This is a genomic window from Bacteroidia bacterium, from assembly GCA_020852255.1.
GTDB lineage: Bacteria > Bacteroidota > Bacteroidia > JADZBD01 > JADZBD01 > JADZBD01.
This window is the reverse complement of record JADZBD010000018.1, coordinates 1-57,671: the sequence shown is the minus strand read 5'-3', so window position 1 is coordinate 57,671 and position 57,671 is coordinate 1. Positions and strand designations below refer to the sequence as shown.

General features: G+C 45.4%; 58 protein-coding genes and 1 other RNA gene (1 of these 59 running past the window's edge). 17 read left to right on the top strand and 42 right to left on the bottom strand.

Annotated features, from left to right (window positions below; all coding sequences use genetic code 11):
• Together asnB and IT233_10440 are read right to left on the bottom strand one after the other, a co-directional pair.
• On the bottom strand, positions 1-357 hold the 5' end (the start) of the coding sequence (asnB, locus tag IT233_10445; protein MCC7303051.1) for an asparagine synthase (glutamine-hydrolyzing). Its footprint begins 1,539 nt before the window's first position; the window shows 357 of its 1,896 coding nt (coding positions 1-357); it begins with the start codon at positions 355-357; its stop codon lies beyond the left edge, outside the window.
• An 11-nt stretch (positions 358-368) separates the two neighbouring features.
• Entirely contained in the window at positions 369-1,421 is a 1,053-nt protein-coding gene (locus IT233_10440) for a glycosyltransferase family 4 protein (protein ID MCC7303050.1), read from the bottom strand.
• 69 nt (positions 1,422-1,490) lie between these two features.
• Here IT233_10440 and IT233_10435 point away from each other — a divergent pair, with 69 nt between their 5' ends.
• From IT233_10435 to IT233_10425, 3 genes are read left to right on the top strand one after another with little or no spacing between them, the layout of a single operon-like run.
• A complete protein-coding gene (locus tag IT233_10435; GenBank protein ID MCC7303049.1) occupies positions 1,491-2,420 on the top strand; it encodes a hypothetical protein in 930 nt (309 codons plus the stop codon).
• Positions 2,420-3,307 carry a polysaccharide deacetylase family protein gene (locus tag IT233_10430; GenBank protein ID MCC7303048.1) on the top strand — a complete coding sequence of 296 codons (888 nt, stop codon included), beginning with the start codon at positions 2,420-2,422 and terminating at the stop codon, positions 3,305-3,307. Before IT233_10435 ends, IT233_10430 begins: the two co-directional genes overlap by 1 nt.
• Positions 3,291-3,998, top strand: coding sequence for a hypothetical protein (locus IT233_10425; GenBank protein ID MCC7303047.1), 708 nt, complete (start codon positions 3,291-3,293; stop codon positions 3,996-3,998). The genes IT233_10430 and IT233_10425 overlap by 17 nt, the downstream gene beginning before the upstream one ends.
• Here IT233_10425 and IT233_10420 read toward each other — a convergent pair.
• Positions 3,984-5,321: an O-antigen ligase family protein gene (locus IT233_10420; protein ID MCC7303046.1), complete on the bottom strand. Its 1,338-nt coding sequence runs from the start codon at positions 5,319-5,321 to the stop codon at positions 3,984-3,986. The two genes, IT233_10425 and IT233_10420, sit on opposite strands and share 15 nt — an antisense overlap.
• The gene (locus tag IT233_10415) at positions 5,321-6,451 is read right to left on the bottom strand and encodes an acyltransferase (GenBank protein ID MCC7303045.1); all 1,131 of its coding nucleotides are present in this window, start codon (positions 6,449-6,451) and stop codon (positions 5,321-5,323) included. Before IT233_10415 ends, IT233_10420 begins: the two co-directional genes overlap by 1 nt.
• 62 nt (positions 6,452-6,513) lie before the next feature.
• Between IT233_10415 and IT233_10410 the strand changes: the two genes are divergently transcribed.
• Positions 6,514-7,449, top strand: a complete 936-nt coding sequence (locus IT233_10410) for an SDR family NAD(P)-dependent oxidoreductase (GenBank protein ID MCC7303044.1) — start codon at positions 6,514-6,516, stop codon at positions 7,447-7,449.
• On the opposite strand, the gene IT233_10405 is transcribed toward IT233_10410, so the two are convergent.
• The 32 genes from IT233_10405 to IT233_10250 form a co-directional block, all read right to left on the bottom strand.
• Positions 7,427-8,596 carry a glycosyltransferase family 4 protein gene (locus tag IT233_10405; protein MCC7303043.1) on the bottom strand — a complete coding sequence of 390 codons (1,170 nt, stop codon included), beginning with the start codon at positions 8,594-8,596 and terminating at the stop codon, positions 7,427-7,429. The genes IT233_10410 and IT233_10405 overlap by 23 nt on opposite strands.
• The gene (locus IT233_10400; GenBank protein MCC7303042.1) at positions 8,577-9,710 is read right to left on the bottom strand and encodes a hypothetical protein; all 1,134 of its coding nucleotides are present in this window, start codon (positions 9,708-9,710) and stop codon (positions 8,577-8,579) included. The genes IT233_10405 and IT233_10400 overlap by 20 nt, the downstream gene beginning before the upstream one ends.
• Positions 9,707-10,810, bottom strand: coding sequence for a UDP-N-acetylglucosamine 2-epimerase (non-hydrolyzing) (wecB, locus tag IT233_10395; protein MCC7303041.1), 1,104 nt, complete (start codon positions 10,808-10,810; stop codon positions 9,707-9,709). Before wecB ends, IT233_10400 begins: the two co-directional genes overlap by 4 nt.
• On the bottom strand, positions 10,803-11,930 hold the full coding sequence (locus IT233_10390; protein MCC7303040.1) for a glycosyltransferase: 1,128 nt from the start codon (positions 11,928-11,930) through the stop codon (positions 10,803-10,805). The genes wecB and IT233_10390 overlap by 8 nt, the downstream gene beginning before the upstream one ends.
• Positions 11,927-12,820, bottom strand: a complete 894-nt coding sequence (locus IT233_10385) for an alpha-1,2-fucosyltransferase (GenBank protein ID MCC7303039.1) — start codon at positions 12,818-12,820, stop codon at positions 11,927-11,929. The genes IT233_10390 and IT233_10385 overlap by 4 nt, the downstream gene beginning before the upstream one ends.
• 2 nt (positions 12,821-12,822) lie before the next feature.
• Positions 12,823-13,554, bottom strand: a complete 732-nt coding sequence (locus tag IT233_10380; protein ID MCC7303038.1) for a methyltransferase domain-containing protein — start codon at positions 13,552-13,554, stop codon at positions 12,823-12,825.
• A gap of 11 nt (positions 13,555-13,565) precedes the next feature.
• Positions 13,566-14,399, bottom strand: a complete 834-nt coding sequence (locus IT233_10375) for a glycosyltransferase (GenBank protein MCC7303037.1) — start codon at positions 14,397-14,399, stop codon at positions 13,566-13,568.
• The gene (locus IT233_10370) at positions 14,399-15,367 is read right to left on the bottom strand and encodes a glycosyltransferase (protein MCC7303036.1); all 969 of its coding nucleotides are present in this window, start codon (positions 15,365-15,367) and stop codon (positions 14,399-14,401) included. Before IT233_10370 ends, IT233_10375 begins: the two co-directional genes overlap by 1 nt.
• Positions 15,364-16,038 carry a class I SAM-dependent methyltransferase gene (locus tag IT233_10365; protein ID MCC7303035.1) on the bottom strand — a complete coding sequence of 225 codons (675 nt, stop codon included), beginning with the start codon at positions 16,036-16,038 and terminating at the stop codon, positions 15,364-15,366. Before IT233_10365 ends, IT233_10370 begins: the two co-directional genes overlap by 4 nt.
• 86 nt (positions 16,039-16,124) lie before the next feature.
• Positions 16,125-17,294: a glycosyltransferase gene (locus IT233_10360; GenBank protein ID MCC7303034.1), complete on the bottom strand. Its 1,170-nt coding sequence runs from the start codon at positions 17,292-17,294 to the stop codon at positions 16,125-16,127.
• Positions 17,273-18,163 (bottom strand): NAD-dependent epimerase/dehydratase family protein, encoded by an 891-nt coding sequence (locus IT233_10355; GenBank protein MCC7303033.1) that lies wholly within the window; start codon positions 18,161-18,163, stop codon positions 17,273-17,275. The genes IT233_10360 and IT233_10355 overlap by 22 nt, the downstream gene beginning before the upstream one ends.
• Positions 18,160-18,993 carry a class I SAM-dependent methyltransferase gene (locus IT233_10350; GenBank protein MCC7303032.1) on the bottom strand — a complete coding sequence of 278 codons (834 nt, stop codon included), beginning with the start codon at positions 18,991-18,993 and terminating at the stop codon, positions 18,160-18,162. The genes IT233_10355 and IT233_10350 overlap by 4 nt, the downstream gene beginning before the upstream one ends.
• 41 nt (positions 18,994-19,034) lie before the next feature.
• Positions 19,035-19,736 (bottom strand): class I SAM-dependent methyltransferase, encoded by a 702-nt coding sequence (locus tag IT233_10345; protein MCC7303031.1) that lies wholly within the window; start codon positions 19,734-19,736, stop codon positions 19,035-19,037.
• 5 nt (positions 19,737-19,741) lie between these two features.
• Positions 19,742-20,668 carry a glycosyltransferase gene (locus IT233_10340; protein MCC7303030.1) on the bottom strand — a complete coding sequence of 309 codons (927 nt, stop codon included), beginning with the start codon at positions 20,666-20,668 and terminating at the stop codon, positions 19,742-19,744.
• An 8-nt stretch (positions 20,669-20,676) separates the two neighbouring features.
• Entirely contained in the window at positions 20,677-21,570 is an 894-nt protein-coding gene (locus IT233_10335) for a hypothetical protein (protein MCC7303029.1), read from the bottom strand.
• 236 nt (positions 21,571-21,806) lie between these two features.
• On the bottom strand, positions 21,807-22,547 hold the full coding sequence (locus IT233_10330; GenBank protein MCC7303028.1) for an antibiotic acetyltransferase: 741 nt from the start codon (positions 22,545-22,547) through the stop codon (positions 21,807-21,809).
• Positions 22,548-22,636: 89 nt separating this feature from the next.
• Positions 22,637-23,464 carry a hypothetical protein gene (locus IT233_10325; protein ID MCC7303027.1) on the bottom strand — a complete coding sequence of 276 codons (828 nt, stop codon included), beginning with the start codon at positions 23,462-23,464 and terminating at the stop codon, positions 22,637-22,639.
• Positions 23,465-23,487: 23 nt separating this feature from the next.
• Positions 23,488-24,114, bottom strand: a complete 627-nt coding sequence (locus tag IT233_10320; protein ID MCC7303026.1) for a PIG-L family deacetylase — start codon at positions 24,112-24,114, stop codon at positions 23,488-23,490.
• Between the two features lie 9 nt (positions 24,115-24,123).
• Positions 24,124-25,035 carry a class I SAM-dependent methyltransferase gene (locus tag IT233_10315; protein MCC7303025.1) on the bottom strand — a complete coding sequence of 304 codons (912 nt, stop codon included), beginning with the start codon at positions 25,033-25,035 and terminating at the stop codon, positions 24,124-24,126.
• The gene (locus tag IT233_10310; protein ID MCC7303024.1) at positions 25,032-25,721 is read right to left on the bottom strand and encodes a WbqC family protein; all 690 of its coding nucleotides are present in this window, start codon (positions 25,719-25,721) and stop codon (positions 25,032-25,034) included. The genes IT233_10315 and IT233_10310 overlap by 4 nt, the downstream gene beginning before the upstream one ends.
• Positions 25,718-26,494, bottom strand: a complete 777-nt coding sequence (locus IT233_10305; protein MCC7303023.1) for a hypothetical protein — start codon at positions 26,492-26,494, stop codon at positions 25,718-25,720. Before IT233_10305 ends, IT233_10310 begins: the two co-directional genes overlap by 4 nt.
• A gap of 146 nt (positions 26,495-26,640) precedes the next feature.
• On the bottom strand, positions 26,641-27,324 hold the full coding sequence (locus IT233_10300) for an acylneuraminate cytidylyltransferase (GenBank protein ID MCC7303022.1): 684 nt from the start codon (positions 27,322-27,324) through the stop codon (positions 26,641-26,643).
• Entirely contained in the window at positions 27,314-28,336 is a 1,023-nt protein-coding gene (locus IT233_10295) for an N-acetylneuraminate synthase family protein (protein MCC7303021.1), read from the bottom strand. The genes IT233_10300 and IT233_10295 overlap by 11 nt, the downstream gene beginning before the upstream one ends.
• Before the next feature lies 1 nt (position 28,337).
• Complete coding sequence (locus IT233_10290; protein ID MCC7303020.1) at positions 28,338-29,420, bottom strand: SPASM domain-containing protein; 1,083 nt, start codon at positions 29,418-29,420, stop codon at positions 28,338-28,340.
• A complete protein-coding gene (locus IT233_10285; GenBank protein ID MCC7303019.1) occupies positions 29,420-30,067 on the bottom strand; it encodes a methionyl-tRNA formyltransferase in 648 nt (215 codons plus the stop codon). Before IT233_10285 ends, IT233_10290 begins: the two co-directional genes overlap by 1 nt.
• A 5-nt stretch (positions 30,068-30,072) precedes the next feature.
• Entirely contained in the window at positions 30,073-30,789 is a 717-nt protein-coding gene (locus IT233_10280) for a nucleotidyltransferase family protein (GenBank protein ID MCC7303018.1), read from the bottom strand.
• Positions 30,782-31,759, bottom strand: a complete 978-nt coding sequence (locus IT233_10275) for an SDR family NAD(P)-dependent oxidoreductase (GenBank protein ID MCC7303017.1) — start codon at positions 31,757-31,759, stop codon at positions 30,782-30,784. Before IT233_10275 ends, IT233_10280 begins: the two co-directional genes overlap by 8 nt.
• The gene (locus tag IT233_10270; GenBank protein MCC7303016.1) at positions 31,756-33,033 is read right to left on the bottom strand and encodes an ABC transporter ATP-binding protein; all 1,278 of its coding nucleotides are present in this window, start codon (positions 33,031-33,033) and stop codon (positions 31,756-31,758) included. The genes IT233_10275 and IT233_10270 overlap by 4 nt, the downstream gene beginning before the upstream one ends.
• Complete coding sequence (locus IT233_10265) at positions 33,030-33,878, bottom strand: ABC transporter permease (protein MCC7303015.1); 849 nt, start codon at positions 33,876-33,878, stop codon at positions 33,030-33,032. Before IT233_10265 ends, IT233_10270 begins: the two co-directional genes overlap by 4 nt.
• Positions 33,878-34,375: a UpxY family transcription antiterminator gene (locus IT233_10260; protein MCC7303014.1), complete on the bottom strand. Its 498-nt coding sequence runs from the start codon at positions 34,373-34,375 to the stop codon at positions 33,878-33,880. Before IT233_10260 ends, IT233_10265 begins: the two co-directional genes overlap by 1 nt.
• 89 nt (positions 34,376-34,464) lie before the next feature.
• Complete coding sequence (locus IT233_10255; GenBank protein MCC7303013.1) at positions 34,465-34,995, bottom strand: ArsR family transcriptional regulator; 531 nt, start codon at positions 34,993-34,995, stop codon at positions 34,465-34,467.
• A 97-nt stretch (positions 34,996-35,092) separates the two neighbouring features.
• Positions 35,093-37,468, bottom strand: coding sequence for a polysaccharide biosynthesis tyrosine autokinase (locus tag IT233_10250; protein ID MCC7303012.1), 2,376 nt, complete (start codon positions 37,466-37,468; stop codon positions 35,093-35,095).
• Positions 37,469-37,681: 213 nt separating this feature from the next.
• Here IT233_10250 and IT233_10245 point away from each other — a divergent pair, with 213 nt between their 5' ends.
• The 6 genes from IT233_10245 (at position 37,682) to uvrA (ending at position 46,241) form a co-directional block, all read left to right on the top strand.
• Positions 37,682-40,780, top strand: coding sequence for a T9SS type A sorting domain-containing protein (locus tag IT233_10245; protein MCC7303011.1), 3,099 nt, complete (start codon positions 37,682-37,684; stop codon positions 40,778-40,780).
• Positions 40,781-40,797: 17 nt separating this feature from the next.
• Positions 40,798-41,031, top strand: a complete 234-nt coding sequence (locus tag IT233_10240; GenBank protein ID MCC7303010.1) for a hypothetical protein — start codon at positions 40,798-40,800, stop codon at positions 41,029-41,031.
• A 23-nt stretch (positions 41,032-41,054) separates the two neighbouring features.
• Entirely contained in the window at positions 41,055-41,603 is a 549-nt protein-coding gene (locus tag IT233_10235) for an archaeosortase/exosortase family protein (protein ID MCC7303009.1), read from the top strand.
• Complete coding sequence (locus tag IT233_10230) at positions 41,584-42,057, top strand: hypothetical protein (GenBank protein ID MCC7303008.1); 474 nt, start codon at positions 41,584-41,586, stop codon at positions 42,055-42,057. The genes IT233_10235 and IT233_10230 overlap by 20 nt, the downstream gene beginning before the upstream one ends.
• A gap of 66 nt (positions 42,058-42,123) precedes the next feature.
• Complete coding sequence (locus IT233_10225; protein MCC7303007.1) at positions 42,124-43,398, top strand: serine hydroxymethyltransferase; 1,275 nt, start codon at positions 42,124-42,126, stop codon at positions 43,396-43,398.
• Positions 43,398-46,241 (top strand): excinuclease ABC subunit UvrA, encoded by a 2,844-nt coding sequence (gene uvrA / locus IT233_10220; protein MCC7303006.1) that lies wholly within the window; start codon positions 43,398-43,400, stop codon positions 46,239-46,241. The genes IT233_10225 and uvrA overlap by 1 nt, the downstream gene beginning before the upstream one ends.
• On the opposite strand, the gene IT233_10215 is transcribed toward uvrA, so the two are convergent.
• From IT233_10215 to IT233_10195, 5 genes are all read right to left on the bottom strand, one after another.
• Entirely contained in the window at positions 46,242-46,988 is a 747-nt protein-coding gene (locus IT233_10215) for a hypothetical protein (GenBank protein ID MCC7303005.1), read from the bottom strand. It lies immediately after the preceding gene.
• Positions 46,989-46,996: 8 nt separating this feature from the next.
• Positions 46,997-47,995, bottom strand: coding sequence for a biotin synthase BioB (gene bioB / locus IT233_10210; GenBank protein MCC7303004.1), 999 nt, complete (start codon positions 47,993-47,995; stop codon positions 46,997-46,999).
• A gap of 73 nt (positions 47,996-48,068) precedes the next feature.
• Positions 48,069-49,190, bottom strand: coding sequence for a glycosyltransferase (locus IT233_10205; GenBank protein MCC7303003.1), 1,122 nt, complete (start codon positions 49,188-49,190; stop codon positions 48,069-48,071).
• Positions 49,191-49,196: 6 nt separating this feature from the next.
• Entirely contained in the window at positions 49,197-50,144 is a 948-nt protein-coding gene (locus IT233_10200) for a glycosyltransferase family 2 protein (protein MCC7303002.1), read from the bottom strand.
• A complete protein-coding gene (locus IT233_10195) occupies positions 50,141-50,692 on the bottom strand; it encodes a DUF4199 domain-containing protein (protein MCC7303001.1) in 552 nt (183 codons plus the stop codon). Before IT233_10195 ends, IT233_10200 begins: the two co-directional genes overlap by 4 nt.
• 58 nt (positions 50,693-50,750) lie before the next feature.
• Here IT233_10195 and ffs point away from each other — a divergent pair.
• The 3 genes from ffs (at position 50,751) to IT233_10180 (ending at position 52,196) form a co-directional block, all read left to right on the top strand.
• An RNA gene (gene ffs, locus IT233_10190) (signal recognition particle sRNA small type) lies at positions 50,751-50,850 on the top strand.
• A gap of 66 nt (positions 50,851-50,916) precedes the next feature.
• Positions 50,917-51,264 (top strand): translation initiation factor, encoded by a 348-nt coding sequence (locus IT233_10185; GenBank protein MCC7303000.1) that lies wholly within the window; start codon positions 50,917-50,919, stop codon positions 51,262-51,264.
• Positions 51,261-52,196 (top strand): class I SAM-dependent methyltransferase, encoded by a 936-nt coding sequence (locus tag IT233_10180; GenBank protein MCC7302999.1) that lies wholly within the window; start codon positions 51,261-51,263, stop codon positions 52,194-52,196. Before IT233_10185 ends, IT233_10180 begins: the two co-directional genes overlap by 4 nt.
• Here IT233_10180 and IT233_10175 read toward each other — a convergent pair.
• Positions 52,183-52,923 (bottom strand): glycosyltransferase family 2 protein, encoded by a 741-nt coding sequence (locus IT233_10175; GenBank protein ID MCC7302998.1) that lies wholly within the window; start codon positions 52,921-52,923, stop codon positions 52,183-52,185. The genes IT233_10180 and IT233_10175 overlap by 14 nt on opposite strands.
• 90 nt (positions 52,924-53,013) lie before the next feature.
• Here IT233_10175 and IT233_10170 point away from each other — a divergent pair, with 90 nt between their 5' ends.
• From IT233_10170 to ribB, 4 genes are all read left to right on the top strand, one after another.
• Entirely contained in the window at positions 53,014-54,471 is a 1,458-nt protein-coding gene (locus IT233_10170) for an LptF/LptG family permease (GenBank protein MCC7302997.1), read from the top strand.
• Positions 54,468-55,673, top strand: coding sequence for a glycosyltransferase (locus IT233_10165; protein ID MCC7302996.1), 1,206 nt, complete (start codon positions 54,468-54,470; stop codon positions 55,671-55,673). Before IT233_10170 ends, IT233_10165 begins: the two co-directional genes overlap by 4 nt.
• A complete protein-coding gene (locus IT233_10160) occupies positions 55,670-56,845 on the top strand; it encodes a glycosyltransferase (GenBank protein ID MCC7302995.1) in 1,176 nt (391 codons plus the stop codon). Before IT233_10165 ends, IT233_10160 begins: the two co-directional genes overlap by 4 nt.
• A 27-nt stretch (positions 56,846-56,872) precedes the next feature.
• The coding region (ribB, locus tag IT233_10155; protein MCC7302994.1) for a 3,4-dihydroxy-2-butanone-4-phosphate synthase at positions 56,873-57,671 on the top strand (799 nt) is incomplete at its 3' end.

Below are 57,671 nucleotides of genomic sequence, written 5' to 3'. Positions count from 1 at the left end.
TTTATACGCAGCAAGGATCACCTCTGTATCGGTTTCTGTTGTGAATCCGTAGGGTTGGACGGATGATCCCAGCATTGCCCTGGAGAGATCCAGGCGGAGATCACAAAAATTATAGATCTCGCCGTTATAGACGATAACAAAACGGTCATCAGACGACGTCATGGGCTGGTGACCAGCTGCAGTAAGATCAATGATGGAAAGACGTCGGTGTCCAAGAAAAACATGCTGCACTTTCCCCCCGGAGAATATGCCAGTATCATCTGGTCCGCGGTGGGCAATGGCGTCGTTCATCCGCTGAACGGCTGCTAATCCGACCGGCCCGGGCTGTGAACTGAGAATAATATTTATGCCACACATTGCGGGCTTGTTTAAAAATGCTTTTCAGAAAAGGAGCATAGAGTATCTCCCCACTTTGCAGGTGAAATGCGCCGGGACAGCACCATGCTGTGATCCGACATAGCTCTCCATTCCTTTTCACTTTGATTCATAAAATGCTTAAGTGCGTTTTTTAAAGACTCCCGGGAAGAGGCCTCAAACAAAAAACCATTCTTCCCGTTTTCCAGAAAGACCTCCGCTGCTCCTACTGAAGAGGATAGCAGCAGTGGATACCCCGCCGCCGCAAATTCATGTACCACTACTCCCCAGGGCTCAAACGTACTTGGTAAAACAAAAACCGATGTGTCTTTCAGAACAAAAAGCATATCCTCCGGTTGGACAAAACCAAGATGACGGATGCCATCTTCCTGCCGCGACTTAATATCTCCTTTGCCCAGGCAGTACAATTCCCAGTCACTTCCTGTTTCACTTTTCGCTTCTGTGAAAGCGTCCCAAAGCATTTCAACATTTTTAACATTAGTATATCTGCCAGAAAAAACAAAACGACGTGGGCGGTTCCTGCTTTTTTCCGGCTGAAGTTCTTCATACCATTTTTCGTACCTATGGGTGTCGGCACAATACGCACCGGTATAAATTTCCGCATCCCTGAATCCGAGTTGCCTGGCAAATATAACCTGCCTGTTTCCCGGAACCCATGCGCAGGTAAATGACTGCCGTACAAATGCACCCGCAAACAGCGAAAGAAGTCTCTGCTTCATTGAGCCGGTCCATGGATTATCAAAACCGAGCACCACCGGAATGGTATGCTTATATAGTGAACAGATGCGGCGGTATTCTTTTCTTCTCCAGCCACCGCAAAGAATAACATCTGGCCTGAAAGTGGCCACACATTTTTGCAAAGACTCCACATTCATGTTATCCCTGTAAAGAATCTCCACACCTTCCATTTCCGGAAAATCGAAAGGTGCCACCGGATTGGGTGAGGAAGCAATAATCAGAATCTGTGTACCCTTTCTGGAGGTCAGTTCCCGAATGCAGGCCAGAAAATAACCTGCCAGTTCTTCATAAAGTACCAAAAGCTTCATCGATTTCTTATCTTTGTAAAGGTAGCAATTCTACGTATGTCCTTAGATATCAAGCTTTACGAAACTTGGATGGCCGATCAGGTCTCCGGTCTTTTTGCAAAGGAATACGGGGTAGATCCAGTGTTACTCGCATCCCAAATGGACACATTTTACAATCACCCTTACCAGAAGGAAGAATGCATACGCATCGTTGCTATGGATGGTAATACAGTGGCAGGATTTCAGTCCTTTTTCTATTGGCCTTACAGGTGGAAAAACACGCTGTTTCGGTCCTTTCAGTCAGGCAATTCTCTCGTAAATCCAAACTACAGAGGAAGGGGAGTTTTTGCGTCTCTCCTCCAGTTTATGAACCTGGAATTACAAAAGCATAAAAAAATAGATTTCCTAACCGGATTTCCAATAGATGTCAGCAAAAATAGTTTACTCCGAAATGGCTGGACAAATGTTGTTAACCTCACATGGTACGTAAAACCCATTAATTACCTCTCAGTTTTACGAACGTTCAATCCCACCTGCCTAAGCGAATCTTTCCCTGAGCTAACATCTTCTTTTCCATTCGATCCCGATTTGATCAGCCTATCCGAAGATACCGGATTTCGAAAATGGAGAGCCGCTGCCCGGTCTGGGATCAAGGTTCAGTTTTTTGAATATTCGGAAGGAGACATGAAAATGACTTGCGCTCTTAAGCCCGAAAAAAGGGGGAAATTCTTCAAGCACTTGATAATTGGCGACATTAGAACGAACTGCAGCAATGCAGAGTTTATATCGAATGGATTAAAGTTATTAGAAAGCAGAGTTACCCGGATCAGGAGCATTAACTTTTTGTCTATTGCAATTAACCCATTGGAGAACAGCTGCATCAGGAAGGCTCTGCAACAGCGCAACTTTATGCCACTTAACAAGCGAATATATTTTATGGTTAAGAATTTTCTTCCCGATAGTTCTATAGTGGAAGCCCCTAACTGGCGCTTATTCCGCAGCGATATAGATACGTGGTAATGACATACATCGTAAAAAGTCATCCGTTGAAGGAGCGCCTAAAAACGGCGCTGGGTCAAATGGAATTCCGCTTCCGGGGTTTATCCTATCCTTCCTCTGAGATTGTGGTGGTGAATTATCACGGAACGCAGCGAAAACATATACAGGGATTCCGGGAGCAGCTTTCTTTGTATAAGGATCATTTTCACCTGATTTCTCCCAAAGAATTCGAGGCGGCATATTCGAATAAGGAGAAAGCAGACCATCCCTCCCTGCTACTCACCTTTGATGATGGTTTAAAAAACAACCTGCATGCTGCAGAGGCGCTTAACACCTTAGGGTTGAAGGCCTGGTTTTTCGTGCTTCCAGCATTCATTGACACCCCCCCGCCGGGTCAAAAACTATACTTCCAAAAGCATATTCGCCCGCTGATAGATCCGGAGTTAGATTCAGAAGCGGAAGATCATGAGGCCATGAATTGGAATGATCTGAACCAACTTGTTGCGGACGGACATTCAGTTGGATCTCACAGCTATACCCACAATCTCCTGGCAAATCATCCTGATTTAGCTGAACGGATAAAAGAAATTGCGGAAAGCAGGTCGCTGATTGCAGAGCGGCTGGCCATTTCTGCTGATCAGGTAAAGGCTTTCTGTTGTCCGAATAATACGGCATACAGCACGGGCGTTCCGGAGATGCAACTGATCCGGAAACATTACTCCTATTTTTTCGGAAGCTATCCGGGATCCAATATCAACCGGGAGTCGTACCATATCAGACGATCCAATGTAGAGTGCTACTGGACTGCGGGGCAAGTTTACTGGGCACTGAACAGGATGAACCGGCTGAAGTGGCGTAAAGAGTCTCGTAATTTTGACAGGCTAATGAATAATGTGGGATCGGATTAGGCAATACCGGGCGAGGTGGTTTATCCTCATTCTCATCTCCCTTGCCGGGGGATTTTTCATCTACAAAGCATGGATACGCCCTTATGCGATCTTTAAAAAAAACTCAGAATCCGTTGAGTGGAAATTTAAGGCAAATCATTTTAACAAACTCAAACACCACGGAAAACATGTGTTTTTCGGTAACAGCCTGACCGCGGGTCTCGGGGCGTATCTTTCCGGGAATGCTTCCGTCTCTGTGTGCGGTATCAATGGTGATTTTACAGGAAGTCTTCTCCGCCGGATGGATACCATCCTGAACCAGCAACCGGGGAGTATCTATATTGAGATCGGGATCAATGATATTCTGGCCGGGCTCAGTGAAAAGAAAATCCTCCGGAATTACCGTAATATCATAAAGAAAGCTCTTCGCTACCTTCCACCGGAGCATATCATTCTTCAAAGCATTCTTCCCGTCTCGTTCAAGGAAGGATGGATGAGCGACCCGGATGAGGCCAACCGCATCATTTGCTCAGTAAACGAAGGGATACGGACTCTATGCGGGGAATATAAAGTGATATTTATTGACCTGCACCGCATATTCAAGAGGGACGGAAGGCTGGCGGAAGAACTGACAAGTGACGGGGTACATCTTACAGATAAGGGGTATCTCCTATGGCTACAGCAATTAACAAGCTTTTTACCCGCCCGCTAAACCGGCGGATGGCTGCTGCTTATGCTTCTCCGCTTTTTCCGCCATATACGACGTATAGTCCAGGTAATTATAATAATAGAGCCAAACAAAAAAAGGAAAACCGTTGAGGAAATAATGACCTTGCCGGAGAAGGTTTAGTGCAATCATAATAAAGATCCCATTTGAGATTATCCAGAACCTGGGGGGGAAATCGGGGTCTTCTTCATGCCGTTTGACATAGCATTTGAAAAAAAGTACCAGAAAGAGAATAGTCCCGAATAATCCTGTTTCTGAGATAAGCCGGAGCAGCATGGAGTTGGCGTCCTGGCTGTTGAGGTCGAAACCCCAGGTCTTAATTCCTTTTGTAATGCTGTACTGTTCAAATGCCACCTGGTGGGAACCAAGTCCTGTCCCGAACAAAAAATTTGACTTGAAATTTTCCAGTGCTACATGATAATTATTGTATAAGATAACCGATGATCCGTGCGTTTCTCCGACTTTAAATTGACCGGTTCGAAAAATTTCTACGGTACTGTCGTAGCGTTGACGGAATTCTTCTACATTGTTATACATAAAGGAGAAGCTGATCATTAGCACGGGCACAAAGAGAAGGATATACCGGACCAGTCCGAAGTTAACAAGCAGTAATATACCTGCAATTAAAAATGCGGCAAACGCAAGTCCGGAAAAAGAAAGAGTAAAAACGACTATTACCAGTGCGCTCTGCCATCTATTCAGGTAAAGCTGCTGCTTTCGGAAAAGGTTATACATCGCAACGAACATAGCAGGAGAAAGTGTACAGGCAAGATAAGTCGGTTCAGGGAATAGCGCGTTAATCCGTATACCGAAATTACCCCCACCGATAAATCCTCCCTTATTCAAGATCCATGATAAATCGTATCCATACCTGAATCCCACGAGAAAGGAAAAAAACTGAAACAATCCGATTAAAGAGAGAATCACACACCCTTTTAAATACCACCGGTACAACTCTTCCACTTTAAACTCAAAAACTTTCATAATATAATAGAAGAAAAGATAGGACATAAAGACTCCCAGAAATATTTTTACAAAATTCCCAATCGTGTTATTTCCAAGGATAATATTCAACACGCCGGCAAAGAGCAAAATGCCAAACACCTGGATGATCACAGGTGGCAGCCCGAAACGGAACAGCCAAAGCAGGAGTAGTAAAGCGATGCCCGGATAGCTCAGGTACACCTCTGCGGGCTCCTTTATAAAAACATAGGAATTGACAAAAATGGCAAGAAAAACCACGAGCAGAACCCAGCGGCTTTGCCTGGTCCGGAAGAGAGGATCTTCTATGGTCAGATTTTTGAACATTACACTTTGCTGTAGCGGGCTTTCATGCGTATAAATCTCTTCTCAAAATACTCATAGGATATCCAGGAAATAGCAGTAGAGGTCATGAAGGCGACCGGCACTACTGCTGCATCGGTCCACCAATTATTCTCCCGGTAGCTCCATGCGAATAATTTAACAACCAGAAAGAGAACCATTAGATGATACATGTAAAAACCATAAGATATTTTACCCAGACGGTCTAAATAACGGTTGTTCAGTTTTAAAAACGATCCTTGATTTTTAGCTACATTCAGTATAACAATAATGAAGCAAAAGGAAAGTGGAAGGTGAACTACATCCTGCAGAAAATGATAAGGAAAAAGCAACCAGGAAAGTAATGGGATCAATACCAGGGAAACCGCCAGTATTATGGGATGAAAAATGATTGATAAAACGCATTTTGTTTCCCTGAACACAATCCAGGCTCCAAGTCCACCCACCATCATACATTCAAATTTACTCATTGCCAGATATCTTCTAAGCACGCCCCACCATTGAGCAGGCTCATCGGGTGTAAGAATCCAGATTGTTCCTTTGATCAAAAGGTAGCATCCGAGCAGGCCAAAAATAAGTCCTCCGGTATTTCGGATATATTTCATCAAGACAGGCCATAACAGATAGAATTGCTCCTCCACGCCGATAGACCAGGCCTGACCAATATGCGGCACAGGAGGAGCTATGGCAAAGGCAAGGTTAGGGAAAACGATCAGGTAAAGGATCAGATCGAGATAGAAATTTTCTCTGAAGCCGTGCGGGTAGAGTTCAAAGAAGTCAATGGACGGTAAAAGAAAAAAGCCGAGTATGAGGATCAGATAATACAATGGCCAGATTCTCAATATCCTTCGCATATAAAAGGCTCTAATTGCTACTGTTCCACTTTTTTTCTTTTCCTGAAGCAAGAGCCAGGTGATCAGAAAGCCACTCAGCACAAAAAAGAAATAAACGCCAATCCCGCCGAAATTAAACCGCTCAAACATGTCATATCTGTTCTTCAGCCCCAGGTGATATTTAATCAGCTCCAGGTGTCCGATAAAAACAGAAAAGGCGGCAAAAAAGCGCAGGGCATTCAGCCCGGGCATTTCTTTTCCTTCACGGGTTGCTTCATTCATGGTAACAGGCCGGGGAAATCATTACCTTTGTCTTTCTATTTCAAAGATACCTTAAATCCAATATGTCTAAGAAACGCGTTCTGATTACCGGAGGCGCCGGTTTTATCGGCTCTCACCTGGCGGCACGTCTGGTAAAGGAGGGAAAAGAAGTGGTGGTGCTGGACAACCTTCTTCGGGGCAACAAGATACCTGCAGGGGTTCAGAAAAAGCTTAAATTTATTAAGGGTGATGTCCGTAGAAAGCAGGATGTCCGACTGGCTGCCAAGGGATGCGATCTGATCTATCATTTTGCAGCCGTGCTGGGCGTAGACGTTGTGGCAGATAATCCTGTTGAAACCATGGAGACTGAAATTGTAGGTCTCAGAAATATTACGGATTACTGCATCGCCAACGGAACCAAGAAACTGATCTACTCTTCCACGTCGGGTGTTTACGGCCATTCGGCAATTGAAAAGTCCTTTACCGAAACCATTTCCCTTGATCCGCGCACCTCGTATGCTATTGCCAAAAGATACAATGAGATTTATTTAAAGGCGCTGTATGAGGAGAAGGGGCTTGAAAGTGTTTCGTTACGATTCTTTAATGTGTATGGGCCCGGACAAGATACGCGCATGGTTGTTCCCCGTTTCATGGAACAGGCGCTGAAGGGAGAGCCTCTCTCCGTTTATGGGAACGGAAAACAAACCAGGGACTTCACTTATATTGACGACACTGTTACCGCATGCATCAAAGTTGCAGGAAAATTAAAGGGATGCGAGGTACTCAATGTCTCAAATGAGGAGGAGATCTCCATCCGGGAGCTTGCCCATGCCGTTTTGAAAATCACCGGTTCAACTTCCGGCATTTCATTTATTAAGGCCCCTTCAAAACGCTACGATTATGAAGTGGGGCGAAGGGTAGGAAATTCTGAGAAACTTTACAAAAACATACGCTTCAAGCCCGACACCAGCCTGGAAGACGGCCTCCGCCGCATGCTTAAGGCCGAATATGGCCGCTGATCCATGCAGAAATTTCCTTATCAAGGACATTCCAATTAAATTTTTCCCGGCACTTCTCTACTGAACTTCTCTTCATGGCTGTCAGCTCTGCTTCACTCATCCCAATCATTCTCTTAATGCCCTCCGCAATTTCTTCCCGATGCGGACGATCCAGCAAGACACCGTTTTGGGCATCAACCATTACGGGAACAGCTCCTACTTCCGTAGCAAGGATCGCCAGTCCTGCACTCATTCCTTCCAGTATTGAATTTGGCATACCTTCCGAATAACTAGGACATACGAGTACGTCTGCCGACATTAATAGGGTTTGAATTCGCTGAAAGTCTGTCAATTCTCCGTGATATGTTACGGCATCTGAAGCAACTTTATGGTTGTCGGGCACGGGGCCAATAAAATGAAAGTGAAACTTTTGTCCCTGCTTCAGCAATAACCTGATTGCATCAGAAAGTTCCTGAATTCCTTTCCTGCGCTCCCACCTTCCCAGGAACACAAAGGTTCTTGGACCATCGGCGACTCCCGGTTCCGAAGTTCGTATATTCCTTTCCTCCACACCCGCCGGAAGTTCCACGATTCGCTCGCTATTAACCCCGATTTCCATAATTATAGATGTAATTTTTCCTCCGTAGGAAAAAACGTAATCTGCTTTTTGTAAATTATATCGGACCGGTCCCCGCAGCATCCACTGTTCTATTGCCTGCTTCAAAGAAATCTTCCTCTGAAACATTTCCATTCCATGAAAATTCACCGCAACGGGCGGCAATGCCATCTTGTTCTTTTTAGTCAGAAAAGCCCACGACGTAAATCCTTTTGCAATGATCATGTTTACCGGTTTCCGGGACTGAAAGACTGATAAAATATTTGCCGAAAAATGAAACGATCTTCTCAGATAATGCCCTGGTATGAATTCCGGCTCAGGAAATTGTACCAGAATCAGATTCACGCGCCGGCGCATCTCCGTGTCCAGTCCGGGAATTTCGGAGCCGGCATGCAAATTGCGACCAGCCGGGTGATAAAGATCCACCTCCCACCCAGCCCGTAAAATACTTTTGAGTAACAAATAGGAATGCCTCTGCATCCCACCTACTACCCAAGGAGTTATACCGTCCGTAAGCAGCGCAATTTTACCCTTATAGTTCTCCCACTGCATTGAGAAGTTTGCGATAAGCTTGTTGAATGCGCTCTGACTTCTTTGAAAAAAGTTCCAACGCCGTGTTTTTCAACTCCTCCCTTCTTGCCTCGCTTGCGCGGAATAAATTAGCCGGCAAATCACCGGTAGTATATCCCGTGTTTCTCCGCTTAGTCAGTACAGAATAATCTCCTACCCCATCCGAAATAATCACTTGCAAGCCCGCATACAAATATTCCGCATATTTTGTTGGCGCAGAAACCTTATTAGTAACGGAAGGTTCCCGAACAAGTAATCCATAATCACAGGCAGTCAGGATCGGTATAACCTCTGCCGGCAACACGTGTTTTCGCACTACTCTTTCCATTAATACTGGATTTAAAACCGGGCCCGTGGCATGATCCGGAAGCAGTAGTAACAGTTTATAATCCGGATTGCCGGGAAAGTGCTTGTTGATAAGATTTCCCAATAAGTAAAACGACTGCCAGTCGGCTGAGCCGCCAGAAAAAACAAAAACCACATCCTGCGCCGAAAATCCCAGCGATTCGCGAATCTTCTGGCGATGACCCGAAGAAAAATCGGGGGTTGCTGCCGCTGAATTCAAGGTAGTAGGAATAACGGCATGCGTCTCTCCTGCATAGCCAAACTCAGATCTCCAGTAAGAAACCAATTCATCGGACACGGCACACCGGTAATCGGACTGCAATACACATGTCTTCTCTGCGTTCCTCATTCTCCTGAACGCCGAAGGATCCATGTATTCCCGGAATTCTTCCGCTACAGCTCCGCGACCATCATATATGACCTTTCTGACTTTTCCACTCTGTTTTAGTTTTAACGCAATCTTGCAGGCAAACACCCCTCTTGCCCATACGTTTTCTGCTTGCTCAGGCAACACTCTTCTCAGGATCATGGAATTAAGATTATTCAGCCGGAGTGGGAAAACTGAGCGAAGAGCAATACTGTCCGGAGAGGAAATTCTAAGCTTACCGGACTGCTCTGAATAAGCAGAAGCCGGAAACATGGAAATAAGACGAATGCTGACACCATGATTCTCTTTCAGATACCGGCAAACGTCGATTACCTGACTCTCGAATATTCCGTTAACCGGGTCATTGCAGGTAAAAAATATCATTTGATGTTACTGATGATTTTCATGATCCGGTCGGTAGCCAGGCCATCCCACAGAGGTGGGGTTTTGCCCTTTTTATACGTACCGGAAAGAATTTGCTCCGTGAGCATCGTTACTTTAGTTACATCAAAAGGAACCAATGTATTTGTGCCAAAATCTACTGTAACCGGTCGCTCAGTATTCGGTCTTAGTGTAAGGCAAGGTATCCCGAGAAAGGTAGATTCCTCCTGAATTCCACCACTATCCGTAACCACGAAGCGGGCGCTCTTAGTTAGTTTTTGAAATGCAAAATAATCGAGTGGATCTGTCAGGATCAGATTGTGCAATCCGTAAAATTTCTTTGACAATCCGAAATCTTCAAGCTTCTTTCTCGTACGCGGGTGAATCGGGAAGACCACCGGATTCTTCCGTGTCAGCGTCGCAATCAAATCAAAAAGCTTCTCCAGTCCTGTACTACTATCTACCGTGGCGGGCCTGTGCATGGTCATTAATGCGAATTTCCCGGAAGTAAGGTTCAATTCCTCAAGAACAGGAGAGGCATTAATCTGTGGGGTAAATTTCACCAGGGTATCGATCATGGTATTGCCAACAAAATGGATTTTCTCCTCTTGTACACCTTCCCGCACAAGATGATCCGCGCCACTTTGTTCCGTAACAAAATACAGATCACACACCACATCGGTAAGTACCCGGTTAAATTCCTCCGGCATAGTCCGGTCAAAACTCCGGAGACCACTTTCCACGTGACCACACATAATACCCATCTTATTAGCTGTTAGTGCTGCAGCAAATGTTGAATTTACATCGCCTACCACGAGCATCAAATCAGGTCGTAGCTCCGTGCATAACTTTTCTATCCCTATCATAATGCCTGCCATTTGCGAGACGGGAGTACCTGCACCTACGTTTAAAAAATGATCAGGAACCAGCTTAAATTGCCTGAAAAATACATCCGCCATCTTTTCGTCGTAATGCTGTCCGGTATGAATGATTTTTACACACATTCCGGGAAATGATTCTGCCACTTCCTTAAAACGCGTTACTTTGATAAAGTTAGGCCGTGTTCCAACGACAATAAATACAGTTTTTGTGTAATTACTCATTATCTAATATTTGTGAATAATACTCTCTTACGTTGCGATTATGGATAGTGCGATCAAAATGATTCAAAATTTTATTTCTGTTTTTCTCCCTACACCTCAATTCCCCGATTTTCTTCATAGCTTCAGAAAGACCTGTGATATTTCTTTCTTCTACCAAAATCCCATTTACGCCATTTTCAACCAATTCCGGAATGCCGGAATGAAAAGTACTAATAACAGGTAATCCCATCGCCATTGCCTCTATTAACGCATTGGGCATTCCCTCCTGATCACCGTTTGCGGCAGTGACACTGTGATGCACGAATGCATCGGCAGAGTTATACAATACTTTCGCCTGCAACGGATCAACAATACCCGGGAATGTTACACGGCTGTTAAGATCCAGTTCAGCGACCAACCTCTCCATATTGTCCTTTTCGGGCCCATCGCCAGCCAGAACCAGTCTATAGTGAGGTGGTGTACTTTTAAAAGCCCGTATCGTATATTCATGCCCTTTCTTTTCACTGAAAGAGGATATCTGCAGCAAAGTAAAATAAGGATTCTGCGCCAGTCGAATGCCAGGTGTAAATAAATCTGTATCAATGCCATAAAAGATAACCCTGCTTCTGAACTTTACTCCGTGTTCATTCAATCGATCCTGCAGCGCCTTGCAACAACAGATAGCATAAACTTTGGGATGTTCACTCCATTTCTTAAGTTCATTGACATAACAATTATATTTCATCATCTGAGTGGCGTCGTATCCATGAAAATGCAACACAACAGGTATGGTCAAAATATCAATTGCATTCAGAATACGTAAACCTTCAAAGGCGAAGTGACAATGAATGATTTCAGGATCAAACTCGGCAACACACTTCTGAAAAGATTTTGAAAAATACTTATTATGAAGTCTTAGAGAAATATCATTTTTCCACAAAAGGTAATCCCACTTTCTTATAAATAAATTTTGTTTCCATTCTGAACGATATATCTTAATCTTCCCATCCAGATAAGAATGAACCGGAGATTTAAGACAATGATAGGCCAGCGAATCCGTCAATTCAAGCCCCATTAACTCATTTCGTATAAAAGTAGTGGTTACGCCACCAAATTCATCAGAACAATACAATATCCTCATACCCTAATCCAATTTTCGGGGAAAATAACCGGATTGAACAATTCCGGGTCTCTGAACCAATCTCTGGGACCCACCGTTATGCCTTCCGGATATTCCTTCAGCCAGGCAGCCCACCATGCGAAGGTGCTGTTTGATATGATATGGTGTCTGCAACATGACATCAGATGCAAATGGCCCACTCCATTCGGGTGGCCCAAAACAGCCGGCACGACAGTTACGGGAAATCCAGGTGAAAAGTTTTCTACACACCAATCCGGATCGTCCGAAAAAACATACGTTGCTTCGGGTTGAGCTTTTCTAAAAAGAATCTCCGCGGCATTCCGATAATATTTCAATTCGAGTGCTCCAATACTTTCCGCATACAATGGGCTCGTCAAAAGATCTCCACGCCGGATGTGAATTGCTAATGAATTTTGCTGCTTTATCTCTTTCCCGAGTGAATAGGTATTTACTGAGAGAATATCTTTCAGTTGAAATTCCTGCCTTATTCTCTGAGCAATTTCACTAAAGTAGATTTCACCCTGCCATCGGCCGACTAAACAGTGATTGTCGCCTGGCTTAAGATAAAAATCATGAAACTGGTTTCCCTTCTGAACTATCAGACGGGAATATCCCAATCTGTTACGCAAATAGCGCATGATCCGCTTCCGAAAGGGATCTCCCGATTGTCCATTGTAGAAATCGATCTCCTCCTTTACCGCCATCCGGTACGGCGCTAATTTAAATACATCCAATGCAAAATCGCGATGAGTAGCCACAGCATCTGGAAAAGCCCTGTCTTTTAGCAATGTATCGTCTAAAACCAATTCTGCTTGATATTTCTGGCTAAGCATGCGACCGAAGGCATACTGAAACATTTGGTTTCCCAAACCACCCATCAACCGGATCATGATCATAATTTACGGGCAATAAGATGGAAACCAAAACAGGCCAATTCGTCACTTGAAGGGCTTGCAGATGCGCAGCGCTTAAGATAGGAAAGAAAGTACCTCTGCGCCCACTTCTCGATCAAACTCATTTTCGGAGCACCGTATGTTTTCGATGCCGTTTCAGCATATCGGACTTCCTGTGCTATCCATTCAAAATAATTACCATTAGGAACTAACTCCAGTATTTCGCATCCTAAAATCCGCATCCAGTGCTGATAATAATATTTGTTGAAGCCGGTGGTGAAATGAAACGGAGCAAAATGAGTAAGAGAACCAAATGGAGCCGTGATAATCAGCTGCCCGCCGGATCTCAACACACGCACCAATTCGGTAATTGCACGTCCTGGATCGGGCACATGTTCAAGAACTTCTGTACAAAGCACGGCATCGAACGTGGAATTTGGAACAGGAAGTGAGCAAATGTCAGATATGATATCTAACTGTGAGGTATCCCATTTTTCCGTCTGAATGCCTTTACCATCACCGCTGCCATCATATTCGGCGAAATCCTGTGAAGTATAATGTAAGTGGGAGCAAAACTTTTTAAATTGCTGTTCTCCTGCTCCGGCATCGAGCAATTTATAACCCGACGGGATATTCTTCAGTGTCCTTTCAATCCACTGGTGGCGGGAGAATTTATTACCAAGGCCCACATCTTTGTGATCCCCCACTACAATTTTCTTTATTCGATCCATGTTTAAAACTTCTATCGTGACAGTCTGGCGAATATTTTGTAATACCAGTACAGAAAAACATTGCCCTTCAACCTATGGCACTCCGCCATCCAACGGTATCTCCTTGTAATACGATCCATAAGAGTATTTCTGTTCTTCTCATCTGTAACAAGCTGCCGGTAAAGTATGCTCTTCAAAGAATCAATATACGTCTGATGGAATTCAGGCGATTGTTGGCTTAGGGTATTATCTTCGTGCTCAACCATTATGATCGTATGTTCAGGAACGGAGATAAAAATGGGTTTATATTGTAAAATGCGCATAATAAAATCAAAATCTTCGCCAAGCGACAACGCTTCATCAAAGCGGACTTTGTCTACTATTTCCCTCCGCACACATAATGCAGAGGGGTTACAAACCACATTTACAAAATGTGTTTCCGCGTCAGCCAACAAACCGGATTCCCGCGATGGTATTTCCTGGCGGATCTTATCGCCGCTCTTTTCCTTATTAAAAATGGCGTAAACACGAAGCAACTCCCCTCCTGTTTGTCGAATGACAGAATGCAAAACCTCAAGGTGATTCGGGGCGTACGTGTCATCTGAATCCAGAAAACATATGTATTGTCCGGTAGAAAGATCAATACCTTTGTTTCGTGCTGAACTCCTTTCCTTGTTTTCCTGCCAGTGATATTTTATCCTTGAATCCTCATAACGAAGCACAGTTTCGCGCGTATCGTCTGTTGAACCGTCATCTATTATCAGAAGCTCCCAGTCACCAAATGATTGCTGAAGTACGGATTCAATTGCCAATTTGAGTCTGACTGCGCGATTATATGTGGGAATGATGACGGTGAAGAAAGGCACTAAAAAAATGATTTAGCTATGAGATAAAAGTAACGTGGATCAATCAGTGTCAGTCTGCGAAGTTTCGTTGTTAATATTTCACGTCCCAATGATTTTTGCCCGGATTCAAAAACATCATAAACCAGTTTTTTCAGAAGCAGTTCTGTAAGCTTCTTGCTGTTCAGTTTTGGGCCTTGCAACCAATGCTTCATGGAATATCCATCAATCTTTCCTGCCTTCCGCATCACTTCCGCAATCTTCGCAGCGAGTTCCGACTCGCCCGTACAATGAGCCAGCACTTCCAGCGAGAGGCGCTTCTTTTCACTAAAAAATCCGGATTGCGCTCCGGTAGTTTTGCTTTTGTCATGTAGCCTGAAATTGACGATAACCGAAGAAACGCTAACGATTCGCTCTTTACCATGAGAGAAAAGGTATCTGCACCACAACTCGGCATCCATGACATATTGATATGCCTGATTCAGCGGAAAAAGTTCTCTCATTACATCTCCTTTGAACCATGTAGCGGGTTGATCAATATGGGCCCGCGCCAGCATCTCCTCCAGTGAAATCTCCACCGTGGTACTTCCAACAGGGTCACCATTCGATGGGGTATCTCCCCTAACAACCCTTTGCCTGAAGACAAACACATTCGCGTTCCGATTCTTCTGCCATGCCTCAGCAAGCATAGAGAGTGAATTCGGCTCCAGATAATCATCACTATTAATCCAGTTCACAATATCTCCAGTGGCGTGTTTCATTCCCTTATTAATAGCGTCCGACTGCCCGTTATCCTTCTCAGATACCCACCATTTCAACTGACTTGCGTACTTCCTGATAATGTCCACGGATCCATCCGTACTTCCTCCGTCCACGATAATATACTCCAGGCGGGGATAATTCTGATCCAGAACCGAACGTATTGTCTGTTCAAGATAGGGTGCCTGATTGAAGCTGGGAGTGACAATGGAGATCAGCGGAAGCGAATTCATTTCTTTATCCCTATATATATCTTCCGGAAGTTGGTTGCATGGGGCACTCCAGATAATTTGGGTGGAAAAAGGACAAAGAGCTGTTGCTCATCGGCCGGGAAATCTTTTTCATCCACCCAATGAACCTGAAAGCCTGCTTCTTCCATCCGCTTCACAATATCCTTTCCGTAGATTCTGACATGATCCGATTGTCCGAACCTCAGTCTTCTGGCTTCAGAATCTGTGACCGAAGCATCTTCGTCTGTATTTTCCGCATGGTCATCCTGGGGTACGGTCAACACACAATGTCCGCCTTTTTTCAGCACCCGGTGTATTTCCCTCAGAGCGGCCCGATCATCGGGAACATGTTCGAGGACATCCATGGCTATAAGTGCATCATAGGTTTCCTGGCTCACCTCACTTTGCATGGAAGTAATATCCAGAATCCGGTCAATACCGCTGTAACTGTATCCTTCAGCCAGCAAATCCGCAGTGGTATAGGTGCCAGATGCAGTTTTCAGAAAAGGGCGAAGCATTTCATCGGGTGCGAAGTGAAGCACGGTTTTGTCTTCTAGCAGTGTTTTCGCGTTGAAGCGGGGATGGACATCCAGCATCTGCTTAAACAAACGATGCCTCACCTGGGACCGGCATTTCAGGCAGACGGTATGTTCGTGCCAGCTGTCGCTCTGCATATGAAAATCTCTGTGATTACAAATGTTGCATTCCACATTCTTCCACCCTAATGCAAAGGCTAAATCCTTAAGGGATCTCCTTAAACTCACAACTTCGTCACGATTTCTAAAAAGTCGGTTGCAAAGCGCTTCCTACTATGTTCATACTGAAAATCATGCTTCGGAATGTTGCCTTTCAGCAATATCAGCAATGCCTCCGCGAGACCAGGAACAGAGCCGGCAGGAAAGTAAGAGGCTGCGCTTCCCAGTTGTTCCCGGTGAACAGGCAGATCAGAAGCGAGGACATGCTTATCCAGGGCTTTGGCATCTTCCACCACGGTGCTCCACCCTTCGAACAATGAAGGTTGAAGAATGAACAAGGCTCTTTTCATCAGCACGAGCTGGTTTTCTCTTGGGAGAAAGCCTAAGAATCGGATGTTTGCGGTCAGGCCAAGCTCCTTGACCCTTTGCTTCAGTGTGTCGGTATACCCCGGAAAGCGATAATCATGTTCATTGCCTGAAAAAAGAACCAGCAAATCCTTCTCTCCCCCCTTCACCAGTTCCGAAACCGCTTCAATCACGGAAATATGGTCCTTATGCTTCCAGAACTGATTGGGGGCATATACGAAAGGCTGAGTAATATTATATTTTTCAACTATTCTATTGGGATCCAATTGGCCAAGGGAAGGATGATACACGGCAAAATTCAAAACGTGTAATGATAATGTTCCTGGAGTATAGTAAGTAATAAAGTCGTTACGTGCTGCAATGGAACTAAACACGAGTGGGTGCTTTGAGACTATGTACTGACGAATAGTTTCCTCTCTGCGATTCAGTTCTTCCGCACTAAAAAACTCGGGCAATGCTTTGTGCTGAAGGTCAGGGATCCAGCAAATTCTACCCGGAATCGTATTAAAAAACTCCGGTTCAGGAGCCGGATAAACCCAATCGGAACTACCAGCATACCTGTTAATGAGCGTATCTCTGCGGATACTATTTCTATTGAGCAATAGTCGCGAAATGCGATTGATCACCCGTTCCCATGTTCTGTGCGTCTGATAAACGGTACTCTTAGGGATAAATTCAACCGGAAGGCGGTTATTCAACTCTCGCAGCATGTCCAATTCCTTTTCCTCACAACAAATCACCCTGATCTCAATGTTCTCAGGAATTTGAATCGTATGAACAGCCTTTATAAGATTTTGCAGATAATAGACTCCCCCTGTCCACCGGGGATTGTCTCTGAAATAAATAGCTACACGTTTGATTTTACCCATTTCAGGTATTTATGTAACCCGAGCTCGATCGTGGTTGCTGATTCGAACCCCCACTCTTTCAATAAAGTAATATCGGCTCTCCAGTTCATTGGATCTCCTTCCCTGACTTTACCATTAAATTCAAGGCGGTGACCCATTCCCATTTGCCGGAGAAAGATTTCGGCAGCTGCCCTGATCGTAACCTCTTCGCCGGTGGCCACATTGATTGCTTCCCCCTTCATGGGCGCTCGTGTGGCGATCAGATCGATGGCATGAACCAGGTCGTCAATAAAAATGAAATCCCGTGACTCTGCTCCCGTTCCTGCCAGGGTAACAACATTATTCTGCATGGCTTTGTGATAAAGATCCCAGAAAAGCTGCTTTCTTAAGCCCGGGCCATAGGCAGAGAATATTCTCAGGCTGCAGGCGGAGATGCCGTGTTTCGTCCAATAGTTTCTGAGCAGGCCTTCTGACTCCAGTTTATGGGCGCCGTAAGGACTCAAGGGATTCAACCGGGCGTTCTCTTTCACTGGCAGGGAATCCGGATTTCCGTATACTGCCGCACTAGAGAAATTAATGAACTTACACTTGAGGCCCGACAGTGCGATAGAATTAAGAATATTATCTACATTCAGCACATTGAGTTGCCTGTCTTTCTCCGGATCACTGAAGGACTGACCAACATTTGCAGCACCGGATGCGTTAATCACCAAATCCGGTCTCCTATCAGAGAACAGCCTATTATAATCAGCTGCCTTGCTGATTTCAAAGTGGTCTGTGGAACAATTATCAGGAACAATGTCGGCAGTGATTACAGAATGCTGAGCAGAAAAGTGTCTCAGGCATGCGCTGCCAATAAATCCACGTGAACCTATAATCAGAATTGTCATTCGGGCTTGATGGCAATAAATGTAACAAGGCGGCCGGGAACCGACCGTTCATCATTGGCAGGTCCGAGTTTGCCAATGGCTCTCCTTCTATACCAGTCATGAAGGCCTGGAACTCGTTGAAACACTCCCGCAAAGCGCTTCCGGAATAGCGTTTCCACGAAAGCCACCTGATCCAGCTCCTTTTTCCTGATATCCTCGCTGGTTAGCGGAGCGTAATTTATAACTGAATCGAAATGGCGAAGCATCTTTTGGATCTTAAGTCCGGCACTTTCGATAGCGTTTGTGTATTCCGTGAGCGTATAGGCATTCTCGCCCCCGTAATATTTATGGAGTGGGTGAGAATTCAGAAATAACTCCTTATCCTTATCATCATAGATCAGATGATCCCTGCACGTAAACAGGCAGCCGCCAGGTTTTAAAACGCGGGCACATTCGCTTACAAAACTCCGCAGGTTAGCCGCGTGATGCATTGCCTGCCGTACGTAAACGATATCCATACTATTGGACTCAAAAGGCATTTTTTCGCCTCCGGCCTCAAACACCTCCAGATTTACCATCTTACACTTTTCCTTAAGCCACCGGATCGCATTGGCCCCAACCGTGTGGCTTGGATCAGGCTCTACAGCGCAAACCCTGAATCCGGCCTTTGCAAAGGCATAACTGGCAATACCATTTCCGGCCCCGACATCTGCCAGCCTGGCGGCGGTTTTCAAAAAATTCAGCTCCCGGAGAATCCGGATTGTTTCTTTAAACTCATCGGAATCAAAAAAAGAAGATGCATTAGCAGTAATATCCTCAGAAAGGTACGCATCCTTAACCAGGGCAGACATTCCCGGGTCTTTACGAATTGATATGATAATTTCCTCCCAGGTCATTTAATACAGACAAACCACCTGCCAAACGAAATCGGGTCTTCCCACTTTGAGGCAATAGTATAAACCCTGCTAAAGCTGTTTCCAAACTTTTCCATCCACCATCCTTCAGAGTTATTGTAAAAACTTTGGATCGTTTTCATCCAACCTTCATTCTTTCCGCTTTTTGATACAGGTATCATATGAAATGACATGCCTTTTGTAACTCGTGCGCTTTCAGAGATAAATTTCACAATACCTTCCTCAGTAAAGTGCTCAAGAGAACCGATGGAATACGAATAATCAAACTCATCAGTACTATATGGCATCTTAGTAGCATCCGCGATTTTCAACCGACTGTCAGGAATTCCCTTTTCTCTCGCTTTTGCAATCAGCAAGTCAGATATATCAAACCCATATATTTCACATTGTGGGTTTTTTGACTCCAGAAGCTTGATTGTTCTACCAGTCCCACAGGCAATGTCTAAAATCTTACCGCGGCTGCAAGCCAAAAACATTTGAATTTCATTCCAGGTATTGTCTTTACCCCACTCCTCCAGCGCCTCAGCATATGTAACATCATAATACAGATCAAGGTCTTGTTGCTTAGGATCTCCGAGTTTTTGAACATGTATGGTTTTTGGCGCCTGCGTAGACTTCCTGAACATTCTGAATAATTGAATAATAACAGGCGGAGTGATCGCGCGAAAGATTTTTTTCATACTTTTTAGTGTCTTATTCTGAATTTATTTGTGATTCTCATCCAAATTGTCTCCTCTTTGGTATTACTATTTAACATTTTTCTAATAACACCCTTCATTTCATTAAAAAGAACTTCATTTTGGTCAACCACTTCAGGTAAATGCCTCACACGAATATTTTCAATGTTTTCAACCTCCTCGTTCTTCAAATGATGTGAATGTGTGCCCGACCTATCAAAGCCAATATTCGCAACAAGCGAACGAACAGGAAAAAGAGAGATCCCTTTATTTATAAAAACAGTCCACCACCATCGTATTGCCCAGGAATCCACTTTTTGAGTTTTTTTACTCATTGTCATCATTTCCGCAAAGGGATATGCACCTTCGAGATTGAAACTATTGCGTAATGACTCGTCAGTTTCTAATAAATCAGAATCCTTGCACTCATAATTGAATTGGTCCCAGGCTCTCTTCCATGTGCCCCATCCCCATGATGTACAATAAGGGGCAAAGAATGCCTCTACATTTTCGGGCCTCTTTTTAAGATTATATTGGTGCGCAGCGATCTGAAAAACATTCTTCTTGTCTGCATACATCTTTAAGGCCTCATTCATATACTGAAGGAAGTGAGGTGATGTCAGAAGATCATCCTCCAGTACAATAATTTTTCCATGCTCATTCACTACAAGTGTGACGCCCTTGATTACTGACTCCGCCAACCCCAAATTCTTGTCTCTCTCAACAATATGCACTTCTCCACACCATTTTTTAGATCTCACCAGATCACGCACCTCCCTGATTTTATCAAGGTCTTCGTTGCCGGCATCTTGTTTTGGACCGTCGCAGAAAACAAACAATTTAGACTGCTCTGCCAGTATATTACGCGACAGAGCATTCAACGTTTTCTCCGTATGCCAGGGACGGTTATAGACAAAAAGAACGATGGGAGCCAAAGAGGAATTCACCGGAGACCGAAAACTCTATATAAAATCTGTGCAAAACGATACCTCATCCAGGCTATTGTGCGGTGCTGACCAAGTGCTGCGGAAATACGCAAATATCTTTCCATCATCCAGCGGGCGTAATTTTTCACCATCTTCCCCTTCTCATCAAACGCATAATCGCAGGCTAAAAGGGTGAATTCATATTTTCCACTGGCCGGAAGAAAACTCAGATTACGGATGGCTTCAGGTTCATCCAGATTATTTTCATAATGTACATTTTTATGAGAATAGTCGTGATTCTGGTGATACAGCATAAAGACTCCACTCAGGTCCACCGTGCAGATTTTCCGCTTGCGGGCATTATAAATCATCCAGAGATCCCATCCGGGCCGACCTACAATCAGCGGAGGTATAGAACCTGATGGGTACAGCCCCTTAGGAAAAAGGAAATAATCAGAACCTGCGGGAGGATGCAATTGCATTGCCGGATTTCCGAGGTACTTATCCTGCCACCCCTCAGTAAATTGCCATTCCCCTTGAATGTTTTCGAAATCCCAACGTTGCCCTACTGCAAGAAAGTCGTTTTTTAATGCACTTAGCCTGTTCATAATAACATTAAGAAAGTCAGACGTAAGGACAATATCACAATTGATAAAGCAGCAATAGGAGTTCGCTGCATGCTTTGAAACAAACTGAAACATGTAATCAATTCTGGGAATGTTATTGACACATTCAGGAAATGGGTCTATTTTGATTCTGGGATCTATCATTGCAGGGTCAATGCCATGCGGCGATTGAAAAAGGATCACTTCCACAGCGGGGTGAAGAATCAACCAGCTTCGGATGGCATTTAGTTGGTTATTCCGTGTTTCCCCTTCAAATTTCTTAGCCGTTGTAAAGAAGGTGATCACAGCTTGATCAGGCTCTTGTTATAATAGATAACATCAAACTCCATCAGTTTTCCTTTTCGACGTATCGATGGTATAATGTCCAAATGAATGAATCTAACAGGCTGAACATCTTTCTTAATCAGAGCCACAGGTATCTCTAGCTACATTAAAAAAAAGTACGACTCGTGGTGTAAAAGGTGGGGAGACAAGGCGTCTGCAGACAGTAAAGCTATTCTGTTTTAGGAATAATCCAGTTCTTAAACCTTTCTATACTTTTTAATGAACTCGTCTACATTGAAAAAGGAGCGCTCTACTTCCTTTAGCTTTTCAAATTCCCAATCCCACCATTTCATGGAGAGAAGCTTTTCAATCACCTCTTCTGAAAATCGATATCCAACAATCCTTATTGGACATCCCACGGCTATGGCATAAGGAGGAATATCTTTCGACACAACAGCGCCGGCACCGATCACAGCACCATCCCCAATACTCACGCCATCTAGGAGGATCACATTCATGCCGATAAAAACATCGTTGCCAATAGAAATACTTTTCCTTTCCTCGATCTTATCCTCAACCGAAAAGGTGAATCGATTCTTCTTTTTTGAAGAATAAAACATTGGGTGTGTGGATATTCCGTTAGTAGGGTGAATACCCCAACCTGAAATCAAATTAGGCCCTAAGGAACAAAATTTGCCAATATGTGTTAGACTGATATATGAATTCTGCCCGATATAGGAGAATGCTCCCAATCGAGCGTTTGCTACATGGGAATCCGGATAGACAATACAATTTTCCGAAAGCTCTGAACTTGAAAGATGAACATTGCGGTAAATATAGGCTGTATTCCCAATTCTTGAATTCTCAACCTTCACATTTGATTCAAGAATCGTATTTTCTCCAAGCCTGGATCCATTCAAACTAACATTAGAACCGAAGGTACTATTCTGCCCCACTGTACTATTTACAACACTCAATTTGGCTTCGAATCTGATCATCTTCCCTTTAAATTTAATAGAGTTAGACAGTCTATTATACAGTCTTAAGAGAAAACCAGGAGTGATCTTTATCAGTGTTGAATTCATGTTCAGAATAAGCTGTTAAAATCTACTTTTGGAAAAACATCCACATATGAATCAGGATTAGCATTCGCATTATAAATATTTTGTTTAAAACTATTCAGGTATTTGTACTTTTTAAAAATATAGGCGTGTCTTCGCATTTGATATTCAGCATCAGCATAGCCCAGCCGATCCGTACTTGGCTTCACTTTATGTTGCGTTTGCGTATCGAAGAAATAATTTAAGGGTCCATTGAACCAATCATGATCAAAACCCAGCAAATATATTTTTCGGAAGCCACAATAGACAGCCAATGTGAGCGCCAATTCAGAAACAGACCAGATGTTTGGTATTCTTCCAAATTCTATAGGAGTAGAAAAATCCTCATTCCATGGCACATACTCCACCCAATGGCACTTCCTACCGGTAAAAATGGCATTTTGCTCTATTTTTTCCTTATCGCCCCAATGCAATACCACCTGAGCAGCACCCAGGTTTTTATCCATATCACTTAACCAGTCAAGGAATTTATGTTCCTCGTAAACACGACCATGGCTTGCAAACACGCTGGGAAGCACATGGTATCTCGGCTTAATGTAAGAAAAATGCTCATGCACATAGGTATTGCTTACGCTAATAACCGCTTTGCCAATCAATTTTCGGAGATCCTGCTGCCTGATAGACGGTCCGGCTCCAAGAATGAAACAATCTTCATCCTGATGGATACCGGAAAGCAGGGTTCCCTTTTTGTTTAATTCCCGGATATGAGAAGTATCCTCCTGCGAAACAACGGCATGCCCTCCCGCACTCAGGAACCCGGAAATCCCGGGAGGCAGGAGCCATTTTTTTATCAAAAGCTTAATGTTTCGCGCAGCCACTATTCAATCCATTTAACAACTTCAAAAACCTCGGCTAAAGGCACTCCGATTCGTTGTCCTGCATTCTCTGCTTCGTTTCTGAAAAAGCTTACCCACTTCTTATTGACTCTACCTAACTCTGACTCATGAGCCAATATTGAACTTTCCTTCTTCTCCCAGTGTTCAGTGATATCGATATAATAATTCCCATTGAATACTTTCCCAGAATGATACCAGTTGCTCCTATACATTAGTATTCTCTTCACATGGCGGCAAGCATGTAAGGATGCGTGTGCAAGGCTAATATGATCGTGATGTACATCGCCTGTCCAGTGCATATAAACCCTGTCTATTTTACGCTCTTCCACGATTCGAAGAATTTGCACATTCAGGGGCTCGGCAAACTCAAGTTCCAGGGTATTAAATGTGCCGCAAATCAGCTCAACCCCCAGTATCCTCATTGCCTCCTGCCCTTCCTTCAAGGCTATTTCATTAGGACGGATCACCTTATTGTCTGCGTTTTTATAACCGGATAGTGTAGCTACATATGCGATTACTGTGTCTCCGTTTGCAACGTGCCGTGCCAGTGCACCACCGCAGCCTAATTCAATGTCATCAAAGTGAGCACCGATTGCCAGAATATTCATGTTATCAAGTTAAGGATTGTAGTTAAATACCACCGATACCAGATCTGTTTCCTTGTTTCGGATCAGGTCGCGGTTATAGGATGCTATAGTTTCCGGAGAAAGTAATCGCGTGAACCGGCTGAAATCGTGGGGTTTCCTGTTCTTCAACCAGGAAAGGTGATTGTCCAGAGACCAGACCTGTTGGTAATTGAATTCTTTCACTGCTAAATGATGGCGCTTCCCCAGTGTCTTCAGCGATTCTTCTGTGAATGTGTAACAATGCTGCATCATGTAAGTGAACTTCCGGAATTCTTCCAATTCAAGCCAGGAAACAAGTGGGTTATTCTTATTAGGAACATTGAAAACCACACGCCCACCTGGTCTGACTTTAAGTATTAATTCTTCGAGGAATTGGTCAGGGAAACGGACGTGCTCGAGCACACCGAAAGCCGTAACAAGATCATATTGTTGTCCCGCAGGCAGATCTCCGAAGGTTTCAAAAAACTCAGGAGTGATAGTGTCCCAATGTTTGTATTCCCGTAGAAATGTCAGATTCGACTCCGATCTTTCCACGCCGTGGTAGAGGAAATTCTCTCCTGTACTTGCCAGAAATTTAATGAACCCTCCGGTACCACATCCCACTTCCAGAACAGCTTCTGTATTTTCGAGCAATGCTTTATAATACCCCTCGTAATTATTGTATAGTCTGAGGGCGGCGTCCTGCATATCCTTCAGCGAATTCGATTTAAAATGCCGGACAGACTGACTTTCATAATAATTACGATAATAGACATCTTCCTCCTCATCAGTAAACATGGGATACAGATACTGGAGGCCACAGGTTCTGCATTCTTTTACGATGGCCTCCGGATTATCAAACACCCCATGCATGTATTCGAAAATATCTTTCGAAGAGCAAATGGGACAAGTCTCAAATTTCATATTGATCTGATAATAGCCGAGGATTTTTCAATTCCGCAGTTGAAAAGAATATCAATAGAAGAAAGGAAAGGGATAAAATCTCCATTGATCTGGGGATAAACCGGATGAGTGAATTGTTGAATAAGTAGTTTGATTCCGGCCTGGTCGAACAATTCAGGCCGGAGGTAATCCTTTGCTCCCACTCCCGACAGATACTCGTCGGCCCCTACCTTCGACAATAGATCTATCAAGAGCTCATTCTTTGCACCTTCCGGAGAAAGGGAGCTTGAAAGAACCGTACTAATTCTGACATCAAACATTTCCATCAGCATTTCAATCGATAAGATATTAAATTCTACCAATCGCTCGCAAGGTGTTGAGTACAATTTTTCTATCCGCGGAAATATCTCATTGAACCAAGCAGACTGGCGATAATCCTGGCGAATCAGATTGAGATTATCCGATCTCCAATCTGTGGTGTCCGAAAGTAATACTTCATTGATCGGTGTTTTCTGCGGGCATTTTTTAACAGAAACTGTCAGCCAGCGCTCTCCATGCGCCGATTTGATCTTATCCCGATGGTGCCAGCTCTTACTATTAGACAAGAATTGCACATGATCAAAGACAATCCACTGATCAGCATGGAGAAGCCGGTGGAAAAATCCAATGTAAGGCATAAAATCCGGCTGATGTATCACAGCTCTCATGCGAACTCTCTGATCCTGTTGATGATATTTCCGGCACCGTAATGACGGAACGAATCCAGTCCTTTCCGGCTATAGTGAGCAAGATTCAATGACCCGAATTTTTCAGGCTGAAGATCATAATTCAGGCGATCGCCCAAAACCACTCCCATCCCTTGATCGGCAATAAACCTTGCATTCATCTTCTCATGTTCCTCCGTAGCAATCATACATACAGGCAACCCGGTGCTAACCATTTCGAACGGTGTAATTCCTCCCGCACAAACAGCAAGGTCGCAATCCGGAAACTCCTTATATAGTAATTCCGGTGAACGCACCACCTCTATACCCTTCTCTCCTGCAGGGAACATCCGAGTTTCCGTTCCAGCTCCAAGAACTACCTTAAGTGCATATACACCCTGCAGTTGCTCCGCCACTTTCCATGTTATAGAATGCGTGTCTGTACCACCAAACATCACCAACACTTTTCTGATTTCCTTCCGCTCCCTTCGGAATTCGCGCAATGCGGGATCCAGCACAAAAAATTCCATGCCTTGAAACACCTTCGATCTTGCCTTGCACAAACCATAAAAACAAGGCATGATACTAAATACCAAATCAGGATATTCTTCGTCCCGGGCTACAAGATCCAATCCCACCACAAAAACCCCGGCATTTCTAAGTTCGCGGATATGATTACCGGAGAACCGAAGCCGGTCTTCAATCCAAACTTTGATCCCCAACTTCCCGGCCATATCCTTTCTCCACCCGGGCCGGTCAATATCCTCTTCAACCATGAATGGTATTCCCGAGTTTTCAATTCTTTGAATCAACCGGTCCTCACGATTCATAAATAGCATCACCTTTTCTCCCCCTTCGATAAGCTCCCGGGCTACGATGAGCGAACGAAAAAAATGGCCGTATCCCACGACCCCTGAAGCCTCTAGGCAGACCCCAAACATATTTTTAAAAGCGGAAGAATGCTTCCCCCAGGATCTGTATCATGTTTTACCAGACTTTGCACATTCTTGAGATCCTTCATGGTATCCACCGTTAATCTCACATCCGGAAAATTCTTTTCCGGATCCATCGCAAATAGTCCGATTCTGAATTCACCCGGGTGTTGCAAAATATATTCGTTCACGTGTTCAAAATGATCCGGCCTATCCGCCTTCTGAAGGGATTGGGTTAATGCCCTTAAGGAAAACACTTCAGCACCCGATCCAAGAGGAAGCAACCCATGTGAACTTATGTAGTCGCAATTCTGTTCATTGAACATTTGCATCAATCTGTTCAGTTCCGGTATATCAACAAAAGGATTATCCCCGGTAAGCCGGATGACAGGATCAAAACCAAACTGTCGGGCACATGTGACGTATCGATCCAAAACATTTTGCTCATTTCCCCTGAAAACCGGGATTCCTTCAGCGATAGCCCATTCCGCCAACACGTCATCCGATTCGTTGGAGGTTGTTGCCAAAACGATCAGCAGTGATGATCCTGCATTTTTGAATCTTCGCAAGATATATCCTGGTAAATTGGTACCTCCGATCTGCATCATTGATTTTCCCGGGAGACGCGAGGAGCCCATGCGTGCCTGAAGAATAATACCCGGATTATTGCTCAATATCAGACGGAGTTAAAAGGTGATCCGCCGGGAGTTCGCATGAACACCTTTTTCCGATCACGTTTTCAAACATTACAGGGGGTATTCCGGTCCCCGGCCTTAATATATCCAGGTTTTCCCTGCTAAAAAAATCTCCCTTGTTCATCGGCTTTATCACCACCAATGATTTCCGGTTGTTTTGCCTGTTCATGATCTCGGGTCCGAACGGCTGTTTCACATCAACTCCTTTCATCAAGGGCAGAAGCTTTAAAGAATCTACGAGGTACTTCATTTCCTCCGGAGTTGAAGACAGCATGTGATCCGGTCCATCCGCCATTTTATCCAGGGTAAAATGCCGTTCCAGAACCCGAGCTCCTTTCGCCGCCGCGAATAAAGAAGCTAACGGTGTTACTGTATGATCCGAGAATCCGACAGGATGTTGAGGAAATTCCCTGATCAGTGCTGGTATCACCTCCAGGTTCACGTTTCGCGGATGGGTAGGATAGCCGCTGACAGTGTGAAATACAACGATTTGATCATTACCTTCCTCTTTAATTGCATTTACGGCCGCCCTTACCTCCTCAAGCGTACACATACCCGTAGAGAGCAAAACGGGTTTTCCGGTTCGCGCCACATATTTTAAAAGAGGAATATTTGTTGCATCATCGGCTCCGATCTTATGAGCCGGCGCATTGAGTCGTTCCAGCATATCCACATCCGTGAAATGAGAAGGGGTGGAAAGATAGTCTACTCCCTTACCGGCAATATATTGAAATATCTTCCGATGGATGTCCTCCGATATTTCGTATTTTTTAAAGTAATCCCGTTGCCGAATTTTCCCTGTATTTTCCATGTCGAACATGGCAGTCGACATACAGATCCGTTCTGCTGTGAACGTCTGGATCTTGATGCAATCCACACCTGACGCAACTGCAGCATCAATGAGAAGAGCCGCTTCTCTGAAGGTGATAAAATTACCGCCGATCTCTGCGATCACGTATACTCCATCCTTTATCTTTTCGAAAAGCTTCATCTTATGAAATGCCATTTTTACCAATAATCTGGGAGCCGTTCAGATAATTCTTAATTGTAAATGTACGTCCGCTTACCTTCGCTGTTTCCGTCTCATCAATCACACGGGGCAAATAACACTTCTTGCACACGGGGATCTCCTTGAATCCCTCATTTTTCGCATGCAGGCTTCGCATCCTGCTGAGTTTTTCGCCATGCCATATTTCATATATGGTATGCTTATTTGCATCACCGATCACTTCCGTATTTTCTTCATCATTTGAACACATCATTACCAGGCCGTCGGCCCCAACCACCAGCCTCTGGTAATGTTGAGGGCAGGTAAAATTATTAATGTAGGGCGGGTTCTCCTCCCGGTGAAGAAAATCAATCAGCGGGTTAAAGGCAATCAAATCGGAATAGGGTGCGAACGTGTCGTAATAAAGCTGAGGGTTCTCTCTGATTGCCGGCCATATACCCTGCACTTTAATTACCGGTTTCTTCAGTCCACGTTCCTCCTTGTACTTCTTAATGAACTTAAGACTTTCCAGTATTTCATTGAAAGTGATCGGTTTCCTGATCCTGTTGTAAGTATCTCCCACCCCGTCAACTGATACGGTGATCCAGTCTATACCTGCATCAATTACCCCGGGGGTGAATTCCGGGCTGAACTTGTTCCCGGAAGTGAGGCTGGATACCTCTTTAATTCCCTTGTCTTTAGCATATTTAATACAATCAATAAATCGCTTGTGTAAGAAGGACTCACCTCTGAGACTCAGACGCAGAGCGCTTATCTTTCCGGCGGTTTCATCAATAAGTTTAGTGTAAAGCTCCCAGTCCATCAGCTTCGCATTCACCTTTTTCCTGAATTCAGGAGTGATGGTATAACACATGGGGCACCTCAGGTTGCAAACGGAAGCAAGTTCCAGATCAAGGAGCAATGGATAGTCCGACACATATAAAGAAGCCGGATATTCAGACCATTTTCTCCTGTAATCTGCGTATTCTTCCTCCCATCCCAAACCACGCAAACGTTCAAATGCTTGCAGGCGCTGTTCCGTATCCATTTCATAATTTCCTTTATTGATGGGGGTATGTCTTTCCATTAATCCTGCTTGTAAATCTTTAATAAGTACTTTATACCACCTCTCATAAAATACACAGGATGGTTCTCGTTATCAGCTATTCGGAAATGATTGAATTGATCCGCAATTGAAGCATCCAGTATTAACTGATCGTCTTTTTCGGTTCTGCGAGGATAAACCGAAGAATTTCCCTCTTGTTTTTCTCGATTGAAATTAGGATAAATACTTAAAAAACGAATCAAGAGTCGTATTGTGACATCAAATTGTATCTGGCGTATTTCATCTAACAATTCGTGACCTTTCAGCTTAATACTATCTCTTAAGATAATATCTCCTGAATCTAATTCAGGAGCCATTTCAATTAAACATACCGGTATTTCATTTTTACCTGCTAACACCTGATACTGAACGGGTGAAAAACCTTTCCCTTCAGGGAGTGCACTTTCATGAATCAGGAGGATCAGCGCATTGCTTGTAATAAATGAGTCGGGTAGTATCCTGGTATATCCGAGAACAAAAACAATTTCGTATGACTTAACAATTTCAGGATTTGTAAACAACTGTAAATCGAAACCCGTGGGAAGCATCTCCTCTAAAAAACATTCCTCCCATTTTCTTTTTATCCACGTATTACTCTGGTCGAATAATACTGCAATTTTAACTGGCATTGTTCTTATGTTGTTTTTAACAGAAGTTTCCTGGATTCGGCAAAAGTTTCGATCGCCTTTTCATAATCATCCGGGCGTCCAATATCCAGCCAGATCCCATTATGGGGCAACACGTTCACGATTTTTCCAGCCTTTAGAAAATCAAGCATCAACTGATCGAAGCCGAATGCCGAACCGGCCGGTATAAAATCAAGCGCCTTCCTGTTCACAGCATAAACACCCATACTGACCTGGAAGCTCACCGAGGGTTTTTCCCGGAATCCGCTTAATGCGCCTTCACCATCCACGTCTAACACCCCGTAATCCGAAACCTGATTACGTTGGTATGAGGAAATGGAAAAAATTTCTCCGGATGATCTGTGGCGATCAAGAAAGGAAGAAAAGGAAAGATCCGTCATTACATCACCATTCATCACAAGAAAATCCTCCGGAAGATCCTCAATGCGCTTAAGCGGCCCCATAGTTCCCAGGGGCTTATCCTCCAGCGAATAGTCAATCTTCACTCCCCATTTTGCTCCGTCTTTAAAGAAGGCTTCTATCAACTCTGCCTGGTGATTCACTGCAAGGGTGATGTGACCAAAACCGTTTTCTGCTAACTGACGTATCACCAATTCAAGAATGGGAAAATCCCCGATCGGCATCAGTGGTTTTGGGAAGACGATAGTATACGGTCTCAAACGGGTTCCCTTCCCACCCGCAAGAATTACAGCGCGTTCAGACATTGTATAAGTGTGCTTTATATTTAGCCAGGTTTTCTTTAAGTGAAAACCAGGTTATCGTCTTGAGTAATCCCTGCTCCAGGGTAACGGCAGGAGAAAAAGAAGTCAGTTCCTTCAGCAGGGAATTATCACACCATAACCGATAGACTTCAGATCCTTTGGGACGCAGCCGGCTTTCATCTTGTTTGTATTTGACTTTCTTTCCCGTCAGTTTACTAATCATGTCAATGAGATCAGCCACAGAGACTTCTGTATTTGTACCGATATTTACCACCTTCCCCGCCGCACCTTCGCATTCGGCCAGAGCGAGAAAACCACGACAAGTGTCCTCCACAAAAGTGAAATCTCTCGTAGGTGTGATATCACCCACTGAAATCTCCTCATAATTGTTGAGCACCTGTGAAATGATTGTAGGAATGATGGCTCGAGCAGACTGTCTCGGCCCGTAGGTATTGAAAGGACGCACGAGGGTAAGCGGCAATCCAAAAGAATGGTGAAAACTCATTGCGATTGCATCTGCTCCAATTTTGCTGGCGCTATAGGGTGATTGAGGCTGGAGGGGATGCTTTTCATCAATGGGTACGTACTTGGCGGTTCCATATACCTCGCTTGTGGAAGTCACCAGGATACGCCGGCAATTGTTTTCAAGTGCTGCCTTGCACATGTTCATCGTCCCGGCAACATTGGTATCAATATAACTGGCCGGCGAATGATAAGAATAAGGTATGGCGATCAGGGCCGCCAGATGAAAAACGAGGTCCTGCCCTTTTACCAGATCTTTGCAAAAATGGGGATCGCGAATATCGCCTGAGACCACCTTTAATCGCGGATGATGCGGAATATCCTCCAGCCACCCCCAGAAATTAAACGAGTTGTAATAAGATAAGGCGGTGACTTCGTGTCCCTCGCTGAGCATTAGCTCCGTAAGATGTGACCCGATGAAACCGTCCGCACCTGTGATCAGCACTTTCATTGTTCGATCCATTTAGTTTCCCATGGCAATTGAGTAGACAGGATGGCGTTCTTCCTTTCATAGCCCAGCTTTAAAAAAATACCCGCTGAATCTTTCAAATCAAAAAGCAGATCATCCACCACGGAATAAATCTGCCGCTGAGCTGTTAGCCCAACCCTGATCGTGTAAAGCCCAGAATTGAGAATCATTGACGGAACCTTAATTGTGCTTTCATAAACACCCGGGATCCGGAGCTTCAGCGATTCCGGATTCAGTTCCGCTTCATTCGAGGCAAGTACAGGTTCGGTACTATCCGCTCTTGCAATAGAAAATCCGGCTGCAAGTCCTGTTATCGGGGCATTAACTTTAAACCGCACAAACACTTTGAATTCACCTGCGATATCAAAATAACCAGAAGCGCCAGGTTCTAGCCGGACTTCGAGGATCTGAGCCTCCTTGCCCGGCTGCTCAGCTGCTTTGAAAACAGGCCTGTCCTGCAGACTGGATTTTCCAATATAGCGATCAATAACCTCTGAGACACCTCCCAAATAATCCACCTCTCCGTTTTTCAGCAATAAGCCCGTATTACACAAGTTCCGTACAGCAGTCAGATTATGACTTACGAAAAGAACCGTACGTCCTTCCTGTGATACTTTTTTCATTTTACCCAGACATTTGGTCTGGAACTCGAAATCGCCCACGGCCAGCACCTCATCTACTACAAGGATCTCCGGCTCCAGGTGAGCGGCCACGGCGAAGGCAAGCCGCACGTACATTCCAGAAGAATAGCGTTTAACCGGCGTATCAATATATCTCGTTACTCCGCTGAAATCCACGATTTCATCAAATTTTGAGCGAATTTCCGCTCTGGTCATTCCAAGAATAGCACCATTAAGAAAGACATTTTCACGCCCGGTGAGTTCCGGATGAAATCCTGTTCCAACCTCCAGCAGGCTCGCAATTCTTCCCTTCACTCTAATTCTTCCTGTGGTGGGAGATGTTGTTCTGGAGAGGATCTTAAGGAGCGTTGATTTCCCGGCACCATTTTTTCCGACGATTCCCAGCACATCACCTTGCTTTACTTCAAAATTAATATCCCGAAGCGCCCATACCAGGCCGGATTTTCCTTTGACTGTGCGATCGTTCACTTCTCCGATTTTGCTGTTCGGATCTTCTTCTCCACGAACGCGGGCCCACCATGAACTGACGTCGCGGGTAAAGGTACCCGTACCCAGCACGCCTAAACGATATTGCTTTGAAATGCTCTCTACTTGTATGACAGTTGGCCTATTCATACTGTATCCATGAAGGACTTTTCAACTTTATTGAATACAAGCAAGCCGGCAATAAGTATTCCTGAAGCGAAGCATGCACTATATGCTAATGCGGCAAAACTAAAAAAACCCTTTCCAAGGAAGATATATTTGAACGCTTCGAGAACAGATGCAATAGGATTCAGTAACAGCACCGAAGAAGCTTCCTCTCCGGCAACAGAAAGCGGATACACCACAGGTGAAAGATACATCAGCAACTGTACACCGAAGCCCACAAGAAATGCCAGATCACGATAACGGGTAGTTAAAGATGAAATAAGAATGCCTGCTCCCATCCCCATCACACCAAGAATCAGAATCAAAACGGGGATCAGCCAAAGCAACTGATAGTGTGGAGTGATGTTCCCGTCTCTGAAGAGATAATACAACCAAATAATAGTAAAAACCAATGTTTGTATAGACAACTTCACGAGATTTGAAATCACAACAGAAAGGGGCATGATAATCCTCGGAAAGTATACCTTGCCAAAGACATTGGCGTTGGCAATAAAGGTGCCCGAAGTTTTCACAAGACAATCAGCGAAGTATGACCACCACGTAATGCCAGCAAGATAAAATAGTATGGAGGGAACGCCATCGGTGGGAATATTTGCAATCCGGCTGAAAATAATCACAAATGTGAGCGAAGTGATTACCGGTTGAAGCACAATCCATAAGGGACCTAAAATAGTTTGCTTGTAGTTTGCCACGAAATCCCTGCGAACCAGCAATCCAACAAGGTCGCGGTATCGCCAAACTTCGCGTATGGGGAGGACCATCCATCCGGAACGAGGACTTATTTCTATATCCCAGGCACTCTTTCCCATTATTTTCTTGCCGGTTTCAGTGCTCCGATCGGAGCTTTGATACGGATGTTCTTTTTCATTCCATCGAAAGATACATAAGCATACCCCTTGCCAATGATCTGATCGATCTCTGCGGGAAGATTCCGGAACTGACCCAGGTTGAGTATCGCCTTATCGCCGGGAAGGAATTCGGTTTCTTCACACTCAAGATCGTAACCATGAGTGACAAAAAATTTCAGCGCATCTATCTCCCTATCAGTGACCACTGATGGCTTTCCCTCAAAGGAGAGGTAATTAATCACACCTGGGATGTACCTTGGCTTGTCGAACTCTTGCGAAAGCAGTTTTACAAAAGCATAGCCCGTGAATAAGGGTTCTTCAATCTTTTTTCGCCGATCGCTCCATTGCCTCACACGACTAACAAGCGGAACATACGCTTCAAGACCTGCTTGTGTCAGGCGTTCCATCACTTTCTTCTCATGACGGACATTTACATACAATACATACCACTTTTTCACGGCTTCGCCACCTCAGTCACATGGGCTGAGTATTCAAATTTCAATCGTATGCTGTCCGATCCGACCTGTTCGGAAAGGGAGTTATTAACCTACTTTTCCCAAACCAGGAGTGGGTCCAGACCCGGCTCCGAAATCTTACTCAAGTCGAATTCGGCAACTTCAAAGTGAATAAAGCGGATCTTCTTGTCCATTTTTTTCTCCGCTTTTTCAATAAGTTCAAGGAGATATACCTTGTCAATTTTCCCAACCAGCACCAGGTCAATGATGTCTGAATCCTGGCCCCGTGCCAGCTTGCCGACCAGATAGACCTTTTCCAGGGATCCTATCCTCTGCAGGATATATTCATACACCTTGTCGAGCCCGACTACCTTTAAAACAATGCTGTGAATATCCTTGAACAGCGGGTGCAGCTTGTTAACCCTGAACATTTTCTTGTTACCGCTGGAATAAGATTCCAGGAAGCCGGCGTCCTCAAACCGGTTGAGTTCCAAACGGATACCATTGGTCGACTCTCCAAACTCCTCCTCAAGATTCCGGAGATAGGCCGTGTTGTTTGAGTTCAGAAAAAATTTCAGGAGAAGCTTGATCCTGGTCTTTGACGATACTAATGTTCCTATCATTTATGAGTAATTAAATTACTCATAAATGTACGAAATCTACCATCATTAAGTTACAGTAAAGGGAAGATGCGTGTGTTAATTGCTGATCTACAGATCGTTAGGCTTTACCAGAAGTGTCTTTCCCATAACCATAGCCGTAACCGTAGCCGTAGCCGTAACCGTAACCGTAGCCATAGCCATACCTGCTGTAATAATACCGTGACCGGCGCTGTTTAACAGAATTCAACAGGAAGAAGAAATTCCGAATCTGATTGGCGCTTACCAATTCATTCACGCTTTTCACCGAATCGGGTCTTGCAAACCTGGTACTCAGAACAAACAACTTGATGTCGGAGAATTTCATCAAAACAAGGGCATCTGAAATAAGCCCAATGGGTGCCGTATCGACAATAACGTAGTCGTAGTGATTATTACAATAATCGAATATGTCCTGTATACGTTGTGACAAAAGAAGTTCGGAGGGATTAGGCGAAATGGGGCCGGACAGGAGTACATCCAGATTCTCAAATTCGGTTTTCTTAATGCTTTCTGCAATGGTAGTTCTACCCACCACGATGGTTGAAATACCTACATCCGCCTCCATCTGCAAACTCTTTTGTATCCTCGGCTTATGAAGATCAAATTCGAGCAGAATAACCTTTTTCCCCGCTTTCGCCAGAATATAACCCAGGTTCATACTGCAAAAAGTCTTCCCTTCACCCGGACCTCCGGAGGTGATCAGGATGGTTCTGTGCTCCTGATCCACCGGCACATACTGTATGTTGGTACGAATAGACCTGAAGCATTCCGCAAGTGCTGATTTTGGATGAGAATCCAGGGCAATCTTGAAGTTCTCTACCCCGGAAGTGTGAACCACCTCTCCGATCAGCGGCAGATTCGTGTTTTCTTTCAGATCCTGGAAATTCTCAATTCGTGCGAAAAAGAATATTCGGATGAAAGTAATCAGCAGCCCTATAAGAAGTCCGCCAAGCAGAAAAGAATACCTGATCTTTGGTTTGTCCGGGCTCACAATACCCATCGAGCGCGCCTGTTCAATTACCTTGGTTTCCGGGATGATACTGGCTTTGGCAATTTCAGTTGTTGCTTTTTTCTGTAAAAGAAACGTGTAGAGATTTTCATTTACTCCGAGCTTACGGCGAATGTTGTTTACCCCACGGGATTTAACCGGAATGGTTTTAAGACTGGTAACAAACTTGTTGATTTCGGTCTCCACATTGGCCATGGCCTCTTTGGTAGCTTTCCTGGAATTGGAAATATATACCAGCAGTATCCTTTTAAATTCCAGTATTCTGCCCTCCAGAGCGCTAAAGGCCGGGTTATCCTTCGTTTGACTCACCAGCATTTCATTTTTTGTTAGCTGGAGACGATACAGTTCAGTCGTGCTCTTCTGAAGGAATCCATCCGTAATGCTGATATAAGCAGAGGGGGGAAGAAATTCCGGATCTTTATCCTCGATGATGTACTTTTCCAGATCCTTCAAAGCCTCCAATTCCAGATTCAACTTGGTCCGTTTTTCCTGGTAAGTACTCATTTTGTCAAAAAACTCCTGGCTTTCCTTTTCAAGATCAAGGATATTATTGATTTCACGGTACTGCATCAGCGTATCTTCAATGGTGTCGAGGGCCGTCACCACCTCTGTCATTTGTCTCTGGATATATTTCAGTGTGTTTTCATTCAAATCCAACCGCGTTTTCACGGTATTTTCGATATATACTTTTGATAAAGTATCCAAAAACAACCTGGCTCTTTCTGAAATAACATCCTTCAATCTCAAAATAAGAACATTCGTATAATCAGGTGTCTCTACTTCCAGTGAATACTTGAACTGATTTATAAGGTCCTCCTTCCGGTTGATCCGGAAGAGGTACTCTATGTCTGACAATTTTGCCAATGACTCTTTAGTGAATGTAGGTGAGAGGGATACCAATATATTAAAGTCAGTATCTATCAGTTCCTCATTAAACCGTCCTTCCTTAGTGACTTCCGTTCCTGCGTTCAGATATGAAATAGAAAAAGACTTTTCGTCAAGAATCCTCATTCTGACCATCTGACCATAAAGCCATGGCTTGATGGTAGAAAAAGTGACTCTGAAAGGCATTCCCGTGAATTGTTCAGTGGTCTTCAAGCGCCCCTGAATGAAATAAGACACTTCAAAATTCAGGCGGTCAATTGATTTGGCGATCAGGTCATAGGACTGAATAACTCTTGTTTCATTCGCATTGTCAATAAAGGACTTGTAGCCGTAATAGCTCCCATAATTCTCGCCGACCACGCTCCCCGGATTATATTCCTCGTTTGATTTTAATAAGATATGCAACTCTACACCATAGATATCCTCCATTTTATGTGTGTAGATATAACTGGAGAAAAACGCAACTCCGGCACATAGGAGTACAACCCACCAGTTCCGCCGGGCAAGGCGGATTACCTTTTTGAGGTCGTTCAGGTTTATCAGACCACTTGACTCACTCATCTGCCGCAAAGGTATGAAATTGAACTAAAAAGGTGAAAATCAATTAAAAGCAAGCCATGACTCCCCTATCCCACAGAAAGAAATATCCTCTGATAATGAGCAATATTTATGCGCAATGCCTACATTTGTAATTAGACAAAGAAGGGTGTTTAATCGACTAATGACCAAACATTTACCGCGCTTTGCTCGTATATTTACACAAATAAGTAACCAATGAGAAAATTTACACTTGGTGCTGTTGCACTGATCGTTCTTTGCATCCATCAGCAATCTATTGCAGCTACAATCTCCTCTGCTAACGGGGGTGGAAGCTGGCATGTAGCCGGCTCCTGGTCTCCGGCACAGGTGCCGACTTCGGCAGACTCTGTGGTTATTACTGCCGGAAATCCTATTTCGACAAGTGCGTATGCCTATTGCAAAAGTCTTTCGATCCTGGCTGGGGCAACACTTACCAAAGGTTCTACTTTCAATATTGTTAACCACCTGGACGTGGATGGTACATACACTGGTCTTGGAAATACAAATTTCACCGGGGTGTCTACTGTTCAGGGGGCCGCTGTAATCTCGGCCACGGGGCATTATGTTTTTTTTAATAATGCTACCATTCTCGCGGGTACGGTTATTAATGCTCCAGGCGGTATCCGTCTGTATGGCACAGGTACGGTCAGAAATTTTGGTTCCATCACCTTATACTCTGAAACCCTCGGAATCACTGCAGGAACCACTTTCGTTAACGAAGCCGGATCTACCTGCGTAATCGGTCGGAATTTCAATAGCATAGCTGGAACACTGGATTGCAGCGCAGTCCCAAATACATTTGAATATAGGGGCGTATACGTTGGACAAGTACAGCCTGCTACCACCAACTATAATAACCTGACATTCTCAGGAGGCGGAGGAAAAACCCTGATGGGCAATGTTGTAGTAACCGGTACTACCACTATTAACGGAAGCACCTCACTGAATGGCAATGGATTTACCTTCACAACTTCCGGTAACTGGGTAAACAATTCAGGAGTAGCCAATCTAACATCATTCGATATCATTTTTAACAGTGCAGGTACGCAAACCATTTTCAAACCTATTACGGAAACCTTCCGCGACATGACATGTTCCGGTACCGGAACCGTACTTTTCAATACGCATGTAAGGCTCACCGACGATCTCACCATTAACTCGGGAACGCTGGATGTAAATACCTACCCCTACTCTTTTTATATTCAGGGCGACTGGCAGAATAACGGGGGAGTATTTAATCCCAGAACAGGGGCTGTTCGTTTCGAAGGAACTGGGGCGCAAACGCTGAATCGCCTGGTAGGAACAGAGGTGTTTTACAATTTTCAGCGATACAACACCGGTACACTGACCCTTACATCCAATATTTCCGTTGGACGTGATGTTACCATTACGGCAGGCACCATGGCTTGTTCAGGGTCTCAGTTTCTCTTTGTGACCCGTAACTGGGTTAACTCCGGCGGCACTTTTTCGCCTGCAACGAGTACCATATTCTTCCAGGGAACCGGATCCGTTAGTGTAGGAAAAACGGTTGCGGGAACAGAAACATTTCACAGTATCATTAAATCCACGACTACAACCATGACGCTCACCAGCAGCATTTCCTGCACGGGTAACTTCACTCATTCTGCGGGAACACTCGATGTGAGCGCCAGTAATTACAACATCTCCGTTGCTGGTTTCATTGCCATGAACAGCACTTTCAATGCCCGTTCAGGAAAAGTAACCATGAATGGTTCCGGAGCTCAGATTCTTACTGCCGGACTGGATCACACCTTCTATGATTTTGAAGTAGCCAATACCGGACCCGGCGTTACCCTGGCTGCTGGCAACCATACCATTTCCAATTCGTACATCCCTACTTCCGGCAATATGTCCACCTCCGGCGGTACATCATTCACCTGGCCTTCCTCTGCTTTTAAACATGCCATCATTGCTGGCGGCCCGGGCACTTTTACCGGCACCGGCTATGTTATGAATCGTTACATTTCGCCCCGTGCAGCCAACTGGGTTGATCTTGCTACACCTGTTAGCGGCACTACCCTGGCGGACTGGGATAATGAAATTTACATGAGTGCTGTAGGAGGCCCTGATGGGACTGCCTGCTGTCCCACTTTTTACTCCGTAACCCAATGGGATGAACCATCCGGTGACTGGGTAAATATCACAACAACAGCTACCGCATTGGATCCTGATCAGGGGTATACCCTTTTTCTTGGCGATGATCTGGTAGATTGGTTTGGAACCTCAGTAATCAATGTTACGGGTACCCCGGTGAGTGGCACCCAGCCAATCTCTCTGAGTTACACCGGTGCTTCCCCGGACCCTGGAGGAAATGTGGTTGGAAACGGTCAAAATGCTTTCGTAGATTGGTCTACCATCCTCGCCGCATCTCCGGGCGTTGATGCCTCCTTTTACATTTATGATAATACAGGAAACTATATAACGTATGGTGCCGGGGATATGATCGCACCACACCAGGGATTCTGGGTTTATGCCACCGGTTCCGGCCAAACCCTCAATATTACCCAGTCGTCAAAATCCCCCAGCACAGCCTCTACCTGGTACAGGGTTGCTAACATCCACGACCTTTCCATTAAGATCTCTTCAGAATTGAATTCTTTTTCTCATGAAATTTTTGTTGATCTGGATGAAAATGCAACGAACGGTTACGATAACGGACTGGACGCACGCTTCGTAAAGAGCCCAAACAAAGTAGCTCCCAATCTTACCATGGTTCACCAGGGGAATCTGTTGCTTGTGAAAAACGCCTTCGCCCCGATAGAAGATGTAGTGGTAATTCCCGTTCGGGCAAAAGTAGGTGCAGATGGTATCTACACACTATCAATAAACGGGGCATCCAATATTGACGAGTATTCATGTGTTCTGATCAAGGATCTGGTAACAGGAAAAGTGCATGATCTCAGGGAAACACCCGTATTTAAGGTGACTATCGGGATGAACGAGGATCCTGACCGCTTTCTGCTTTATTTCATCAGAGAACAAAACGCGTGTGAGGATGCGCTTAATAAAACGGTTGATAATACGTTCTTTAACGATGGGCAAGTACTTCTTCTGAATGACGGCAAATCTGCCTCGCTGCAATTCAGTCTTGATCCCAACACCCCCGTTCAGATATCGGTTTACGATGCGGTGGGCGAGTTAATTTCCAGCGTCACCGAGGTGGTCGGGGAACAGACACTTCCCATCTCCATTCCTGAGACGAACGGCATCTACCTGATTTCGGTAACAGTCCATGGTCAAACGGTTACGCATAAAGCCGTAATAAACAAATAGTATTACCTTTGCACTAAATGAGACTATCTCTTCGCTTACTGATTTTTACACTATTCCTGATTTTGGGATGTGCAGATATTTTTGCGGCCATGGGACCACCCATGGGACCGCCGATGGGACCACCCTGCTGGCCACCTCCCTGCATTCCGGTTGACGGGGGACTGAGTTTCCTTCTTGTTGCCGGAGCGGCTTATGGGGGAAAAAAGCTCTACGACGTAAAGAAAAAGCGAAACACCGCAAAAGCTGAGTAACCCTCAGCTTTCTTTTTGACCCTATGTTTCCAAACCTCTTAAAGAATAAGTTTTTTGTATTTCTGCTAAAAGCGGGAACACTGTATCTGATCTGGTACCTGCTGTACGAGCTTTATATAACACCCCGCACCCGTCTGAATCTACTGACCATTGATGTACTTATATCCCACAGTACAACTTTTCTGGAGTGGATGGGATATCCTCTCATTGAGCGACCGTATGATGAAATTTACAGGACCATGGGAATTGACGGCTCGAACGGTGTATGGATCGGCGATTCCTGTAACGGGTTGACCCTGTTCGCTATTTTCACGATTTTTATTCTCTCCTGGCCGGGACCCTGGAAAAGGAAACTCTGGTTCATACCGGCGGGCATAGCGATCATTCATACGTTGAATGTAGTACGTATCGCTGTTTTATCTCTGATCGCATTTCATCACACAGAGTGGCTGGATTTCAACCACACCTATACCTTTCAGGCTTTGGTCTATGGTGTTATCTTTCTGCTATGGATGTGGTGGGCCAATAAGATATCCAAACCCACACTGCCGGATGAATCACCGAAGAATTAAACAGGTCAGTTTCGGCATCATGATTGCATCCATGATTGCAGGGCTCGGATTTCTCAGGGACTTTATCTTCGTTAACATCAATTTTCAGTTATATAAGTTATGGTACGGTGAGGAAAACTATCACCTTCCTCCTTCCCTCTCCTTTCTTGAATCCTGGGAAGCCGACACCCTATATTACGCGAAGTTCCCCCTTACCCTGTTCACTATCCTGCTTTTTTTCGGAATTGCGCATTTCACGGTCAGGTATTATTTCCGGGAACACAAATACCTCTATCTGAACCTTGTCGCTCACCTTTTCTTCTGCCTTCTCGGCGGGATTTTCTATCTCTATGGCCTCGTATTCAACGACTTCAATAACGGATACCACTTTGCCCGGATCTTTCTGGACTTTGTGCAGACCCCCCTCACGTTGATGATGGTACTGCCAGCATGTAAACTGCTTGAAACCCGTTAAAAAATATTCCCCGGGTCAACGCAGCATTGCCCGCAAATTCTAATTTTACATTCTCACACTGTACCCATGGGCAAAGACCATCAAATCTTCGACTTGATCGCGAAGGAAAAGCACCGCCAGATGAGCGGGATAGAACTGATTGCATCCGAAAACTTTGTCAGTAACGATGTGCTCAGCGCGATGGGCTCCGTTCTGACCAACAAGTACGCCGAAGGACTACCCGGCAAGAGATATTATGGAGGATGTGAAGTGGTTGACCAGGTTGAACAACTTGCCATTGATCGTGCCAAAGCATTGTTCAATGCTGCCTGGGTAAATGTTCAGCCTCACTCCGGCGCGCAAGCCAATTCCGCGGTGATGCTCGCAATTCTCAAACCCGGTGATACCCTGCTTGGTTTTGACCTGTCACATGGCGGACACCTGACTCACGGATCACCGGTTAATTTTTCCGGCAAACTGTATCGCCCCGTCTTCTACGGCGTTGACCGGGAAACAGGAAGGGTGAATTACAATACCATGGAAGAAATTGCTACCCGCGAACGTCCGAAACTGATTATCGCCGGAGCTTCGTCTTATTCGCGCGACTGGGATTATGAGCGTATGCGCAAGATCGCAGAAAAAGTGGGAGCACTCCTGATGGCTGATATTTCCCACCCTTCCGGACTGATCGCCCGCGGAATTCTCAATGATCCACTCCCTCATTGCCATGTAGTAACTACCACTACGCATAAAACCTTACGCGGTCCGAGGGGCGGACTGATTATGATGGGAAAAGATTTTCCGAATCCGATGGGAATCACCACACCGAAAGGTGAAACACGAATGATGTCTTCTCTGCTGGATAGTGGCGTTTTCCCCGGAACCCAGGGTGGTCCATTGGAGCATATGATTGCCGCAAAGGCAGTGGCTTTTGGTGAAGATCTTCAGGACGGATACATGAAATACTGTCTCCAGGTAGTAAAGAACGCTTCGGTGCTGGCCGATGCCCTGATGAATAAGGGGTATCACATCATTTCCAGCGGAACCCAGAATCACAGCATGCTGATTGACCTCCGTTCAAAAAACATCACCGGCAGGGAGGCAGAAAGTGCGTTGGTGAAGGCGGATATCACATGTAATAAGAACATGGTTCCTTATGATGATAAATCTCCGCTGGTAACTTCCGGTATCCGGATCGGAACACCGGCCATTACTACCCGGGGGCTGAAAGAAAAAGACATGATAAAGGTGGTGGATCTCCTGGACGAAGTGCTAATGAATAAAGACAACGAAACACGTATTTCCGCGGTAAAGAAGAAAGTGAATACGATGATGAAGAAATATCCGTTGTTCAAAGCCTGATGAGTGATGTTTCCCATACAACAGATACGCGGCGTTATATTTATATCCAGGGAGCGCGGCTTCATAATCTGAAGAACATCTCCGTTGCTATTCCCCGCAACAGGCTTGTGGTTATCACCGGTTTATCCGGCTCAGGAAAGTCCACTCTTGCGTTTGACACCTTATTTGCTGAAGGACAACGGCGCTACGTAGAAAGCTTATCGGCATACGCACGGCAATTCCTTGGAAAAATGAATAAGCCGGAAGTAGATTTTATAAAAGGGATCTCACCGGCGGTGGCGATACAGCAGAAGGTCACCACACGGAACCCACGATCCACCGTTGGAACCTCTACGGAAATCTACGATTATCTGAAGTTATTGTTTGCAAGAACCGGGCGCACCTACTCCCCTGTTTCCGGGAAGGAAGTGAAGCGTCACAGTGTGTCGGATGTGGTTGCCTATTGCCTTAGCCTCCCCGCTCAATCTCATTTTCTAATTCTTGCACCACTCCCAACCCTAAAACCGAAAGAACGTCGTCAAAAAATTGAATTATTGATTCAACAGGGCTTTTCCCGTATCCTTTCATCCGGAAAAATAACGCGCATTGAAGAGCTTCATGCGCACAAAGGTACGCATGACGGAAAAGAATGGCTGGTAATAGACAGGATTACCTCCGATCCTGACCAGGAAGAAAACACCGCAAGGATCAGCGATTCCGTGCAATCGGCCTTGTTTGAAGGAAATAAAGAATGTGCCATTGCTCCGTTGAGGAATAATGAGTTGATCCGGGAAAACCAAATGGAAACCTTTTCATCCCATTTTGAGATGGACGGTATTACTTTTGAAGAACCCGACGTTAATTTCTTCAGTTTTAATAATCCCGTTGGAGCGTGTAAAACCTGCGAAGGCTACGGAAGTATTATTGGGATTGATGAAAACATGGTGATACCGGACGACAACCTTTCTGTTTTCCAGGATGCGGTGGCCTGCTGGCGCGGCGAAGTGATGAGTGAATGGAAAAAGGAAGTAATCAAACATGCTGCAAAAACTTCTTTCCCTGTTCACAAACCTTATAAAGATCTCAGTGCCCCGCAGCGGAAAGAATTATGGGAAGGAAATAAGCACTTTTCCGGTATCCGGGATTTTTTCAGGATGCTCGAACAAAATCTGTACAAGATACAGTACCGGGTAATGCTGGCACGATACCGGGGAAAGACACTGTGTCCGGATTGCAAAGGTACGCGGCTCCGGAGGGATGCGACGTATGTTTGTGTAGGAAAGAAAAATATATCTGAACTGGTTCTTATGCCGGTGCACGATCTGTATGCCTTTTTTCACAACCTAAAACTGAATGAACACGACGAAAAGGTAGCGCGCCGCATTCTCTTGGAAATCCGTAATCGCCTGCAATACCTGATGGACGTTGGACTCGGATATCTGACACTGAACAGGTTATCCAACTCGCTTTCCGGAGGTGAATCGCAACGCATCAACCTGGCCACCTCGCTGGGTAGTTCCCTGGTGGGTTCAATGTATATCCTGGACGAACCCAGTATAGGGCTGCATCCGCGCGACACACATCGTTTGATCAAAGTACTTCAACAACTCCGGGACATCGGTAATACCGTTATTGTAGTAGAACATGATGAAGAGATCATGCAGGCGGCGGATGAGATTATTGACATTGGTCCGGACGCAGGCTCCAGAGGAGGGGAATTAGTCTTCCAGGGCACACTCAGAGAACTGGTAAAAAGCGGAAAAGGATGGACCGCCGCCTATCTGGGAGGCGCCGAAAAGGTTCCTATGCCGGTCAGGAGAAGAATTCTGAATGATTACATTGAAGTAAAAGGTGCGGCAGAGAATAACCTGAAAAAAATCAATGTCCGGCTTCCGCTGAATGGGCTGGTGGTTGTTACAGGTGTGAGCGGAAGCGGAAAATCTACCCTGGTCAGAAAAATCCTCTACAATGCCCTCCGGAAGCGACTGGACGGAAGTTCGGATATTCCCGGCAAGTTTACCTCGCTCGGTGGTTCCGTGGATCGCATTGAGCAGGTGGAATTTGTTGATCAGAATCCGATTGGCAAATCTTCCCGAAGTAATCCTGTGACATATGTAAAGGCGTACGATGAGATCCGCAGCCTGTTCTGCCATCTGCCACTTTCGAAATTACGTGGATACAAACCTTCACACTTCTCCTTTAATGTAGAGGGAGGCCGTTGCGATCAATGTCATGGGGAAGGTGAAGTGATCATAGAAATGCAGTTTATGGCAGATATCCATCTGCCTTGCGATTCCTGTGGCGGAAAGAGATTTAAACAGGACATTCTTGAAGTTGTGTTTATGGAAAAAAACGCGGCTGACATCCTCGAGATGACAGTCAGTGATGCCATGCATTTCTTCCGCTCAGCAGGTGAGTCATTTCCGGAATATACTTCAGCATGTCACCGCATTGTGGAAAAACTACGGCCACTGGATGATGTTGGACTCGGATATGTCCATCTGGGTCAGTCCAGCAGCACTCTCAGCGGTGGCGAGGCACAGCGTATCAAACTGGCCTCCTTCATTGGAATGGGTACGCACGGAAAAACAACCCTCTTTATCTTTGACGAACCCACCACCGGATTGCATTTTCACGATATCCGAAAGTTGCTACTGGCTTTTGATGCGTTGATTCATCAGGGACATTCCATTTTAGTTATTGAACATAATGCAGAGGTAATCAAATGCGCCGACTGGATTATTGATATGGGGCCCGAAGGAGGCGAAGCAGGCGGAGAAGTGGTTTTCGCAGGCAAGCCGGAAGACCTGGTAAAAAAATCCCAGGGTCATACTGCCCGCTTTTTGAAAGACAAACTGAAATAGTTACTCCTTGGATATGTCCACCCGTATTCCGGCGGACACATTCCACTGAAAAATCCTGTGTTTGATCTCCGAAGGATTCTCTGCTTTGGAATTATTAAAATAGGTGAATTCCAAATGAGGAAAGAGAAAAACATAGGTGTGCGGATAGAGTTTAAAATCCGGAAGAAGTCCCATTGTAAAAAACCATGTTTGCGCCAAGGCTTCTTCTCCAAAAAAGTTATGGTGATCAACAAATGAAACTCCGAAGTACCCGATATGGCCTTTCAGGCTGCAAGCCAGGGGATGCTCAGATTTTGGTGCAAAGGGCACCTCATACTGCACATAGATCTTATCCATCCTGAAAGATTCGGAATATAAAATAATTTTATCCCCGGTTGCCTGTTCGAGTGTCAGCCTGTCGATGTAATGATACTGGAAATTGATCCCAATGCCCAGGCGAAAAGTAGAAATAGGCATACACACATCCAGAAAATAGTTGTCGTAGACACCGGATGTTCTGAACTTGATGTTACCGGAGGCATAGGATGCGCCGCTGAGGTCATATATGAGCGTGTTACCTAACTCCGAATTCCAATAAGATTTTCCCTTCCCGGCTCCCAGAGCAGCGAAATACTTGGCATATTTTCGGTCCAGTTTTGACAGAAAGCTACCTCCGGTTTTAGGACCCTTTTTTGCCTTAGTTTTCTGTGCGAAAACAGGTCCGGCGGACAAAGCGAGAATCAACAGAAGAGCCGGGAGGCGTACCATGGGGTTAATTATTGGACGTTTGCCAGGCCCGAATAGTTGCCTGCAGTTTCCGCATTTGACGGGGCGGGAGTAAGACCCAGTATACTAAACAATTCTTTATCCTCCTCAAGTTCAGGGTTGGGCGTTGTAAGTAACTTCTCCCCGGCAAAGATCGAATTGGCACCGGCAAGAAAACAAAGCGCCTGTCCTTCCCTGCTCATGCGGGTTCGGCCGGCCGAGAGACGCACATTGGATTCAGGCATACAGATCCGCGTTGTTGCTATCATGCGTATCATATCCCAAATAGCTACGAGGGGCTGGTTTTCAAGCGGAGTACCCGCAACAGGAACCAGGGCATTGATAGGAACAGATTCCGGCTGCGGATCCAGAGAGGCGAGCGTCAGAAGCATATCAATCCGGTCGTCAATACTCTCTCCCATTCCAATAATTCCTCCGGAGCAAACGGTTATTCCGGCTTTGCGGACATTTTCAATTGTTTCAATCCGATCTTTGTAGCTTCGGGTTGTGATAATTTCGCCATAGTTCTCCTCCGAGGTATCCAGGTTATGATTATACGCATGCAAGCCAGCTTCGGCCAGGCGTTGCGCCTGTTCCTTTGTAAGCATACCTAAGGTGCAGCATACCTCCATACCCATGGCATTGATCCCACGCACCATTTCGATCACCCGGTCAAAATCTGCATTGTCACGCACCTCCCGCCATGCAGCACCCAGGCACATTCTGGATGCCCCGCCTTCCCTCGCCCTTTCGGCTAACTGAAGCACCTCCTCTTTAGGTAAAATCTTGTGAACTTTCACCTCTGTACTATACCTGGCTGCCTGGGGACAATACGAGCAATCTTCCGGGCATCCACCCGTTTTCACACTAATCAGGGAACTGACCTGTACTTCACCTACTTTGTGATATCTTCTATGAACATCAGAAGCCCTGACGATCAGCTCCAGAAGGGGCATTTCGTAAACAGCCTTCAAATCCTGTCTGTTCCATTTTCTTTTCTGCTCACTCATATATTAACAAACCTACGATATTTCTATTAATCATTAAAGGAATCAAAACTTTAAATAAGTAGCTGTATATTGCTTATTTCGTGATATTTATAATTTCATCAACCATCAGACTCCAGGAGAACCGTTTCCGCTCTTCCTCTATTCCTTTTTGAAATCGCTCCGGGTTTCCTGCCAAAAATTCAAGAAGCTTTTCACTGATCGCCCGGGCGGATGGATCCGTAACAAATCCCACTTGCCCGTGCGGCACCATTTCGGCCAGACCACCCACGCGCGTAACGAGTACCGGTTTGCGAAACTGCAAGGCTACCTGCGTAACGCCGCTTTGCGTGGCATGGCGGTAGGTTTGTGTGATCAGATCCGCTGCAGAAAAGTAATGCTTCACGCGATCATCGGGGATAAAATCATTGCGCTCGATGATAAACTCCTTCAATCCATAATTTCTGATCATCGTCTTATAAGGCGAAGGGTCTTCGTAATATTCTCCTGCTATGATCAGCTTCACGGGAAACTTTCTAAGGCGGGAATCGGCAAAAGCCTCAAGCAGCAGATCCAGTCCCTTATATTTTCGAATGAATCCAAAAAAAAGAAGGTACCTGAAAGAAGAGTCTAACCCCAGTTCCCTGAGTGCATTCTCCCGTGGAACCGCCTCTCCGAAATTATCGTACAAAGGATGAGGTACGAATTTGGAAGGTTTATTGATTCCAAGTGTTTCAATATCCTTTAGAACCGATTCAGACATGGTGATGAACCCATCACAACTTCTTAAAAAATATCCTGTGAGTGCATCTCCGAACATCATTTTCTCATGGGGGATAATGTTGTCCGTAATAGCAACAATTCGTGTATGCCGGTTCTTTCGAACCCTCCGTGCAATTGTTCCCTGCGCCGGCGCCATGAAGGGCATCCAGTACCGGAAGACAAGCAGGTCCGGTTTCTCCGTCGCAATCCTGTTTCCGACGGCAATCCAGTTCATGGGATTCACCGAATTGACACTAACCTCCACCGGAAAATCCTTCGGAGGCGGCTGGTCAGAAAACTGTGTCTTACCCGGAAATAAAAAACCGGGATATTGCAGAGAGTACGTAACAATACGACAATCATGACCCGACGCTATGAAGGCACGTGCCAGACGTTCATTGTACGAAGCTAGTCCGCCCCGCAATGGATGAGCTGGTCCGAGTATGATAACCTTCACGGGGAATCAGATCTTTTTTGTGATCAGATAACTGTTCCGCACGGATGAGTTCCGGGAAATAAGTTCGCCGAGAAAACCTGCCAGAAAAAGCATCGTGCCCAGCACCATGGTAGTGAGTGCGATGTAGAAAAGCGGATTATCGGCCACCAACCGGGCCGACTGATTATGCAGAACATGCCATATCTTGCTGGCGCCGAGATACAGTGCCAGTACAAATCCGATAAAGAACATGATGGTTCCCCATGGGCCAAAAAAATGCATTGGCCGTTTCCCAAATTTCGACATAAAGGTGATGGTAAGCAAATCCAGGAATCCGTTGATGAACCGTTCCCATCCGAACTTGCTTTTTCCGTATTTCCGTTCCTGGTGGGCGACCACCTTCTCCCCTATCTTTACAAATCCCGCCCACTTGGCAATGACCGGAATGTAACGATGCATTTCACCAAAAACTTCGATCGATTTAACCACATCACGGCTGTATGCTTTGAGGCCGCAGTTGAAATCGTGCAGGTATATGCCTGAAACCATCCGCGTTACCCGGTTAAATAATTTGGTGGGAAGCGTTTTGGTGATGGGATCGTATCGCTTCTTTTTCCATCCTGAAACCAGATCGAAATTTCCCTCTCTAATCATCTTGTACAACTCCGGAATCTCTTCGGGGCTATCCTGCAAATCTGCATCCATCGTGATCACTACATCGCCCTGCGCGGCATCAAATCCGACATGCAGTGCAGCAGACTTTCCGTAATTCCGGCGAAAGCGAATGCCGCGAATGCATGAATTATCAGCCGCCAGTTTCTCCACCACTTCCCACGACTTGTCTTTGCTGCCGTCATCAATAAAAATAACTTCATAGGAAAACTTGTTCCCTTCCATTACCCTTCGAATCCATGCGGCAAGTTCCGGAAGCGACTCCTCTTCGTTAAACAGCGGTATTACAACTGATATATTCATGACTGGCTGGACTGGTCAATCGGAGATTCCTGAAAAACATTGGGGTTCTCCTTTTTTGAAATGGCTGCCGTGATCAGGGAGATCAGCATTCCGAAAATCACATAACTGATAACTGCGGTAATGGCCAGGATAACGGGGGACATGAACTTACGGGTCATATCCATAGCCATCTGGATCTGTTCCTCCGTCATTTGTCCGTCGTCCATCATTTTTTCCTCGGCCTTAATAAGTTCCTTATCGAGAGAACCCGGATCAACATAAGTGAGGTAGATGTAAGTAAAAATGGCAATAATAATACCGACAAAAACGCTAATCATGGTACCCGCTTGCCATGCTTTGCCGAAGGTGATATATCCACCCAGCGAACGGTCTCTCCATTGGGTTGTTCCGTACCACATCCCCGCAGCCATAATCACCATTCCCAGCCATCCCAGAGGCGAATTCCTCATTTCCAGCATATTCAGGATCATAGAAAAAACAACCAGGGCAATGCCCGTGATAAGTCCGTAGATAGAGGCATTGTTGAGTAATGTGGTTTTCTTCTGCATTTGTAAGATTTTTGGCTTGCAAATATACTGATTTGCAGGGACTTTGTATATTTGCACGGGGCAAGTCTCATACGACCAGCTCCTGCTGAACTCCCCCAGGTCGGGAACGAAGCAAGGGTAGGCGGTTGTAGCGGTGCGATATGATCAGCTTGCCCTATTTCGCCCACCGATCCGTTTATTAATGGAGCAGGTGGGTTTGAAATTTATGGCCATCAGCAATTGAGATGATGAAGAAGAAGAAAAGCAGAGACGGAGGGTTAGTGTATTCCACAAACCCTGACTTTGTGCCTTCAGGGGAGGAAGAACAGGCGGAGTATAGCTCTGCTCTGCCCTCGCAGCAATCGTTACGAATTTATCTGGACCGCATTGGCGGGGGGAAACTGATATCCCGGATCACCGGTTTTCAGATGCCAGACGAGGCCATGGATGAATTGGCACGTGAGCTCAAACAGAAATGCGGAGTTGGCGGCAATGTCAAGAACGGTGATATACTTATTCAGGGGGATCACCGTGAAAAACTTGAGAAAATGCTGAGAGAAAAGGGCTTCCCTGTAAAAAAAGCAGGAGGATGAATCACCCTATCCCTTCCGCCCTTAAAGCATGCCTTTCAGGGGACTATAGCATATCTGAAGGTAACCCTCTCACACTGGTCTTCGGCGCTAAATCAGAAGTGTCAGCGGCGTTTGACAAGTTTTATTTAACAGAAACAAAAGCCCTTCCGGACAAATATCATGAATTGAAACAAAAGCATTCCGCGATCGGTGAAGGATACCAGAGGATGGAAAAGATCACCAATCTTATCCTGGAAAAGCTAGGTAACGATATCCTGATCATTGAGCTTGGCGGAGGTGTGTTTCAGCAAAGGAGCGGGTGGGCCAACGAAAAATTTCCAAATTATATCCCTCTGGATATCTCAGAGGGAAATATGAATAGATACTCTGACAAATATACCCGCTGTTCAATTGCTGCCAACGCGGAAAAGCTTCCTTTTAGGGATAAGAGTGTGGATTGCATTTTAACGCACACTTTTCTTGAACACCCGACTCACCCGGAAAAGGTAGTCCGCGAAATTGCCCGGGTGATTAAACCGGGAGGCTGGGTGGTCCACAACGATGCCTGGTTTTGTCGTTGGTGGCAACGGTACGGGGTGGTAGGACTAAAAAGCTTCTCCTCCATGAACCTGACGGAAAAACTCATTGCCATCTCTGCCACCTTTACTGAATTTCCGTTAATTCGCATACCGCCGGTAATCTTCCAGCGGCTCTTCCGTCTTCTTCCCTTCTCCGGAGGGGGGCGTGACCTTCGGTATACTAAGCTAAAACCGAACTATGAGATGCAACTTGGTTGTGACGAAGACGCAGCCAGTTCAATTGATCCTGTAGACGTGATTCTTTACTATGAACAGAGCGGCTTTGGTTCTCTCTACCCGCTGGGATTCACCCGCAGGTTGTTTTACCGCAACGAACCTGTATTTCTGGTCCGCGACCGGGTCAGCGGTATATAGAGGACTTCATTACTCCCCATTTATTCAACCGGTGTTTTAATGAAACAGAGAGGCATCCGATCCCATACTTCATGCTTCTTGAAAAATTGATAGAGGAAGCTTCTTCGAAATACTTAGTGGGGCAGGTTACTTCCGCGATTTCAAACCCCTTATAGATGATTTGCGACAACATTTGATTGTCAAATACAAAGTCGTCACTGTTTTCCTCGATGGCGATAGCCCGGATCACTTTCACAGAAAATGCCCTGTAACCGGTGTGGTACTCTGATAGTTTCTGTCCTACCAGCAGATTCTGAGTAAACGTAAGAAAACGGTTAAAAATGTATTTATACACCGGCATCCCGCCGCGCAGTGCCCCCTTGCCTAATATCCTGGAACCCAGCACCACGGGGTAAACACCATTGGCAATGATGTACGCCATGGAATGGATGAGCCTGGGAGTATATTGATAGTCGGGATGCAACATTATTACAATATCCGCGTTAAGATCAAGAGCCTTCTTGTAACACGTCTTTTGATTACCACCATATCCCCGGTTCTTTTCGTGCCTGAGCACATGCCGGATGCCAATGGCCCTGGCCTGTTCTGAAGTGTCGTCCTTGCTGGCATCGTCCACCAGTACTACTTCATCCACAATATCAAAGGGAATCTCATCATAGGTGCGTTTTAGCGTTTGCGAAGCATTGTAAGCCGGCAGCACCACCACAAGTTTCTGACCCAGGATCATAGGTCAAATGTACGTATTCAGCGTGAAAATTTGCACAATAATTGCAGTGCATATTACTGAAACGCAAAAGGTTAGTAATATATTTGCAACTTGAACACGCTGACTCGATATACGATCTCCGCCTACCTTGGTCCGTTCGTACTCACATTTTTCATTTCGCTGTTTGTGCTTTTCATGCAATTTCTCTGGAAATGGTTCGAGGATTTTGTTGGAAAAGGGATTGACGTCTTCACCCTGACCGAGGTGGTGTTCTATGTTTCACTCACATTAGTGCCAATGGCTCTGCCGCTCGCGATTCTACTCTCTTCGCTGATGACCTTCGGGAACCTGGGAGAACATTATGAACTCGTTGCTTTAAAATCTGCAGGATTATCGTTGGGGAGAATTATGCGTCCGCTCACCGTTTTTATTCTGGGTGTTTGCTGCCTGGCATTTGTATTCAGCAACAACATCCTTCCGTTCGCCAGCCTGAAAGGATGGACCATTGTACACAGCATCGCTGAAACCAAGCCAGCCATGAATCTGAAACCCGGCGCCTTTTATTCCGGTATTCTGGGATATGTAATACGTATCGAAGGTAAATCCGATGACGGCAATATATTAAAAGGTATCACGATTTACGATCATACACAGGGCATGGGCAACACACGTGTGACTACAGCAGAGTCCGGCTCCATGCAAATCAGCGACGACAAAAAGCATCTGATTGTAACCCTCAAAAACGGGCACTCCGCAGATGAAATGGTAAATCAGAATACCGAAATCTCCCATCCCTATACCCGCACGCATTTTATGGAGCAACGGGTGCGAATTGATCTAAGAGGCTTCGAACTGAAGCGGATGGATGAGGACATCCTGAGTTCCAACTATGATATGCTGAACATTGGCCAGATTGAGGATGAACTGGACTCCTTAAAACGCGACCGCGCGGAAGCAGGTGCTTTCTTCATGAACAGAGTTAATAATAAATTCTTCAGGCAAGGTCCTCCTCACAAAACCGTGCAGCGACCAGTAAGTCCGTTCAAACCATCTGCCGTGTTGCCCCTTCCCAATCCGGAAATGGAAATCAAAATGGCTCCTCCGGCGAACGATCGCCAGAAGCAGCTTCTCGTTCTGGAGCGAGCCATTCAAAGCGCCCGTGCTTCTAAAACCGACGTTGAGAGCTATATGCAGGAAAAGGAAAACCTCATTCAACCGGAGGTTAGCCTGAAACTGGTCTGGCATAAAAAATTCACCTTATCCTTTGCTTGTCTTGTTTTGTTTTTCATCGGAGCGCCGCTCGGTGCGATCATCCGTAAGGGAGGACTGGGAATGCCTGCAGTAGTCTCCATCCTTTTATTCATTCTATATTATATTCTCAGTATCACTGGTGAAAAGTTTGCGAAAGAGCTGATCATTTCTCCCTTTTTTGGTGCCTGGGCAGCCCCCTTCATCCTGCTTCCTCTCGGTGTGTTTCTTTCCTGGAAGGCGACGACCGACTCCACCCTTTTCGACGCGAACGCTTATCTGGAACCCGTCGCTAAATTATTCAAACGGAGACGCAGATGAGGATACTGCAGCTCACCAATAAATTTCCGTATCCACCCAGGGATGGGGGTGCCATTGCCACCCTGAACATTTCCAAAGCACTCGCGCGGCAAGGGCATGGCGTTACGGTTCTGGCGATGAATACCACGAAGCATTTCTTCAACCCGATGGATCTCCCGGAAAAACTCTCCGAAGAGATTCTTTTTCATTCGGTGAAGATTGACAATGATATCAGCAGCTTCCAGGCATTGAAATCATTAGTAATGAACCGTTCGTACAATGTGCAGCGATTCCTCTCACGGGCATATACAGAGAAATTACGGGAACTATTACGGAACAATGGTCCGTTTGATGTGGTTCAGCTGGAAGGGATTTATCTTGCCCCCTATATTTCTATTATCCGGGAGAATTCAAATGCACTGATCAGTCTCAGGGCACACAACATTGAGCATCTGATCTGGGAGCGGCGGGCGCGCAACGAACACACCATTTTCCGGCGGAGTTACTTAACACTGCTTGCCCGGCAATTGCGCCGCTTTGAAACCGAACAATTGAAGAATATTGATGTGCTGGTACCCATTTCACCTGTCGACGAGCTTGGTTTCAGGAATCTTGGCTTCACCGGTCCGGTGCATATGTGCCCTGCCTCTTTTGATGAGCAGGAATTCTGTTCTACCCATCAGCCTCCGTCACATAAAAACATATTTTTTCTGGGCGCGTTAGACTGGGCTCCCAACCTCGAAGGCCTCCGTTGGTTTATCAGGGAAGTATGGAGGAAAGTAATCGCCTATCACCCGGATCTCCTGCTTCATATCGCAGGAAGAAATATGCCGGAGGAAATCAAGTTTCTCCATGCACCCAATGTGAATGTACTGGGAGAGGTGGAGGATGCAGTACACTTCATGAGCTTGCACAACATGATGATCGTACCGCTCTTTTCCGGAAGTGGAATGCGTGTAAAGATTGTGGAGGGAATGGCACTTGGAAAAGTGATAATTACCACTCCGGTTGGTGCCGAGGGAATAAGGGCACAAAACGGCACGCACTTCCTGGTGGCGGATGATGCAGATTCATTCGCAAAAGCCATTCTCCGGTGCCTGGGCGACGAAACGCTTTGCCGGGAACTTTCCGCTCAGGCTTCCCGCTTTGCCCATGCGCATTTCGGCAATATGGCCACCACGGCGCAGCTGACAGCATTTTATCAAAAACAGCGGAAATCATGATCTGGGAAGAAATCGTATTCTGGAGTTTAGCAGGAGCGCTCGCACATTCCTACCTCGTATTTCCTTTGGCCGTTCGCTTGCTAGCTCATTATAAGAAAACCGCCGTCCTCCCTGAAAAACCCCTTCCTACCGTTTCCGTTCTTGTGGCCGCATACAACGAAGCTTCCGTTATCTGTGAAAAACTTCAAAGTGTTCTTGACCAGGATTATCCTTCGGAAAAAATTGAAATACTGGTTGGTTCCGACGCGTCCACGGACAGTACCAACGAACAGGTAGAAGCACTTTCCCGGCGCGATGCACGTATTCAGTTGAAAATATTTCCGCAACGAACTGGCAAGATCGGTATCATCAATGATTTGGCAGCCCTTAGCACCCGTGAGATTCTTGTAATTACGGATGCGAACGTTCTTTTTGAGAAAAGCACACTAAAAGAAATGCTCCGTCATTATGCCGATGACCGTACAGGACTGGTGGACACCAACATGATGCATCGCGATGTTGGAAACCGCGGAATCGCGAAACAGGAACACACCTATATCCGAACAGAAGTGGGAACAAAAAATGCAGAAGGAAAACTCTGGGGTTGTATGATGGGTCCGTTCGGAGGATGTTATTCCGTACGAAGGGAGCTTTTTAGTCCTGTACCCCCACGCTTCCTGGTAGATGACTTTTATGTAAACATGAAAGTCCTCCAAAAAGGATACAAATGCATTAACGAAAAGAATGCCATGGTCTTTGAAGATGTTTCCTACAGCCTGAAAGAAGAGTTCAGACGAAAGATCCGAATTGCTACCGGAAACTTCCAGAATATGTTCAGGTTTTCCGGGATGCTCTTTCGTTTCGATGCTGTTTCTTTTTGCTTTTTTTCCCACAAGATTCTACGCTGGCTGGGGCCCTGGCTGATGCTGGTGATGCTTTTTCAGAATATTTACCTGCTACAGGTGCTTTGTGAATGCACGAGCGCTGTTTACCGGTACACACTATGGGCCGGAGCCGGGATATTGGCACTTCCTCTCCTGGACCTCGCTTGCAGCATGGTAGGGCTGAACATAAAAATCTTCCGGTTTGCTACGCATTTCCTCTCAATGAATCTGGCGCTTTTTATCGGCACGTTTCGGTTTCTGAGAGGGGTTCGGACCTCCGTTTGGCAGCCTACCCGCCGGCATCAGTGATCGCGGGGAAAATGGTACCTTTGCACTATGGAACACACCCTCCGTCTGAACCGTATTGAAGATGCCCTGGAAGATATCAGGTCAGGAAAGGTGGTGATTGTGGTAGACGATGAAGACCGTGAAAATGAGGGGGATTTTGTTGCGGCGGCGCGGCATGTTACCCCGGAAGTTGTCAACTTTATGGCCACGCACGGACGCGGCCTGATCTGCGCCTCCATAGAAGAAAAACGAGCGGAGGAATTGCAGCTGGAAATGATGGTTCCCCGGAACACGTCGCAGCACTCCACACCCTTTACTGTTTCTGTCGATCTTACGGGTAATGGCTGTACCACCGGTATCTCCGCTTCGGATCGTTCGAAAACCATCCGTGCGCTGATTGACCCCTCCGTTCAACCCTCAGATTTTGCAAGACCTGGTCATATTTTTCCGCTAAGGGCAAAAAACGGAGGCGTCTTGAGAAGAGCAGGTCATACCGAAGCAAGCGTTGATCTTGCAAAACTTGCAGGCTGTGAACCTGCCGGTGCCCTGGTGGAAATAATGAACGAGGACGGAACCATGGCTCGCCTACCCCAGCTGTTTCAGATCGCACAACGTTTCAACCTGAGCATCATTTCTATTAAAGATCTTATCGCTTACCGGTTAAAAAGAGAAAGTATTGTGGAACGGAAAGTGGAGGTAGATCTTCCCACGGAGTTCGGAAAATTCCGCCTTATTGCATTTACCCAAACCACCAACGGAATGGAACATCTTGCGCTGGTGAAAGGCAGCTGGGAAGAAGATGAACCAATCCTGGTTCGCGTGCACTCCTCCTGCCTTACCGGCGATG

Excerpts from the sequence above, each read along its gene's own strand:
- IT233_10350 (MCC7303032.1), bottom strand. The coding sequence starts at position 18,993 with ATGTCTGCCCTGGTTAAGGATGCGTACCTTTCTGAGGATATTACTGCT.
- IT233_10165 (MCC7302996.1), top strand. The coding sequence starts at position 54,468 with ATGAGGATACTGCAGCTCACCAATAAATTTCCGTATCCACCCAGGGAT.
- IT233_10440 (MCC7303050.1), bottom strand. The coding sequence starts at position 1,421 with ATGAAGCTTTTGGTACTTTATGAAGAACTGGCAGGTTATTTTCTGGCC.
- IT233_10180 (MCC7302999.1), top strand. The coding sequence starts at position 51,261 with ATGAATCACCCTATCCCTTCCGCCCTTAAAGCATGCCTTTCAGGGGAC.
- IT233_10430 (MCC7303048.1), top strand. The coding sequence starts at position 2,420 with ATGACATACATCGTAAAAAGTCATCCGTTGAAGGAGCGCCTAAAAACG.
- IT233_10415 (MCC7303045.1), bottom strand. The coding sequence starts at position 6,451 with ATGAATGAAGCAACCCGTGAAGGAAAAGAAATGCCCGGGCTGAATGCC.
- IT233_10380 (MCC7303038.1), bottom strand. The coding sequence starts at position 13,554 with ATGGATCGAATAAAGAAAATTGTAGTGGGGGATCACAAAGATGTGGGC.
- IT233_10275 (MCC7303017.1), bottom strand. The coding sequence starts at position 31,759 with ATGAAAGTGCTGATCACAGGTGCGGACGGTTTCATCGGGTCACATCTT.
- IT233_10200 (MCC7303002.1), bottom strand. The coding sequence starts at position 50,144 with ATGAATATATCAGTTGTAATACCGCTGTTTAACGAAGAGGAGTCGCTT.
- bioB (MCC7303004.1), bottom strand. The coding sequence starts at position 47,995 with ATGAGTGAGCAGAAAAGAAAATGGAACAGACAGGATTTGAAGGCTGTT.
- IT233_10295 (MCC7303021.1), bottom strand. The coding sequence starts at position 28,336 with ATGAAGCTTTTCGAAAAGATAAAGGATGGAGTATACGTGATCGCAGAG.
- IT233_10365 (MCC7303035.1), bottom strand. The coding sequence starts at position 16,038 with ATGCAGAGCGACAGCTGGCACGAACATACCGTCTGCCTGAAATGCCGG.
- IT233_10410 (MCC7303044.1), top strand. The coding sequence starts at position 6,514 with ATGTCTAAGAAACGCGTTCTGATTACCGGAGGCGCCGGTTTTATCGGC.
- IT233_10405 (MCC7303043.1), bottom strand. The coding sequence starts at position 8,596 with ATGCAGTGGGAGAACTATAAGGGTAAAATTGCGCTGCTTACGGACGGT.
- IT233_10385 (MCC7303039.1), bottom strand. The coding sequence starts at position 12,820 with ATGATCCGGTTGATGGGTGGTTTGGGAAACCAAATGTTTCAGTATGCC.
- wecB (MCC7303041.1), bottom strand. The coding sequence starts at position 10,810 with ATGAGTAATTACACAAAAACTGTATTTATTGTCGTTGGAACACGGCCT.
- IT233_10265 (MCC7303015.1), bottom strand. The coding sequence starts at position 33,878 with ATGGGAAAGAGTGCCTGGGATATAGAAATAAGTCCTCGTTCCGGATGG.
- IT233_10215 (MCC7303005.1), bottom strand. The coding sequence starts at position 46,988 with ATGGTACGCCTCCCGGCTCTTCTGTTGATTCTCGCTTTGTCCGCCGGA.
- IT233_10355 (MCC7303033.1), bottom strand. The coding sequence starts at position 18,163 with ATGACAATTCTGATTATAGGTTCACGTGGATTTATTGGCAGCGCATGC.
- uvrA (MCC7303006.1), top strand. The coding sequence starts at position 43,398 with ATGAGTGATGTTTCCCATACAACAGATACGCGGCGTTATATTTATATC.
- IT233_10310 (MCC7303024.1), bottom strand. The coding sequence starts at position 25,721 with ATGAGAGCTGTGATACATCAGCCGGATTTTATGCCTTACATTGGATTT.
- IT233_10285 (MCC7303019.1), bottom strand. The coding sequence starts at position 30,067 with ATGCCAGTTAAAATTGCAGTATTATTCGACCAGAGTAATACGTGGATA.
- IT233_10160 (MCC7302995.1), top strand. The coding sequence starts at position 55,670 with ATGATCTGGGAAGAAATCGTATTCTGGAGTTTAGCAGGAGCGCTCGCA.
- IT233_10390 (MCC7303040.1), bottom strand. The coding sequence starts at position 11,930 with ATGAGGATATTGTATTGTTCTGATGAATTTGGTGGCGTAACCACTACT.
- IT233_10225 (MCC7303007.1), top strand. The coding sequence starts at position 42,124 with ATGGGCAAAGACCATCAAATCTTCGACTTGATCGCGAAGGAAAAGCAC.
- IT233_10435 (MCC7303049.1), top strand. The coding sequence starts at position 1,491 with ATGGCCGATCAGGTCTCCGGTCTTTTTGCAAAGGAATACGGGGTAGAT.
- IT233_10290 (MCC7303020.1), bottom strand. The coding sequence starts at position 29,420 with ATGGAAAGACATACCCCCATCAATAAAGGAAATTATGAAATGGATACG.
- IT233_10250 (MCC7303012.1), bottom strand. The coding sequence starts at position 37,468 with ATGAGTGAGTCAAGTGGTCTGATAAACCTGAACGACCTCAAAAAGGTA.
- IT233_10195 (MCC7303001.1), bottom strand. The coding sequence starts at position 50,692 with ATGCAGAAGAAAACCACATTACTCAACAATGCCTCTATCTACGGACTT.
- IT233_10370 (MCC7303036.1), bottom strand. The coding sequence starts at position 15,367 with ATGAATTCGCTTCCGCTGATCTCCATTGTCACTCCCAGCTTCAATCAG.
- IT233_10245 (MCC7303011.1), top strand. The coding sequence starts at position 37,682 with ATGAGAAAATTTACACTTGGTGCTGTTGCACTGATCGTTCTTTGCATC.
- IT233_10400 (MCC7303042.1), bottom strand. The coding sequence starts at position 9,710 with ATGATATTTTTTACCTGCAATGACCCGGTTAACGGAATATTCGAGAGT.
- IT233_10320 (MCC7303026.1), bottom strand. The coding sequence starts at position 24,114 with ATGAATATTCTGGCAATCGGTGCTCACTTTGATGACATTGAATTAGGC.
- IT233_10175 (MCC7302998.1), bottom strand. The coding sequence starts at position 52,923 with ATGATCCTGGGTCAGAAACTTGTGGTGGTGCTGCCGGCTTACAATGCT.
- IT233_10420 (MCC7303046.1), bottom strand. The coding sequence starts at position 5,321 with ATGTTCAAAAATCTGACCATAGAAGATCCTCTCTTCCGGACCAGGCAA.
- IT233_10425 (MCC7303047.1), top strand. The coding sequence starts at position 3,291 with ATGTGGGATCGGATTAGGCAATACCGGGCGAGGTGGTTTATCCTCATT.
- IT233_10230 (MCC7303008.1), top strand. The coding sequence starts at position 41,584 with ATGAATCACCGAAGAATTAAACAGGTCAGTTTCGGCATCATGATTGCA.
- IT233_10255 (MCC7303013.1), bottom strand. The coding sequence starts at position 34,995 with ATGATAGGAACATTAGTATCGTCAAAGACCAGGATCAAGCTTCTCCTG.
- IT233_10235 (MCC7303009.1), top strand. The coding sequence starts at position 41,055 with ATGTTTCCAAACCTCTTAAAGAATAAGTTTTTTGTATTTCTGCTAAAA.
- IT233_10305 (MCC7303023.1), bottom strand. The coding sequence starts at position 26,494 with ATGGTTGAAGAGGATATTGACCGGCCCGGGTGGAGAAAGGATATGGCC.
- IT233_10330 (MCC7303028.1), bottom strand. The coding sequence starts at position 22,547 with ATGATCAGATTCGAAGCCAAATTGAGTGTTGTAAATAGTACAGTGGGG.
- IT233_10185 (MCC7303000.1), top strand. The coding sequence starts at position 50,917 with ATGATGAAGAAGAAGAAAAGCAGAGACGGAGGGTTAGTGTATTCCACA.
- IT233_10280 (MCC7303018.1), bottom strand. The coding sequence starts at position 30,789 with ATGTCTGAACGCGCTGTAATTCTTGCGGGTGGGAAGGGAACCCGTTTG.
- IT233_10345 (MCC7303031.1), bottom strand. The coding sequence starts at position 19,736 with ATGAAAAAAATCTTTCGCGCGATCACTCCGCCTGTTATTATTCAATTA.
- IT233_10360 (MCC7303034.1), bottom strand. The coding sequence starts at position 17,294 with ATGGGTAAAATCAAACGTGTAGCTATTTATTTCAGAGACAATCCCCGG.
- IT233_10315 (MCC7303025.1), bottom strand. The coding sequence starts at position 25,035 with ATGAAATTTGAGACTTGTCCCATTTGCTCTTCGAAAGATATTTTCGAA.
- IT233_10270 (MCC7303016.1), bottom strand. The coding sequence starts at position 33,033 with ATGAATAGGCCAACTGTCATACAAGTAGAGAGCATTTCAAAGCAATAT.
- IT233_10240 (MCC7303010.1), top strand. The coding sequence starts at position 40,798 with ATGAGACTATCTCTTCGCTTACTGATTTTTACACTATTCCTGATTTTG.